Below are 56,435 nucleotides of genomic sequence, written 5' to 3' on the forward strand. Positions count from 1 at the left end.
AACCACCAACCACCCCTTCCCATCCCGAACAGGACCGTGAAACGACTCCACGCCGATGATAGTGCGGATACCCGTGTGAAAGTAGGTAATCGCCAGGCTCTCCCTTGAAACCCCCCAGTACGAAAGTACTGGGGGGTTTTGCTTTTGCAGCGGCGAAAATGCTATCCATCACGCTCGCGGCTGGTTGGCGAACATCGGCTGTGTCATGGCTTTGACATCGGGACAGCCTACCTTTGCATGGTGTCGAACCCAACCCTATGGAGAGAGCAGCATGGACTTCACCCCGGAGCAAGTCGCGGCAGCCCATAAAGCCAATGTGGAGACGCTGTTTGGCTTGACCACCAAAGCCTTCGACGGCGTGGAAAAGCTGGTCGAGCTGAATCTGCACATGGTCAAGACGACGTTCGCCGAGAACATGGACAACGCCAGGAAGGCCCTCGACGCGAAGGACGCCCAGGAAGTCCTGGCCATCCATGCGGCGCTGGTTCAGCCGATTGCCGAGAAGGCCCTGGCATATGGCCGCCAGGTGTACGACATCGCCGCGGAAACCCAGTCGGAATTCACCAAGGTCGCCGAAGCGCAACTGGCTGAAAATTCGAAGAAGGTCCAGGCACTGGTCGAGAGTTTCGCCAAGAATGCGCCCGCCGGCGCGGAGTCGACCGTGGCCATCGTGAAGTCCGCGATCAGCGCCGCCAACAACGCTTATGCGTCGGTCCAGAAGGCCACCAAGCAGGCCGTTGAAACCGCTGAAAACACCTTCCAGGCAGCAGCCGTTGCCACTGGCAAGGCCGTCGAGCAAGAAGGCTCCGCCGCATCCAGGAAGCCGACCGCTGCCTGATCCGTTCGGCAAGCGGCTGGAAAGCGGACCGGCCCCGGCCGGTTCGCATGTACAGCGTTGATGACGCCGGGCCGTCCGGGCGCCCGCGCGTGCTAGCATCCGTCGGAATGTAAGCGGAGCTAGGACGCAGATGGAAAGCGGCACCACGGAGTACAAGGGCTATGTCATCCACGTCTACTGCAAGACGATCAAGGACGGATTGCACATTGCGTCGTGCGCGATCTGGGAAGACGGGGCGGTTGTGCAGGATGCCAGGTCGATTGGCCGCAATCATGTCTCCCCCGCCGACGCGAAGAGGGCAGCCTATGAATGGGCGAAGCAGTGGATAGACAGTAATAGCTGAGCGCCTTTGGAGATACGCTCAAGGCAGGGGTGCGGCAGGCGCCGCTTGCTTATGCAAGCGGCCCGGTTCTCTTAGCACTTTTCAGTTCTTTTTGTATTAGGGGTATCCAGATGTTCTTTATCCGCGTATATTCTGTGTCGCGGGGTGGAGCAGTTGGCAGCTCGTCGGGCTCATAACCCGAAGGTCGCAGGTTCAAGTCCTGCCCCCGCAACCAATTCCAAAAGCCCGTCCGGTTCACACCGCACGGGCTTTTTTCTTGCCAAGCCCGCGTACGCGCGCCAGGCGAAATCTCCTTTGCCCGTCGCCGATGGCGATCGCACTGGCCGCCATGCGGCCATTCCGGAGAACGGCATCATCACCGCCGTCAATCCTGTTTCGCCTGGATATTCAGCAGTGCCATCCCTGTCTGCGTCATATAGGGCGAGAACAGGCTCATCACCTGCGACGCCCCCCAGCTGATGTGTTCGCGCTTGATGGAATCAATGCCATGGCGGGAGCGGAGATAGTCGATCCAATAGGTAGAGACGATCCAGGTGTTGACAACCAGTTGATCGAGTTGCTCGGGCGTTGCATGCAGGAGTCCCGCGAATTCCATGCAACCGAACACGCGGCGGACATGGTGCTGCCCGTCGTTGGCCAGCAACTCGCTGCGTGAGCGCAAGGCGGGTGCGAGGCTGCGGATGGAGGCCGCGTCGCGATAAAAGAAACGCCACTCCCACATCAGGCTGAACCAGCCGCTCAAATAGTCCGCGAAACGGCCGGGTTCATCACCTCGCGCCAGATCCGCCACTGAGGTTTCGCGTAGCGCACGCTCGAATTCATCGAACAGGGCCTCGAGAATCTGCTCCTTCCGGTGGAAGTGATAGTAAAGGTTGCCCTCCTGGATGCCGACTGCCGACGCGATCTCCGCCGTTGTCACGACAACCGGGCCGCGTTCGTTGAACAGGCTCAGGCAGGTTTCAAGAATGCGCTCGCGCGTTTTGGGGCGCCGGACCGGCGCGCCTTCCATCGTCATGGTCGGCAACTCCTCTTATGCTCCGTTATCTGCATGTTTGCCATCGCAGATCCTTAGGGGTAAGCCCGGGATCTGGCAATCCCGGTTGATTAATTAGGGTGAACACCCTAGTCTAGTCAGATAACGGCACGGATGCACCGTGAGAATTTGGCGCGGGAAGCTTCCGGCTCGGTTTGGTCAACTTGGTCAACTTGGTCAACTGGAGACGATCGATGCTATCAGGCAACGCGGAACACCGGCATTCCCAGGGTCAGGCCGGCAGGGCGGCCGAAGCGTCGCAGGCAGGGCGCCAGGAGGCGCACGCCGCAAGCGAGAGTGCCGCACAGCACATCGACGTACTTGTCGTGGGCGCGGGGCTTTCCGGTATTTGCGCGGGCTATCACCTGCAAGCCAGTTGCCCCGGGAAGCGCTTCGCCATCCTGGAAGGGCGCGACGCGATCGGTGGCACCTGGGACCTCTTTCGCTATCCCGGCGTGCGCTCGGACTCGGACATGTACACGCTCGGCTTCAGCTTCCGCCCATGGCGAAGCGAAAAGTCGATCGCCGACGGCGACTCCATACTGGACTATATCCGGGAGACTGCCAGGGAGTTCGGCATCGAGCAGCATATCCGCTTTGGCCACCGCGTCACGCGGGCGTCGTGGTCGACCGAAACCGCAAGCTGGTCCGTCGACGCAACGGTTGGCCCACAAGGCACCCCCGTGCGCTTTACCTGCAAGTTTCTTTATCTGTGCAGCGGCTACTACGATTACGCCGACGGCTATATGCCAGGCTGGCCGGGCATGGAACGCTTCGGCGGCAAGATCGTGCATCCGCAGCACTGGCCATCGGACCTGGCGTATGACGGCAAGCGCGTGGTCGTGATCGGCAGCGGCGCGACGGCGGTCACGCTGCTGCCGGCGATGGCGGATCGCGCGGCCCATGTGACCATGCTGCAGCGCTCGCCGACCTACATCGTGGCGCGGCCGTCCAGCGATGCCGTCTCCGCATGGCTGCAGCGGCGTCTGCCGGCGGGCATGGCGCATCGTGTCACGCGCTGGAAGAACGTGCTGCTGGGCATGTATTTCTACAATCTCTCCCGCAAGAAGCCGGACGTGGTCAAGCAGAAAATCCTCCGGGGCGTGCGCGCGCAGCTCGGCCCGGACTACGATATCGACAAGCATTTCACGCCGTCCTACAAGCCTTGGGACCAGCGGCTCTGCCTTGTGCCGGACTCCGATCTCTTCAAGTCCATCCGCGCCGGCAAGGCTTCGGTCGTCACCGACCGGATCGAATCATTCACCGAGACCGGACTGCAGTTGCGCTCCGGCGAGCGGCTGGACGCCGATGTCATCGTGACGGCGACGGGGCTCCAGTTGCAAGTGGCGGGCGGCATGAAGATCGAGGTGGACGGTACCGCGGTGAACCCGGCGCAATCCTTTATGTACAAGGGCATGATGTACAGCGATATGCCCAACCTGGCGGTCGCCATGGGCTATGTCAATGCCTCCTGGACGCTGAAGGCGGAATTGTCGTCGACCTATGTGTGCCGCCTGCTCAATCATATGGACGCGCATGGCCACGCGTGGTGCGCGCCGCGCCGCACGGATCCGGCTTCCGGCGAGGCGTCGTCGCTGTCGCTGACCTCAGGCTATGTCCAGCGTGCCAGCAACATCCTGCCCAAGCAGGGTTCGAAGCGGCCGTGGAAGGTCCATCAGAACTACTTGTTCGACCTGATGGCCCTGAAGTTCGGCAAGGTGGCAGACAGCGAGATGGCTTTCGGCCGCGCCGGCGCGGCTGCCATGCGGTCCGGTCCGGCGGTAGCTGCCGGCATGGCGGCCGACTCCGTTAACGGTTGAAGGGACAGACAATGGCCATACTGATTGCCTGCGTTGCCATCGGCGGCATCGTTCTGCTTGGGCTGGTGGCATTTACCGGCCTGATTGCGCGCAAGGTGGAAAAGGCGCTGCCGCCCAAGGGCAAGTTCATCGAGATCGATGGCGCCCGGCTTCATTACATCGACAAGGGCGAGGGCCCTGTCATCGTCATGGTGCACGGGCTGGGCGGGCAGACCGGGAATTTCTCCTACTCGATGCTGGAGCGGCTGACCAGCCGGTTCCGGGTCATCCTGGTCGACCGGCCCGGCTCGGGTTATTCGACCAGGCCAGAGGCGATGTCGGCCCGGCTGAGCGTGCAAAGCGGGGTCGTGGCCAAGTTCATCCGGGCGCTCGGCCTGGAGAATCCCTTGCTGGTGGGGCATTCCCTGGGCGGCGCGGTGGCTCTGGGCGTTGCGCTCGATTATCCAGGCGCGGTTGGTGGCCTGGCCCTGATCGCGCCGCTGACGCATCCTGTCGAGGGCGTGCCGCCGATGTTCCGCGCGCTATCGATCTCGTCCGCAACGTTGCGCCGCGCCATCGCGTGGACATGGGCGATACCCAGGTCCATCCTTCGCGGGCGGGCAATGCTCGAGATGGTGTTCAGCCCCGATCGGCCGCCCAGGGATTTTGCGACCGCGGGTGGCGGGCTGCTCGGCCTGCGGCCCGGCAGTTTCTATGCCGCGTCCTCCGATATGGTCAGCGTGGAGGAAGACCTGCCCGGCATGGCGCAGCGCTACGCATCGCTGACGCTGCCGATCAGCATCCTGTACGGAACCGCCGACGCCGTGCTCGACTGGCAGGCGCACGGCAAGGCGATGAAGGACAAGTTGCCGGCGCTGGAGCTGGAACTCGTGCCGGGTGGGCATATGCTGCCGGTCACGATTCCGGATCAGGCTGCGGCCTGGGTCACAGCGGCTGCCGCGCGGATCTGACGTCGGCGCCACCGGGTCCGGCTGGCCCCGGGCCACCCCCCGGAGCGATTGCGCCGCGTCGATCATGCTAGGATCCGATCTCCGATTCAACGTGAGCGAATGATGTCGACTGCCTTCCTGATACACAATCCAGCCCCGTCCGAGGATGGCGAACTCATCGGCTTCTCCATCGTGGCAGACGGCGTTGCCAGTAGCGGCTTTGTGTCGCGCGCGGCGCTCGACGCGCTGGCCCAGGGCCAGATCGGCAGCCACCTGGGTATTTTTGAGAGGAATCTTGGCCGCATACAGGAAGCGGCCTGGATGAAATGGTCAGCGGATCGTTCGCTGAACCCCTTGATGCTGGAAGAACATGACTTCTGACAGGTCAGGCTTGTGAGAACGTGCGGACGAGCTTGCTCTTGAGCGGCCAGGGGGCTGCCGTGGCGGTGTAGCCATTCACCCGGTTCACCGCAGCGACCGCTGCGCCACGGCGACCAGGGCCACGCCAACGCAGGCGAAGGCTAGCAGCGCGAAGAGATTGCTCACCGCAATCAACTGCGCCTGCTGGTCGATCAGTGCCGACCAGCGTGCCAGCGTAGCGGCATCGGCGCCGTCGGGCAGGTCGAACGGGGTGATCCGGGCCACCAGTTGCGTGCGCGCCAATGCCTCGCCGTACTGGAGCCAGAGGCTGGCCAGGCCGATAGGACGCGAGCACCAGCAGCATCGCCGCGGCCGACATACCGGCCTGGACGACGAAGATCATCCGCCAGCTCGCATCCTCTACCAGCACCGCGGAGATCCACGGGGCCAGGGCCGCCAGGCCCATGCCGCCGGAAATGAAGCCGAGGAAGAGTGGCCGGCGCTCTTCGCGGGCCGCCGCCAACTGGATGATGATGCGCGAGGCGGTGAACAAGCCGCCGGCGCCGAGGCCCTGCACAGCGCGCGCCAGGCTCAGTTCGAGCGGCGTATTGCAAACGGCGCACAGCGCGGCGCCGACGGTGGCGATGGCCAGGCCGAGCAGGGTGTAGCCGCGATAGCTGATGTCTTGCGCGATACGCCGCAGCACCAGGTTGGCGACCGTGGCCGCGGCGGCATAGGACGTGAGGCTCCAGAGAAAGTCCTCCGGCGAGGCGTGGATGCCGCCCCGGATATGGGTGCCCGCAACGCCCATCATGGCTGACGCCACAAAATCCACGCCGGCGGCGCAGCCCAGCGTAAACGCAAAGAGACAGACCTGCGCCCGCGACAGATCGGGGTGCTTGCCCAACATCGCACTGCCACTTGCCATGACGGGGTTCTCCGGAGGGGCATCCACGCCACCCGACGCGCCGGGATGACGGCTGGCTTTCCCAGTATCGGCTAAATGAGCGGGGCGCCCAAGCCGAACATCCAGGGCGCGTCATGCTGCCCCGGGAGATTTCCGTTCAAGGTAATGTCATTATAAAATTGCCATCAGCCGATTCAATCAGCCGATTCATATTGGTTCGCTTCCCCGCATTACTTGTCGTTGTCTAATTGACAAGTCCGGTCCTCCGGGACATCATCGCCCTGGGAAAAATAAACGCACCTCTGTGCATGGATATCGCCCGTTCGTCGGCGATAACGCGTGGAAGGTTGCCAGTCCGACGGGGATCCGGGGCCATGATGATTTCGCTACGCCGAATGACGAGTGCGCTTGCGCTCGGGTTGCTGTTGTCCGCCTGTGCCACGGGCCCACAATCGACCGCCGTGCCGCAGGCAGCCTCCTCGTTGCCATCCGATGCGGCCAACAAGGCCTTGTCGGCCGAGGTCTTTGTCTACGCTTATCCATTGGTGCTGATGGATGTCACGCGCGAAGTCATGACAGCGCGCACGCCCGTCAATACGTTCTCTCACAAGCGCAGCTTCCCGGACGCCACCTTTACCGATGTCGTCAGTCCGAACGCCGATACGCTTTACTCGACGGCATGGCTGGACTTGTCCGAAGAGCCGGTGATCCTGTCGCTGCCCGACACGCACGGGCGCTATTACCTGATGCCACTGATGGACGCGTGGACCAATGTCATCGCCTCCCCGGGCAAGCGCACCACCGGCACCAGGAAGGCGGTGTTTGCCGTGACCGGTCCCCGCTGGAGCGGCACCTTGCCGCCAGACGTAAGGGAAATCCGTGCGCCCACGAACATGGTGTGGCTGATCGGCCGTACCCAGACCAACGGCAAGCAAGACTATGCGGCGGTCCGCCACTTGCAGGACCAGTATCGGCTGATGCCGCTCTCGGCATGGTTGCGCGACGGCAAGGCGCGGCCCAAGGCTACGCAGGCGAGCTTGCCCGAAGCGGCTGCGGTGGATGTCGAGACGCCGCCGGTGGAGCAGGTGGCAGCCATGGACGCGCAGGCGTTCTTCACGCGTTTTGCCGCGCTCCTGCCGGCTAATCCGCCCGCGGCGGCGGACGCCGCCATGGTGGAGTCGATCAAGAAGCTTGGCATCGTCCCGGGCATGCCATTTTCCGTGACCGCGATGGAACCCTCGACGGAGCGTGCCGTGCAGGAGGGGGCCACGACCGCCCTGGCGGGCATTGCCGCCGCGGCCAAGCGCGGCGACGGCAAGGCAGGGAGCGGTTGGACCGTGCATCGCGATCTCGGCAGCTACGGCACGGCCTATGGCAAGCGCGCGCTGGTGGCCTGGGTGGGACTGGGCGCCAACCTGCCGGAGGATGCGCTCTACGCGACCTCGCGCGTGGATGCCACCGGCCAGCCGCTGAACGGCGCGAACCGCTACGTGATGCATTTAAAAAAAGGCCAGATGCCGCCGGGCGATGCCTTCTGGTCATTGACCCTTTACAACAACAAGCAGGCCTTTGTCGCCAACCCTATTGGCCGTTATGCCATCGGCGACCGCGACAAGCTCAGGTATAACCGCGACGGCTCGCTCGATATCCATATCCAGAACGCACGCCCGCCGGGCAATCAAGCGGCCAACTGGCTGCCGGCACCGCCGGATGCCTTCAACCTGATGCTGCGCGTGTACTGGCCCGAGCGCGCAATGCTGGACGGCACATGGAACCCCCCCGCTGTGGAGCAGGTGAATTGATTGCCGGCCGGAACCAGCAACCAGAACGAAGAAACCCGCCTCGGCGGGTTTTTTCATGAGGATGCCAGCGGTCGGCCTCGCCTGCACCAGCCGGATCAGAACCTGTATTTGATGCYGGCATAGAGCGCGCGGCCGGTGCCGGGGTAGAAGACTGCGGTGTTGGCGGTCCGGGCGTCGGTCACGGTGCTGAAGTCGCTCACATAGCGCTTGTTGCCGAGGTTGCGCGCGTCGAGGAAGACCGTCACGCCGCGCTGGAAGTCATAGCTGGCTTGCAGGCCAAACAACACGTAGCCGGGCGCGCGCAACGTGTTGGCGTAGTCGACATAGGCGCCGCCCGGTACCCAGTCGATGGTGCCGGCCACGCGCAGCCCGGCCGCGCGGCTGTAGGCGATGGTGGTGCGCAGCACGTGCTCGGGCACGCCGGCGATGCGGTTGTTGCCATACTGCGGATCGTTGTCGAAGCGGAAGTCGCTGTAGTTCCACAGTTGCGACAGCGTGAGCTTGTCGCCCGAGCCGAACAGGTTTTGCAGCACGTCGCCCGAGACGCCCAGCTCCACGCCTTGCAAGGTGGTGCGGTTGGCGTTGAAGGTGGCGGCAGGGATATTGGGGTTGGTGGTGTATTGCAGCAGTTGGTCGCGGACCAGCGAACGATATGCCGTCACGTCCCAGGAGAATCGCTCGCGCTTGCCGCGCGTGCCCAGCTCCAGTGTCCAGCCGTGCTGGGCGCTCAGCGGCACGAAGCGGGTGGTGCTGGCGAAGGTCTGGGTCAAGTCGGAGAAGTCGGGTACGTCCGCGCTGCGCGTCATGTCGGCAAACGCCTGCACGTCGCGGACCGGCTCCCATAGCACGCCGAACTTGGGGTTCACGCCGTTATACGTGACGCTATCGGACTTGGCCGTGGGGTTGGCCGGCAGGCCGCCGTAATCGTGGTAGTTGCGGACATTGCGATAAGCCTTGGCGCCTGCCATCAGTGCGACGGTGGGCGTTATGTAAAGGCGGTTTTCGAGGTAGGCCTCGTAGTTGTATGCGTCTTGCGCCGCGTTGAGCGTCTGGGCGCCACGGTTGCCCGCGTTGTTGATGTCCTGGCGCGCATCGTTGTTGCCGCCGAAGAAGCGGGCGCCGGCGATGAGCTGGTTGCGCAAGCCGCCGATGGTCTGCGTGCCGGTGTAGCGCGGGGCGAAGCCATAAGTCCAGTAGTCCTGGTCGATGACCTGGAAGATCGGGTGATACAGGCTCTTGTGGATGACCCAGGTGGTGAAATCGAGCTGGCCGCTGTCCAGCTTGACAGTGGTCACGTTGGCAATGCGCTCGGTGCGCGTATTGCGCGCCTGGTCGCCGGCCACGGCGGCGGGTGCGGCTTTCGTCGGATCGTTCAGCGCATCGGACAGCGACAGCGTGCCGGGCAGCTTCTGGTCGACGATGTAGGCGCCGAGGTAGAAGCGGGTTTCCACCGCCGGGCTGAAGCGGTAGCCGAAGTTGGCATTGAACTGTTCGTACTGGCCACGCTCATGATTGCGGAAACCATCCGAGTGATTGACGCTCAGGTTGGCCAGGAAATCGAAGGCACCGATCTGGCGCGAGACTTGGCCGCTGGCGCGTGCCGTACCGAAGCTGCCGCCATCCACGCGCACCTGGTCGGGCGCTTCGGCGGTCAGTGCGGTGGGTGTGGTGAAGTTGATCGCGCCGCCCAGCGTGGTGCTGCCGTAGGCCAGCCCGTTGCCGCCCTTGTAGACTTCCGCCGCGCTCAAGGCGAGGGGGTCGATCTGATAGAAATCGCCGCTGCCATCCGCGAAGTTGGTGGGAATGCCGTCCTGCAGGATTTCCAGGCCACGCGTGTGATAGCCGCGCGCAATGCCAGAGCCGCGGATGGATAGCCGCAGTTCCTGGCCATAGCGCTCCTGCACATAGATGCCGGGCGCATCCTTGAGGACGTCGCGCAGGTTGCTGGCGTAGGTGTCGCTATAGGACGCAGCGTCGACGAAGCCGACCGAGCCAGCCGTCTGGTCCAGCAACTGCTTTTGCTGCAGCACATTTGGCATGGTCAGCGAGCCGGGGGCCTTGGCTGTCACGGTCGCTGTCGGCAAAGTGACAGCCGTATCTGTTGGTGCGGGGCTGGCGGCCTGCGCCAGCGCGGCGCTGGTGAATGCCACGGCGGGCAGGGCGGCGGCGCGCCGCTTCCAGTGTATGGCTCGTTTCATATCTTCTCTTGGCTTGAGACGCTAGACCTGCTTTGGGCCGCGCCCTTTTCGTCGTGCTTGAACAACCGCGTACGATACGGAAGACTACGTAGCGCGCGCTATGTGACACAGTGCCGCATTCAGTGCGAAAGGGTATTTTTTGCCCGGCGGAAAACAAAACAACCAACTGTCCGGCATGCATTGCACACCGGAAGGTTGGCTGACGTATTTGCTAATTCGATTTCTGTTTCATTCGAATTCTGCTCGCTCAGGCCGCCTGGCTCGCGCAATCGACGCAAGCCGTGTCATTTCCATGGCCGGCTGCGCCCTTGTTGCCGCGCGCCAGTTCGAAATACCGCGCCAGGTCCAGCTGAATCCAGCGTAAAATGAATCAAGCGATAAAATTTGATCAATGTATGAATCAGTTTCATATCATCTCGTCCGAAGGCAATTCGACGCAGCGCAGGAGCAAACCGTGATCGAAGTCAGGCATCTGCGCTCGCTGGTGGCCATTGCCGAGTCCGGCAAGCTGGCCACGGCCGCCGAGCGCGTGCATGTGAGCCAGTCGGCGCTGTCCCACCAGATCAAGGGCGTCGAGTCGCACTACGGCCTGCCGCTATTCGACCGTACCCGCCAGGGCCTGCGTTTCACGCCGGCCGGCGAACGGCTGCTGGCGCTGGCGCGCGAGACGCTGGCGGCCATCAGCACGGCCGAACGCGACCTCGCCCGGCTCAAGGGCGACACGCGCGGGGAGTTGCGCATCGTGCTGGAGTGCCATACCTGCTTCGACTGGCTGATGCCCGTGATGGATGAGTTCCGCCGGCGTTGGCCGGAAGTGGAAGTGGACCTCGTGGCGGGTTTCCACGCCGATCCATTGGCCTTGCTGGCCGAGGGCCGCACCGACATGGTCATCGGCTCGCTGCCGCCGGCCAAGCGCGGGCTGGCGGTGGCGCCGCTGTTTCGCTTCGAGATCCTGGCGGTGATCGCCAACGAGCACCGGCTGCGCAACAAGCGCCGCATCGAGGCGGCCGACCTGGCCGGCGAAACCCTGATCACCTACCCGGTGCCGGAGCAGCGCATCGACCTGATCCGCGAAGTGCTGGAGCCGGCCGGCATCAAGCTGCAGCGGCGCACGGCCGAACTGACGGTGGCGGTGCTGCAGCTGGTGGCCAGCCGCCGAGGCGTGGCCGCGCTGCCCAACTGGGGCGTGAAGAACTACGTTGACCACGACTACGTGCTGGCCAAGCGGATCGGTCCCAAGGGCTTGTGGAGCGAGCTTTATGCGACCACGCCGGCGGCACTGGCGGAGCGGCCTTATGTGCGCGATTTTGTTTCTATCGTGCGCGATACCTGTGCCGCGGAACTGGACGGGATCGAACTGCTGCCGGAGAGCGGGGCGGCCTTGACGCATGCTGCTTGAACATCGCGCGACAGCTAGCAATACTGCGAAGAGAAGGCTGACACGCTGGGTCTGGGAACTTGTCGGTTCGACCGCCACGCCACACGGCTACTAAAGCCGTGAAAGCGCCTTTTTTGCGATGCTCGGCGAGCAAGGGATGGATGGCATGCGCGTTCTCGTCGTTGAAGATGACAGAAAGATCGGCTCGTTTGTCAGCAAGGCGCTGCAGCAGGCCGGCTTTACGGTGGATTTCGCGGAGGATGGCGCGAGCGGGCTGAATCTTGCGCTCACTGCCCCGTACGACGCGGCCATCATCGATATCATGCTGCCTCGCCTGGATGGCTTGTCGCTGATCGAGACACTGCGCCGCCAGAAGGTGCCTACGCCGGTCATCATCCTCAGCGCCAAGCGCTCCGTCGACGACCGCGTCAAAGGCCTCCAGACCGGCGGCGACGACTACCTGACAAAGCCCTTTGCGCTGGCCGAGTTGCTGGCGCGCGTCCAAGCGTTGATTCGTCGTGCAACCGGGGCCACCGAACCGGCCCGGCTGATCGTGGCTGAACTGGTTCTTGACCTGCCCTCCCGCGAAGTGACACGGAATGGGCAAAAACTCGATTTGCAGCCGCGTGAACTCTCCCTCCTCGAATACCTGATGCGCAATGTCAGCCGTCCCGTCTCCAAGATGATGATTCTGGAGCACATCTGGGACTACAGCTTTGACCCCCAGACCAATGTCGTCGACGTCCTGGTCTGCCGTCTGCGCAATAAGGTCGATCGCGGCTTTCCCGTGAAGATGATTCACACCATCCGGGGCGTTGGCTATGTTCTCAAGGGTCCTTGATTTTTTTCGCAAGGGGCTCGGTGTACGGATCGCGCTCTGGTACTCGGTATTCTTCATTCTCAGTACCCTTTCGCTTTTTGTGCTTGCCTATGTCCTGCTGGCTTCCTCCCTGCGCCAGCAGGATCGCGACAGTATCGAGCAGAGGCTTCATCAGCTTGCGGCCGAGTATCAGGCGGAGGATCTCGCCGGGCTCAGGAAGGAACTCGCACTGGAAACGAGGCTGCGAAAGACGAAGCCCTTTTTCATCCGCATTGCCGGCCCGGCCAATACCACGGTCTTCCTCGAGATTCCCGATCAGTGGGCGCAGTACGACCTGACCCGTCTGGAGCACATGCCTCCGGCTGGGCCCGGCGACTTGATCCAGTTGCCGACAAAAGACGACGAGGCGGTGCTGGAGATCGCCAGCCGGCGCCTTCCCGACGGAGGGCAACTGCAAGTCGGTAAAAGCACGGAGGAGCGCGACAGCGTACTGGAGCGGTTCGGGTGGATTGTCGGGGGAGTCATGATCCCGATGGTGATCGTTGGCGTGCTCGGCGGAGCCTTCCTCGCGCGGCGTTCCCTGCAGCCGGTTCGCCAACTCATCCAGACCGTGCGTGCGATCGAGTCGGGGGCGATGGAAACGCGGGTGTCGCTGCGCAAAACCGGCGACGAGCTGGACGAACTCGGGGCGCTGTTCAACGGCATGCTCGACAAGATCGAGGCCCTGATCCAGGGCATGCGCAACGCACTCGACAACGTTGCCCACGATTTGCGTACGCCGCTGGCGCGCTTGCGCGGCACCGCAGAAATCGCCCTTCGCTCGGAGCGTGATCCGGCCGTTTTCCGGGAGGCGCTGGCGGACTGCGTGGAGGAATCGGATCAGTTGCTACAGATGCTGAACACCTTGATGGACATTGCCGAGGCGGAAACCGGCATGCTCAAATTGCACCTGGAACCCGTCAGCATCCCGGCCCTGCTGGGCGATGTGGCTGATCTCTATCAACTGGTGGCCGAAGAAAAAGCGATCACGGTCTCGGTCACAGCGCCGCAGGCGATCTGGTTGACGGCCGACCGCAACCGCCTGCGCCAGGTCATGGCAAACCTGCTGGATAACGCCATCAAATACACCCCGGCAGGTGGGCGAGTCGAGATGGAAGCCGACACGCTGCGGAATCAGGATGCGGTCGTAATCCGCGTCACGGACACCGGCAGCGGCATGACGCCCGACGAACTGCCGAACATCTGGGAGCGCCTCTATCGCGGGGATCGCAGCCGCTCGCAGCGCGGCTTGGGGCTGGGACTGAGCCTGGTGAAGGCTGTCGTAGGCGCGCACCAGGGCCGGGTCGAGGCTTCAAGCCAGCCAGGGAGGGGTTCCGTCTTTACGCTGACGTTTCCTCTCGTCGGCACCGGCGACACCCCCATCGGCGACACCTCAGATCTTGCCGGCGATCAGTCGACCCTTACCAAGCTGTAATGTTGCGGAAAGGAGCCAGCAAGATTCAGGCACCAACATGGACGCCGTGGGCGCGCGAGCCGATTCCCCGCGCGGCGCCAGGATGCCGCGAACGGCGTTCGCATCGACTCGACATCGCAACGCAAACGCAAACGCTTTACGCAAGAGGTAGTGATGAGCGGGAAACAATGCACAGGCCTGGTATTTGGAGCACTCGCGCTGGCGTGTGGGCTGGTTGCCGCCGCCGACCCTGCTGGTAACGGGAAGTCGCATCACCCTGCCTATCAGTCCAGCATCCAGGTGCCGGACCGGGCAACGGGAGAGCGGGGCGAGGCGGCCAGACTCGCCACCCTGGCCAGGATCGATGCGACCCGGGCGACCACAGCTGCCCTGGCCAAGGTATCCGGCTCGCTGCTCAAGGTTGCTCTCGACAACGAGAATGGCAACCTCGTGTATAGCGTGGAGATCAAGACCGCCAGCAATGAGATCAAGGACGTGAAGGTAGATGCCGGCAATGGCGCGGTCCTGCACGTGGAGGCCGCGGGCGAGGAAGAGGAGGAGTAGCCCGCCCCCGATGGGGGCACCAGCATGCCAAGGACGCCATGCGCTGGTTCCAGTGCCCGGGCGTCCGCAACGAGCGCCTTGCCATGGATATCGCACGCTTGATTCAGGACTACGGCTACCTCGCGGTCGCCACGGGGACCTTTCTGGAAGGGGAAACCATTCTCATCATGGCCGGCGTTGCCGCTTATCGCGGCCATCTCGCGTTGCCTACGGTGATAGTGGTCGGCACGCTTGCAAGTTTTCTCGGCGATCAGCTTTACTTTTATCTGGGTCGACGATACGGGACGGCACTCCTGGCACGCTTTCCGTCGATGGAATCACGCGCGGCGCGCGCCAAGGTTTTACTGGAGAGGCATCACCTTCCACTGATCCTGTCCATCCGCTTCCTCTATGGCCTGCGCATCGCCGGGCCGGTTGCGATCGGGATGAGCGCGGTGCCATGGTTTCGATTCCTGATTCTCAACCTGACGGGCGCCGTGGTCTGGGCATTTGTCATTGCCGGCGCGGGCTATGGTTTCGGCCAGGGGCTGGCGTATCTGCTGGCCGATTTTGACCGCGACGAGGCTTGGGTGCTGGCCGCGATCGTGCTCTGCGGATCGCTGTGGTGGCTATTCGCGCGCCGTAGATATCCTGCGCGCCGAGGCTAGTAGCACGGCCTGTCGCTCCCTGAGGACGGTCGCGCAGTGGGCACGTGAGTCAGGATTGAACAGGGGAGGAACCACCATGCGGCATAGCCTCAGCCACTATCCGCGGCTTGCTGCAATGGCCGCCGTTACGTTGGCAGCCCTGATCGGCAGCGTTCCAGTTGTGTGCGCGCCAGCCATGGCCGCGGAACGACCGGCCGCGCCGGAGAAAAACCCGCCGGGCGACATCCCCGACAACCAGGTGTTCGTCACCTATACGTCGCCACTAGGCTTCTCGCTCAAGGTGCCGGAGGGGTGGGCGCGCACGGAACGCCACGACGGGACAAGCTTCGCGGATAAATACAACGCGGTTTCCGTCACCGTGGCTTCCGTTTCCGCGGCACCCCCCGCCGGTCAGGAGGCCGCGAATCTGCTCAAGGCCGGGCGAGCGGTCAAGATTGAGGCCGTCAGGAACGTGATGCTTCGCTCCGGTCCGGCGCTCTTGATCGTGTACACCTCGAATTCCGAGCCGAACCCCGTCACGAACAAGCCAGTGCGCCTGGAGAGCCATCGCTACCTGATCTACCGCAGCGGGAGATCAGCCACCCTCGACCTCGCTGCGCCGCTCGGAGCCGACAATGCCGACCAATGGAATCTCATGTCGAGTTCATTCCAGTGGCGCTGAAGCGCGGCTGTTGGAAGCGTTTGAACTCTATCGCTTTTACCATAACGGCGACGACGAGACGGCGGCATTGCGCGGCGTGTCACTGCGGCTCCACGCCGGGGAATTCGTCGCCCTGACCGGGCCGTCCGGGAGTGGAAAGTCCACGCTACTGGCCTGCATCGCTGGGTTGGACGAACCGGATGGCGGGTATGTCGAGGTGATGGGGTGCCGTATGTCGCGGCGGCCCGAGGCCGTCCGCGCCGCCTTGCGGGCGCGGTACATCGGCATCCTGATGCAATCGGGAAACCTGTTTGAACACCTGACGGTGGAGGCCAATGTGCGGTTGGCGATGTCATTGTCAACACAGTCCGACAGGCGCACGGTCAGGCGCACGGTCGACCTCTTGCTGGAGACCATGGACCTTACCCTGCAGCGCCGGGCGTGCCCCTCGCAACTGTCGGGCGGCGAGGCGGCGCGCGCGGGCCTGGCGGTTGCCTTGTCGTCGCATCCCAGGGTACTGCTGGCGGACGAGCCCACGGCGGAAGTCGACGCGACCACCGAAGCCGTTATCCTGGCCCACCTGGTGGAACGATGCCGCGCAGGGATGGCAGTCCTGATCGCGACACATAGCGAGGCGCTCGCGGCGCATGCCGACCATGTGCTCGGCGTGCGGGATGGGCGGATCGCCGATGCCTGACAGCCTGATCGAGGCCCAATCTGTGAGCCGGTGCTATCTGCAAGGCGAGGTATCCATCGCCGCGGTCGCCTCGGCCACATTCCGCCTGTGCGCGGCAGACCGGGTTGCGCTTGTCGGCAGGTCCGGTAGCGGCAAGTCGACGCTGTTGCATCTCATGGCCGGCCTCGACGTGCCGACGAGCGGCGTGCTCAGATGGCCCGCGCTAGGCGCCGCCGAAACCCTCCTGCCCGAGAAGATCGCGTTGGTGTTTCAGGCACCGAGCTTGCTGGACCCGTTGACGGTCGGTGAGAACGTGGCCTTGCCGCTGCTCATGGCCAGGACGCAAGGCGACATCGGCAGGGCGGTGGCGGATGCACTTGCCACCTTCGGCCTGGCGGACCTGGCCTACAAGCTGCCCGAGGCGCTTGCCGGTGGCCAGATGCAGCGTGTCGCCATGGCACGGGCGATTGTCGGCACGCCCAGAGTGATCCTGGCCGACGAGCCGACTGGCCAGCTGGATCAGCCGACCGGCCGAGCCTTGCTCGATGCCTTGCTTGCCCACCTGAACGGCACCGCAACGGCACTCGTCATCGCCACCCATGACCCGGCGGTCGCCGCACGCATGGACAAGATCTGGCACATGCAGCGCGGCACGCTGGTCGACACGAGCAGCACGAAAGGTTGCCTATGATCACGCTCTGGCTTGTCGGGCTCATCGCGGAGCGCAAGGGTCGCCTTGCGGGCGCTGCAGCGGGCATTGCACTCACCGTCGCGCTGTTAGCCTCGCTTGGCGCATTCCTGTCCCTGAGCACCACTTCCATGACGCGCCGCGCGATCGCGGGGGTACCAGTTGACTGGCAGGTGCAACTGGCACCAGCAGCGGCCATCCAGCCGGTTACCGCAGCCATCGGCGAAATCATGGCAGTTTCCTTGTTGCAAACGGTCGGCTATGCCGATGTGGACGGCTTCGACGCCCATACCGGCGCCACTGTGCAGACCACCGGCAAAGGCAAGGTGCTCGGCATCCATGTGGCCTATTTCCATGATGCTCCGGCGCAGTTCCGTATGTTGCTCGGCAGCCCGGATGGCGTGCTCGTTGCACAGCAAACGGCGGCCAACCTGAATGTCGCGGTCGGCGATACGGTGACCATCCATCGGGCCGGCCTTGCGCCAGCCGATATCAGGGTCGCCGGGATTGTCGACCTGCCGCATGCCGACTCGATGTTCCAGGCGGTCGGTGTTCCGGCAGGGGCCGCACCGCAGGCGCCGCCGGATAACGTTCTGCTGATGCCCATCGACGCGTGGCACCGCTTATTTGACCCTCAGGCGGCCATCAGGCCGGACTCGGTTCATATTCAACTGCACGTCCGGTTCTTGCACGATCGGCTTCCGGGCGATCCGCAGGCAGCTTTTGTAGCCGCGCGCGGTGGGTCACGGAACCTTGAGGCGCGCATCGCGGGCAATGGGATCGTGGCAGACAATCTGGCGGCCCGGCTCGACGCCGTGCGCGGAGACGCGCTGTACGCCAGCGTTCTGTTTCTGTTCCTCGGCGCACCGGGCGCCCTGCTGGCGGCTTTTTTGACGATGGCCGTGGTGGCGTCCGGCGCCGGCCGGCGCCGGCGCGATCAGGCGCTGTTGCGAATGCGTGGGGCCTCGCGGGCACAAATCCTTAAGCTGGCGGCGGTCGAAGCGGCGTGCGCCGGGGTGGTCGGCACGACGGCTGGACTGCTCCTGGCCACGCTCTTGTCCGAGGCGCTGCTCGACACCAATATTTTCGCCGCGCCAGCTATCGGCTGGCTGGCCGCGGCTGTCCTGGCGGGCGGATTCCTTGCCCCCGCTGCCATGCTTGCGGTGGCATGGAACGATGCCAGTCGCACAACCGTGGCCGCCGCGCGGATGACAATGGGCCACGATCGCCCCCAACTCTGGCAGCGCTGCCGCCTCGATCTCATTCTGCTGGCCTTGTCCGCCATCACGTACTGGAACACCTGGCGCACAGGCTACCAGGTGGTGCTGGCTCCCGAAGGTACCCCGTCATCCTCGGTCGACTACGCGGCGTTCCTCGCACCGGTTTTGCTATGGCTGGGTCTTGGACTGCTGACGGTCAGATTGTGCCTGGCCGGCCTGGATCGCGGCCGCGAGCGCCTGGCCAGGTGGCTGGTGCCCCTGGCCGGGTCTCTGGCAGGTGTCGTTGCGGCGGCCCTCAGCCGGCAGCGCAGACGAATGACGCAGGGGATCGCCCTGGTTGCGCTGGCCTTCGCCTTCGCGATATCGACCGCTGTCTTCAACGCAACCTACAACGCGCAGGCACGCGTGGATGCCGAACTCACTAACGGCGCGGACGTGGCCGTCACCGGTACTTCGCAGGCACCCGCATCGGCCAGGCTAAAGGAGCTAGATGCGTTGCCTGGCGTGATTGCCGCACAACCGATGCAGCACCGGTTTGCCTATGTCGGCACGGACCTGCAAGACCTGTACGGCATAGACGCCGCGCATATCGGGGGCGCGACGAGGATGTCGAATGCATACTTCGAGAGTGGGAATGCGAAGGAAACGCTGGCGCTGCTCGCGCGAACTCCTGACGGCATTCTCGTTTCGGAGGAAACCGTCAAGGACTTCCAACTGCATCCGGGAGACCAGTTCAACCTGCGGATGCAGAGCGCTAAGGATCATCAGTATCACGTCGTGAAGTTCCACTTCATTGGCGTCGTTCGAGAATTCCCAACGGCGCCGCGCGATTCCTTTCTGGTGGCCAACGCGCGTTACATTGCGCAGCAAACGCATACCGTTGCGGCCGAGGTGGTGCTGCTGAAGGCGTCAGCGCCCGCGCAAGTTGCGCTGGCTGCACGGGCCGTTGTTGCCACGCTGCCGGGGGCCAAGGTGACCGACGTTGGCCAGGCCCAGCGCGTCATTGAGTCCAGCCTGACCGCGGTGAATCTCGCCGGACTGACGCGGCTGGAACTCGGATTCGCCGTTCTCATGGTGGCCGGTGCGACCGGCCTTGTTCTTGCCCTGGGCCTGGCGGACCGCAGGCGCACCTTCGCCATTCTTTCAGCCCTTGGTGCGACACCGGCGCAACTTGGCGCCTTTCTCTGGAGCGAGGCGCTATTGCTCTTTGTGGCCGGGACCAGCATTGGAACCCTGACGGGTTTTGCGCTTGCCTGGATGCTGGTCAAGCTTTTGACGGGAGCGTTCGACCCCCCGCCCGAGCTTCTCAGTGTGCCGTGGCTCTACCTGGGCGCGCTGGTCGCCGTGGCGCTGGCCTCGGTCGTCTTCGCCGTGCTGGGCGCCCTTAAGGAGACGCACATCCCAGCGGTACAACGGATGCGCGAGTTGTGACATTGACCGAGGTGCGATCGGGCCGAGCGAGACCCGGTATCCCGCGCCGGCGGAGGCCGGCATTCTTCAAGGCGCGCTTCTCGGTTGCAGAACTTACGGATTGTCACGAGTCGGGGGTCAACGGCGGCTCGGCGAATACCGTTTTTGCTTGTAAGCGCGGCGTATTGCCGAGCCGTTGATATCACGATTCTTATGGAGTTCATGCCATGAAAAAGCTATTTGCTGCTCTCGCGTCTGCCGCGCTCGTCACGACCGTGTTCGCGCAGACTGGCGTTCCTGCTTCGGCGGCCCATCCGCAGGGCGAGACGACCAGGAACCAGGCCAAGGCCGACAAGGAAAAGCACGTCGCGCAGCCAAAGGCCAGCAAGACGAACGTCAAGGCAACCCATGATGCAAAGAAGGCGCAGGCCAAGGCGGACAAGGCAAAAGTCGATGGACAAGCTGACTCAGACAAGGCTGCAGCCAGTGCCCACGCCGATAAGGCCAATAAGCAATAAGCAATAAGCAATAAGCAATAAGCAATAAGCAATAAGCAGTTCCCGCGCGAAGGACGGGAGGCTACGTTGCCCGGCCGAAGGCCATTGCGACAATGCTCGAGCGCGGGAGTTTTGGGAAGAGGCCGGCGGGCCGGCAGGCAAGCTGGGCCTCTTCGCTTTTTTGCAAAGCTGAATGGCTTGCTTCGCAGGACCTTCGCTGCCGCGAGATTATGTACCGCGCCGATGCCGCGCCGCGGACAGGCACTCCCGGTACAACTGAACGGTCTCGTGGCCGAGGTTCGTCAGCGAAAAGTTCGCCTTCACCCAGCGACGCCCGCGGCGTCCCATATGGGCCGCGCCTACCGGATCCATGGCTAATCTGGCCATCGCCCCGGCCAAGGCACCGGCATCGCGCGGTGGCACCAGAATGCCGTGCTCACCGTCGATAAAGGTCTCGGAGATACCGTCCACGGCTGTTGCAATCACCGGTTTGCCGCAGCCCATTGCCTCAAGGATGACCAGGCCCAGCGCTTCGGTGCCGACGGGCGGATGCACCAGCACGTCGATTCCCTGCATCAATGTCGCGATGTCATACGCGAACGGGTGGAAGTGCATGTGTCCGGTCAGGCCCAGGGTATCCGCCTCCTCGCGCAATTGCGGGATCAGTTCTCCATCGCCGACGCACAGGAAATGAGAACACGGATGTCGTGCAAGCACCTGCGCCGCAGCGTTGACGAAGTAGAACTGTCCTTTGCCGTCAGGCCGTTGTGCGCCGCCGAAAAGTGCGAATACATATGCATCCAGTGGTAGTCCCAGTGCGAGCCGCATGCGATGGCGCTGCATGGCAACTGCCCGGAAGCGCCCGGTGTCGATCCCGCAATAAATACGCCTGAGGTTCAGTGTGTGGTCGGGGTCCACAAGCAGCAGGGAAGCCTGTACCGCGTCGGATACCGCGATCACGCTGGAGTACGCGGCAAGGTATCGGCGCGTTCTTTCCTTGAGCTTCGTCATGAGATGGCGCGTCACAACCACCACCGCCGTGCGGCCTGACAGCATCCACGCCAGAATCGCCACCCAATAATCGCGCCCGTGGTGGGCGTGAATGATGTGTACCCGCTCCTCCCGGATGTATTGCGCCAGGATGGCGGGCCAAAGGATGCGATTGGCAACCAGGGCCCGGACCTTGAGCCCGTGCATTCCTTGCGCGGCGGCAATCCATCGTGCGGTAGCAGGAACTGCCAGCGTCACCTCGCAGCCCTCAAGTTCCAGTGCCTTGCAAAGGGATAGCGTGTGCGAATCCACTCCGCCCCCGTTGAGGAGGGAATTGAGGACTAGCACGCGCAATGGCGAGCTGGATGGCGCCACATTGGGCTCAACATGAATCATCGCCCTTTGTCTCCTTGCCTCGGCGGTCTTCATAGGCGGTGAACAGCTTCTGCAAGAATTGGCCGGCATGGGTGGAGCGCGCGACCGGCACCCTCGGAAGATCGAACAAGTCATAACCGGCAATGGCGCGACCGCGGTTCGTGGTCACAGCGCTATCGAAGCCAGCCTCGCGCACGAGATCCGAAATTGCCGTATCGAAGCGGCCGTAGGGATAGCAGAAGTGCCGAACCGGCACGCCCAGCGCACCCTCCAGCTCGTTCCTGGATCCTTCGATCTCTTCGCGAGCGCCGCCCCTGTTTAGCGATGTCAGGTCAGCATGCGTGCGCGTATGGGCGCCGACCTCCATGCCTGCGCGGCTCCATTCCCGAAGTTCCCCGATTGTCATCAGAGGCGTTTCAGGCACGCCGGTTGCGGCGTCCCAGAGGTTGGTCTTGCCAACCAGGCCGCTAACCGCGTAGCAGGTCGCGGTGAAGTTGAAACGCTGCAGCGCCGGCAGGGCGTGCTGAAGATTGTTTCGATAGCCGTCATCCAACGTGATGCCAGCAACCTTGCCCGCGCGCTCTCCGCGCAAGTAAGGCAACAGGTCGCTGATAGCCAAGCCCCGGAAGCCGAGCAACCGGAGCATTTGCATTTGCCAGGCAAAGTCACGTGGCGCGACGACGAGACCGCGCATTGGCGTGCCGCGCGGCGGTGGTGCGTCGATCTGGTGATACATCAGTATGGGGATGCGCGTCGTCATGCCTTATCTCGACTTTCCGGGCAGGAACACCGACCATCTTTCAGCGTAATCAGGAAGAATTAGCGCAGCCTTAGCGCTTGGCAATCTGGCCTGCGCTCTGGCGATGCTGGGCCGGCCGCTGGAGAAGAAAGCATTCCGCACCCGCTGCTGGCGGCGGGCCCGCCGGAAGCGCTCGGCACGCAGAAGGAGACCGGGCGGCGCCCGGCTTTGCTCTACCGGCTGCGGGAGCAGGCCGGGCTGGTTTATTTCACGCGGCGTTTCGAGCAGCGCGAACGCGCGCTCAGGCGAATGCCAGCGAGGATTCCATGGCATCCGGCCGCGCCGCAGCCACGCTGCGAGCGACAGGCGCGGCGATTTCCCGTACTTCAAGCACATCGGCGCCGTTCTCCAGCCGCTTGACGAACAGGTCCAGCAGGTTTGCATCGCAGGCGGCGACCGACAGCGTGAGCTGGTGGGGTGCCACGGTGTGGCCGAAGCGCATGTCCAGCAGACGCAGCCCGGTGCGGCGAGCGTTGGCAAGCGTCCATTCGATGGCGCCGAAGAGGTCGCTGCGTTCGAGTTGCAGGGCGAGGTTCAGGGTAGGCATGGCGTCGGCACCGGTGGTGGAGTCGGGGGTGAAGTTCATGCAGCAAATTTACCAGCGCGGCCTGAGAATGAGCTTCTTTATTACCTCCAGATTTGCGTTATTTGGAGATGAATCATCTATACATGATAGATTAACGGGTGAATTTGTCTATTTTTGTGACCAAAGCCATGGCAACCTCCCCGAAACTCGATGAAACGGACCGGCGCATCCTGCGTGCGCTGCGGCGCGAAGGCCGGCTCTCCAACCTCAAGCTCGCCGAGCAGGTTGGCTTGTCGCCCACGCCCTGCTGGAACCGCGTGCGGGCCTTGGAGGAAAGCGGGGTGATCGAGGGTTATGCGGCCCTGCTGAATCAGAAAGCACTTGGCTTGCCCGATACCGTGCTGATCGAAGTCACGCTGGACCGGCACGACGACGACATGCTGGACCGCTTCGGCGAAGCGCTGGCCGAGTTGCCGGAAGTGATGGAAGCCTATCTGCTCACCGGCGAATACGATTACCTGATCAAGGTGGCGGTGGCGGGCACCGAAGGCTATGAGGAATTCCTGCGCCACAAGCTCTACAAGCTGCCGGGCTTGCGGCACAGCCATTCCACCTTCGTGCTGCGTTGCATGAAGCGGGAGCCGTCGGTAGCGCCCTGAGAGGACTTCAGGCGCTTCAGGCGTCCGGCTGGTCCCAGGTATCGATGCGCATCAGCGCTTCCAGAGGGCGCCCCTGCCGCCAGCCTTCCAGTTCCAGCATCGGCGCGGGATAGAACGCCTGCACCGGGCCCAGGCAGAGGATGGCGATTGGCTGGCCACCCGGCGGCAGCTTCAGCAGGGTGGCGAGTGCATCGGGAGGAAACATCGAGACCCAGCCCAGCCCGAGATTCTCCACGCGCGCCGCCAGCCAGAGGTTCTCGATGGCGCAGGCCGCCGAGCACAACGCCATCTCGCGCGGCATGGTGCGCCGGCCGAACACGGTGCCGTCGTCCGGCGCCAGGGCCACCACCAGCAGTTCCGCGCATTCGCGCACGCCTTCCACTTTCAGACGCAGGAACTCGCCGTCGCGCTCGCCCATTGCACGCGCCGTGTTCTGCCGCTCTGCCTCGACCAGGGCGGCGATTTCCTCGCGCAGGGCGGGGTCGGCGATACGAATGAAGCGCCACGGCTGCATCAGGCCAACCGAAGGGGCGCTGTGCGCGGCGTGGAGGATGCGCAGCAGGGCGCCCTCGTCGACCGACGCGCCCGGAATGAAGTGACGCATGTCGCGGCGCGACGCAATGAGGCGGTAGAAGCTCTCCTGCTCGTCGGGTGAGAAAACGGAGGAGGGATTGGCAGTCATGGTCGCGGGCCTTGCGGGATGGGGGCGCAGAGCCGGCATTGTAAGCCTGAGCGGGCTCGGTCACGTGGCGTCGGGAACATCGATCGCCCTGCGCTTGCTCGAAGGCCTGGTGCGCATGCGGGCTGCCGCCCTGGGTGGCCAGGCGCGGCAGTTGAACCAGGCCATCGCCGCGTTTCGTGCATCAGTTGATGGATGCGGCCGCCATATGGCTGAACAGGCGGGAGGAGCGGTGGTGCCGCATGCGCACATTTTTGTGCGTTGGGCCCCATTGAACTAGGGTATACGTAGTGACAAAGGTGGTCGAACAGTGGCATCGTTGCCAGCAGGCGGCCTGCGGTGGCCGAAGCACCGGGAAAGCCCGGTTTCCTCGCAAACGGACCTGAATCGTGCGTCGACGTCTCTGGCCCAGGCTCCTGGTAGTGGCGCTGCTCGTGGGCTGCGTCTATTTCCTGTGCGCCTTCGTCAGCGAGGAGCTGGCCACCTCGCGCTTGCAGGCACGCTATTTCGCCGGGCGCGCGAAGGACGTGGCGTTCGAAGTGCAGAACGGCCCGAGCGATCGCATCCGCTTCCCGGACGACGGGCCTTACGACATGCGCTTCGGCTATAGCCGCTTGCCGCAGTTCACCGAACTGCTGGAGGCGCGCGGTTTTCGGCGCGAACGCCAGGCGCGCTGGTCGGACCGGATGCTTGAGCTGACCGATGCCGGGCTGTTCGCGCCGTACCACGAAAAGACCCATGCCAGCCTGGATTTGCTTGATTGCAATGACGAGCCGTTCAATGCCCGGCCCGACCCGTCCCGTACCTATGTCAGCTTCGCCCAGATTCCGGCCTTGCTGGTAGAGTCCTTGCTCTTTATCGAAAACCGCGACCTGCTCGATCCCGAGTTTCCCATGCTCAACCCCGCGCTCGACGTGCGGCGCTTTACGCGTGCGGCAATGGACCAGGGCATGCGCTTTTTCAACGAAAAGCACAATGCTCCCGGCGGCAGCACCCTTGCCACGCAGATCGAGAAATTCCGCCATTCGCGGGCGGGCCGCACCAGTTCGCCCAAGGAAAAGTTCCGGCAGATGGCCAGCGCGTCGATGCGCGCCTATCTGGACGGGCCGAATACCGTGGCCGCCAGGCAGCGCATCCTGCTCGATTACCTGAACTCCGTGCCGCTCTCGGCCCGTCCGGGCCTGGGCGAGGTCAACGGGCTGGGGGACGGGCTGTGGGCCTGGTACGGGCAGGATTTCGATGAAGCCAACCGCCTGCTGGCGAATGCGGCAGGGCCGGGACCTGGCGCGGGCCAGGGCGAGGGCGAACTCGGCGAACGGCAGGCGAAGGTGTTCAAGGAAGCGCTCTCGCTGATCATCGCGCAGCGCGGACCATCGCATTTCCTGCGCCGCAATACCGACGCGCTGGCGGCATTGACCGATAGCTACCTGCGCCTGCTGGCGGCCGCCGGCGCCATCCCGCCCTGGCTGCGCGACGCGGCCCTGGCGCAGCCCCTGCGCCTGTCGCCCCCCGCGCTGGATCGGCCGGAGATCTCGTTTATCTCGCGCAAGGCCCTGAGCGGCGTGCGCACCGACCTGCTGCGCTATCTCGACCTGGGCAGCAGCTATGAGCTGGACCGCCTCGACCTGACGGCGCACAGCACCATCAACACCGGCTTGCAGCGTGTCGTTACCGAGGCGCTGTTGAAGGCGGGCACGCGCGATGGCGCCCATGCTTTCGGTATGTATGGCCACAACCTGCTGCGCGAGGGCGACGACCCCGGCAAGCTGGCGATCAGCTTCACGCTCTACGAAAAGATCGACGGCGCAAACCTGCTGCGCGTGCAGTCCGACAACCTGGACCTGCCGTTCGACCTCAACCGCGGCGCGCGGCTTAACCTGGGCTCCACCGCCAAGCTGCGTACCCTGGTGACCTACCTGGAGATCATCTCGGAATTGCGCGAGAAATTTGTCGACATGTCCCCCGCCCAGTTGCGCGAGGTCAAGCCGGCCAAGCTCGATTTTCTGACCCAGTGGGTGGTGAATTACCTGCTCACCGCTTCCGACAAGAGCCGGCGCGCCATCCTGGAGGCCGCCATGCTGCGCCGATACTCCGGCGGCGCGGGGGAAGCGTTCTTTACCGGCGGCGGGCTGCAGACGTTCAGCAACTTCGAGCGCTGGGAGAACATGAAAATCATGCCGGTGCGGGAAGGCTTCGAGCACTCGGTGAACCTGGTCTTTATCCGCCTGATGCGGGATATCGTGCGCTACGAGACCTACCGGTTGCACCCCGACGCCGACGAGTGGCTGAACAACCCGGCCGCGCCGCAGCGGCGGGCCTACCTGGTGCGCTTCGCCGACAAGGAGGGCAGCGACTACCTGCGCGCTTTCTATGGGAAATATCGCGGCATGACCCACCAGGAAGCCGTCAAGCGCGCGCTTGAAAACCGGCGCTTCTCGCAGGTGGGGCTGGCGGTGACGCTGCGCAGCATCGATCCCGACATCGACCAGGAGCAGTTCGACAAGACCATGCGCGCCATCTTCCCGCGCGTGGGGCTGACCGACGACAAGCTGGCGACGCTGTACCGCAAATATGGGCCGACCAGCTTCTCGCTGAACGACCGTGGCTACCTGGCGAGGGTGCATCCGCTGGAGCTATGGCTGCTGGATTACCTGCGCCAGCGGCCCGACGCCAGCCTGGATGAGGTCTTGCGCGACAGCGCGGACCAGCGCCAGGAGGTGTACGCCTGGCTGTTCAAGACCCGCAACCCCGGCGGCCAGACGCGCCGCATCCGCAGTCAGCTGGAGCGCCAGGCTTTCCGCGAGATCGCGCGGCGCTGGCAGCGGCTTGGCTATCCGTTTAGCGCGATCACGCCGTCCTACGCTTCGGCGATCGGCGCCGCCGGCGACCGGCCCGCCGCCCTGGCCGAGCTGGTGGGCATCATCCAGGGCAACGGCGTGCGCCAGCAGGCCACCGCGCTGCGCAGCCTGGAATTCGCGCAGGGCACGCCGTACGCCACCGATTTCGGCTTGGGCATGCAGGGCAAGCGGCTGCTGAGCGAGGATATTGCCGAGGTGGTGCGCGACGCGATGATCGGCGTGGTGAATTCGGGCACGGCAGGCTCGCTGAAGGCAGCGCTGGGCAGCAGCGGGATCGTGGCCGGCGGCAAGACCGGCACCGGCGACCATCGCTACGAGGTCTTCGGACCGGGCGGCCGGTTGATTTCCTCGCGCGTGGTCAGCCGATCGGCCACCTTCGTGTTCTTCCTGGGCGAGCGTTACTTCGGCAACATTACCGCTTATGTGCAGGAGCCCTATGCCGCGCGCTACGCCTTTACCAGCGCGTTGTCCGTGCAGTTGCTGAAATCGCTCACGCCGACGATCCTGCCGCTGGTGCGTGGTGCCGGCGTGCGCTCTGCGCTGGCCTGCCGGCATTGATTGGCAGCCAGGACGGTCCGGTTCCGGGCAATGCCGCGGCTAGTCCCAGGTGTGGCGCCGCGCGTAGAACTCGTCCTCGGAACTCCGGGCATTGCGCTCGTATTCGGCGATCACCTGCAAGGTGGCGGACTGGAGCAGGGAGCCTGCAGTGAGCAGGGCGGCAAGCTCGCGCAGGCCCTGCAGGCAGATTGCGGTGGGGGTTGCTGCTTGGTACTGCATGATGCGTTGCTGGCTCGATGATGGACGGGATGTGCCTCCCGACATTTCGATTGTAGGTAGCGGCGAGCCGGGCAAATACAAAGCAATGTGTCTGCACGAACATTTGGGATCCGGGCGGCCGAATCAGTTGCTTCCGAGCCACGGATCGTGCCGCGCGAGCCGCGTGGCCATCACAATGGCGCCGCCGATCCCTGGCTGGGCGATGACCGCGCCGGCCATGCGGCTGGTGGGGCGTTGCGCGGCTGCCACGGCAGCGGCCCGGTACTCCCGCGCCGGCGGGATCGTGCGGTATTCAGTGCCTGGAATGCCGGTCGCCGGGCGCCGCCGGCTGGCGCTCGGGCGAGCGCGGCGCGACGATCCAGCGCGCCACCGCGGCGGCGTCCAGCGGGCGGGAAAACAAATAACCCTGTCCCATATGGCATCCCTGCGAGAGCAGGAACTGGCGCTGCGCTTCGTTTTCCACGCCTTCGGCGACCACCGCGAGCTTCAGGCTGTCGCCGATGCGGATGACGGCGCTGGCCAGCTCGCGCGCCGCCGCGTCGCTTTCCAGGTCGATCACAAAACTCTTGTCGAGCTTGAGCTGGTGCACGGGCAACTGCCTGAGATAGCCAAGGCTGGAATATCCCGTGCCGAAGTCGTCCATCGACAAGCGCACGCCCTGCGCGTGGATGGCCGCGACGGTCGCGGCAATGCCGGCGTCGTCCTCCATCAGCAGCCCCTCGGTCATCTCCAGTACCAGCGCCTGGGCCGGCAGTCCGTGGCGGGCCAGGGTCTCGGCCACGTGCGTCGGCAGCCCCGGGTCCCGGAAGCTGGCAGGCGAGATATTGACCGAGATCGTGGGCACGGACAGCCCGTCCCGGCGCCAGGCGGCGAGTTGCGCGCAGGATTGTTCCAGCACCCAGCGATCGAGTGCGCCGATCAGGCCGCAGTCTTCCGCCAGCGGCACGAAGCGGTCGGGCGGCACCGCGCCGAAATGCGGGTGATGCCAGCGCACCAGGACTTCCAGCCCGTAGAGCCGGCCGTCGCGCAGGAACACCTGGGGCTGGAAATTCAGGTGCAGGTCCTCCGCGAGCAAGGCTTCGCGCAGCGCCGATTCCAGCGCAAGGCGCTCCTGGGCGGCCCAGTTCATCCCGATGCTGAAGAAGCGGAACAGGTTGCGCCCGGCAGCCTTGGCGTCGTACATGGCCATCTCGGCGCAGTGCAGCAGGTATTCCAGGCCATCGCCGTCGGCGGGGAACATGCTGATGCCGATGCTGGCCGAGGGCGTGATGCTGGCGTGATCGATGCGCAGCGGCTGATGCAGCGCGCTCAACAAGCGCTTGCCTGCGGCGATGGTGTGGGCGCGGTCGCTGTCGGGCAGCACCAGCGCGAACTCGTCGCCCGAGAGCCGTGCCACCAGCGCGGCTTCTCCGGCATGCGCGATCAGGCGCTGAGCCACTTCGCGCAACAGCTTGTCGCCGCCGGCGTGGCCAAGCGAGTCGTTGACATGTTTGAAACGGTCCAGGTCGACGAACAGCACGCTGAGCGTGGTGCCGGACTGGCGCGCGGCGAGCAGCGTGGTGCCGGCCTGCCTTTGCAGCAGGCTGCGGTTGGGCAGGCCGGTCAGCGAATCGTAGTGGTCGAGCCGCAGGATCCGCTCGGCCGCTTCCTCGCGTTCGAACGCGAGCTTGCACAGCGACGCGCACACCTCGACGAGCTGCAGGTGGAAGGGGTCGGGCTGGCGGACAGTGCGGTAGTAGAACGCCAGCGTGGCGAGCACACGCCCGTCGCTTGCCTTGATCGGGTGCGACCAGCACGCTGCCAGGCCAAGCGGCAGGGCGAGATGGCGGTAGTCCGCCCACAGCGGATCGTGGGCGATGTCACTGACCACCACCGGCTCGCCCAGCCAGGCTGCCGTGCCGCACGAGCCGGTGGCCGGCCCCATGCTGATGCCGTCCAGTGCCGATGCGTAGTGCGCCGGCAGGCCGGGGGCGGCCAGCGGGTGCATACGGCCATCGGCGCCGACCCGCAGTACCGAGGCAATCACCGAGGGCGCAACACGCTGTGCTTCCTCGCAGATCAGTTCCATCACGACCGGGAGAGGCTGCTCCATCACCATGGCCTGCAACACCTTTCGTTGCAGCCGTTCGTAGGTAGGCTCCGGGCTGCGCGTGATTTTCAGCAGCAGCGTGCGCAGCGTGACGTCTCCCAGCCGGGTGCTGGACTCCGCGATATAGCCAAAGCGCCGCTCGCCGTCCGGCCGCAGGATCTGGGCGGCGGAGCAGGGCCGGGCGTGCTCGCCTTCCAGGGTGGGTTCCATGCCGGAGGCGCTCGCGTCGATGCAGGGCAGTATTTGCACGAACGCGTCCACGTCCATGCCGACGACCTGTTTGCGGGACGCTCCATAGAGCGCCTCCGCCGCAGCGTTCAGGAAGATCACCCGGTTGTTCGTGTCCAGCACGAAGACGGCATCGGAGGCTTGCTCAAGCGAATTGCGGAACAATTGATGCGGGTCGGCTATGCTGAGCGCTTTGTCTCTGTCTGGCATGAGTGAGGTAAACGTCGCTGACAACCGGGAATGCCCGCCTTGCCCGCCTGGGTTCGCCGGACATTGACTCGGCTCTGATGCAGCTATCGGCATCCGGCAGCGGATCCTGAAGTTTTTTTTCATACAACGCTGCTCCGTCGCATCCGGGCGAAGTCAGGGAGAACCTGACGCTGGCCGCCGCACAGGGTAAAGTGCATCCGGGATGGTCGGAGAACGTCTGCGCATGTCCGAAGCATAGCTGAAACATATCCGAAGCATATCCACGGACGTTTCCAAAAAGCGGAGGGAAAATATCATGGGATTCAAGACCGTGCTGGTCGAACTCGGCGCCGACCCCGGCTGCGCGGACCGCGTCGGCCTGGCCGCGGAACTGGCGCGGTGCTCGGCGGGCCATGTGATCGGCGTGACCGCCACGGGTATGCGGCTCGAGCCCTTCCGCGGGGCGGGCGAGGAAGCCGGGCGTTACGCCGAGCTGGCCAGGCGCCAGTTGCTGGCGCAGGGCGCCGAAGCCGGCGCCGCCTTTCATCGTGCCATGCACGAGGCGGCACCAGGCGTGGGTTTCACGCACAGGGTCATCGAGGACGAGCCCGGCTGGGCCCTGGCCCAGCAGGCAAGGGTGGCCGACCTGGTCGTCCTGGCCCGCTTGCCCGGGCCGGCGTCGGTCCCTGTGCTGGTGGCGCAGACCGCCGAGTATGTGCTGCTCAACGCCGGCCGGCCGGTGTTGCTGGTGCCGCCGGGCGTGCGCCACCTGCCATGCGAGCATGTGGCCATTGCCTGGGACGGCGGACGGGAAGCGGCGCGGGCGGTGGCGGATGCGATGCCCCTGCTGCGCCAGGCCCGGCGTGTCACGGTGATCGCGGCAAGCACGTACGATCAAGCAGGCACGCACGATCGTGCAGGCACGCACGGCATGCCCGATGTTCCCGGCGCGCACGCCGGCCTGCGCGACTACCTGGCGCAGCATGGCATCACTGCCGCCATGCACGCCGTGCAAGGCAGCAATCGGGTGGGCCAGCTCCTGCTGGAGGCTGTGGGCAATTTGCGCGCCGATCTGCTGGTGGCGGGCGGATATGGCCACGCCCGCCTGCGTGAACTGGTCACGGGCGGCACCACCCGCACGCTGATGCGCCATGCCGGGATTGCGCTGCTGATGTCGCACTGACACACGGTTTCCCCGCCGCGCATGCGCTGGCTATCCATGCTGAGGGTTTGGCGGGCACAATCACGGCGGCGGCGCGATCCTGCGGCCCCTTGCCATTGCGCGGCCGCGCGAAATGAATCCACCGGACCACCGCGCCACTGAGAGACGTCGATGGAAGTTGAGACAACAGACGAAGAATCCGGCGTGGACGGCCAAGCCAAGGCCCAGGCAGCGCGCCGCAGCACGTGGGTGAGCGTGGCGGTCAATATCCTGCTGACCGGCATGCAACTGCTGACCGGCCTGTTCGCCGGCTCGCAGGCGCTGATCGCCGATGCCATCCACTCGTTGTCCGACCTGGTCTCGGATTTCGTGGTGCTGTTTGCCAGCCACCACAGCCGCAAGGACGCGGACGCCGATCACCAGTATGGCCACCAGCGTTTCGAGACGGCCGCGTCGCTGGCGATCGGCGTGCTGCTGCTCGCGGTCGGCGCCGGCATGCTGTGGTCGGCCGTGCAAAAGCTGGAGCATCCGGAACTGTTGCAGCCGGTCAAGCCCATCGCCCTCTGGGTGGCGTTGGGCGCGCTGGTGGCAAAGGAACTGTTGTTCCGCTACATGCTCGCCGTGGCCGAGCGCGTGCGCTCCGGCATGCTGGTCGCCAATGCATGGCATGCGCGCTCGGATGCGGCATCGTCGCTGGTGGTTGCCGTCGGCGTTGGCGGCAATCTGCTCGGCTACCACTTGCTCGATCCGGTAGCGGCGCTGGTGGTCGGGCTGATAGTCACGAGGATGGGCTGGAAATTCTCGTGGGATGCGCTGCATGACCTGATGGATCGCGCCGTGGATGCGCGGACGGTCGAGGCGATCCGGCAAGCGATGGCGGCCACGCCGGGCGTGCTGGGCCTGCATGACCTGAAGACACGCAAGATGGGCGACTTCATCCTGGCGGATGTGCACCTCGAGATCGATGGGGCGATGACCGTGGAAGCCGGGCACTCCATTGCCCTGGAGGCGCGCCGGCGCGCGCTGGAGGTGCGCGACGTGCTAAACGTGATGACCCATGTCGACCCGGTCCGGGTTGCGCCGCTCCGGTCCGGCCAGGCGTGAACGCTCGCCGCGCCGGGTATGCGCGGCTGGCGCCCGGGGCTGAAGGCGCCTGGCAAGCCGCCAGGGGAGCGCCTGGATCTACAGCAAGGCTGCGTCGACCGCCAATATCTTCGGCGCCATATCGATCAGGCGGTCGGCCTGGCGCTGGACCAAGGCAGCGATCGCGCGCACCATGCCGCGCTCTTCTCCGATGTACACGGGGTCCTCGGCTTGCCCTGCCGCCTGGGTGGCAGCGGCTCGCGCCAGGCTTGTCATGGTCCGCACGGCGGTCGGCCTGCGGATGCCGATGCGCGACATGAAGTCCGCCAAGGCATAGGGCGTGACCTCCGCCATGTCGAACGCGTCGCCGATCGCCATGGCAAGGTCGTGCAGGAACTGATCGTACTGAACCACGGAGACCAGGTCGTAGAAGGGCGTAGGCGTCAGCCCGGCGCGCGAGCAGAAGAACGAGAAGTTTTTCCCGTGTGCGTCGCTGTTGCCGATCAGGAACTGGAAAATGGCCCATTGCAGCATGACGCGCTGGGCGACGGCCTGGTCGACCGTCTTCTCCCGCAAGGAAAACAGCCGTTCGAAGCTGACGCCGTCGCGGATCGCTGCAACATCCTTGGTGGCGCCGAAATTTCGTTCGTACTTGTAGCTCACCGGAAGATCCAGCGCCTGGCACGCATCAACGATATGCAGGCGCCTGACCGCTCCGTTTTCCTTCACGCGGTCGAAGCGCGTGACCAGAAGGATCGGACTGGGAATGCGGCGGATCGACACCGGCGCAACGGGCAAGCCAAGGCGGCCGGCCAGCGTCATGCAGAAGTGTTCGTTTGCCACCATGCAGGCGGCCGCTTCATGGACCGGCTCGGGCTTGACGATGTGGGTTGACGCAACGCCGGCTCCGTCGGCCAGGTAGATGCGGTCCCCGTCCATGAACACAGCCAGTTTGTCCTGGTAGCCGGCGATGGACAAGCGAACCCGCCCGTCCCATACAGTGAAAGGCACTTGCTCCCGATCGCGGATGCGCTGGTTCAGTTCGTCGACGGAGATCTCGCGCAGTTGCCGTGCTTGCGCCTTCGGGGGGGCGTCGGCATGAAAACTGAGCGCTCCCGCCGTTTCGCCGCCAAGCTGGCGGATCAGGCCGTAGACGTTGTTCTTCGAGACCTGGCCGTAGACCGAGGCAATGTCCAGCGCCCGGCCTTCGGGAAGCAGGTTCTCAATGAAGCGCCTGAGGCTTGCCGAACTTGCTGGTTTATCGAAGGCGATGGCCGGCGACAGCGGGTAGCGGTGCGCCGCCGAGCGCCAGGCCTCGTCATAGGCAAACGAGAAGCTGTCTTCCAGCGCGTCGTACAGGACGGTGCCCACCTTGTCGGAGCCATCGAAGACGCTGAGCGGATGCGTTGCCATCAGGCGCACTCGAAAGCGGTGGCGGGTAGCTCGACTTCCGCGATGGCCGCCTTCGGCCCCAGGATCATGCCAAGGCCCAGCCCGGAAAGGACTAGCAGGAGTTTGTCGGTCTGGACGGGGCGGCCATTCTCCAGCCGTGACAGAAGGTTCGCCGATACGCCGCAAAAGCTCGCGGCGTCGTCGATCCGGAGCTGCTGTTTGAGCCGGCGATGACGGACGAGCGCGCCGAGTGCGTCGAGACTGGCGATCCGCGGGTGGACGGGGGGCAGGGCGGTTGGCAATTGGCGCGGCATAGGGCTTGAGGCTTCCTGGTTTTAACGAGCTTCAACGAGCTTCAACGATTATTGTTTCGTCTTGCGGAAACATGGGCCGCGCGGAGGGAATCCCGGTGCATTGTTTCCGAATATGGAAACTTTAGAATTCGCCGTGGGAAAAGTCAATATAGTTTCCGTTTGGCGAAACTATCAGGCATGACGACTACCAAAGGCAATAGTTTCCATAAACGGAAATTTAGTGACCAATGAGACATGCAAGGCGGTGCCATGGCATAGTGCAGCGCATAAAGGAAGGCGCCTGCAGCTATCCGCCCTCATCGCCGGTCATGTCGCCGACCGATCGGACCGCCGCGCGCCGCAAGGCGTCTAACGCGGCGCTGACAGCCGTGCGGGCAAAGCTGTCGTCGCGCCAGTACATCGACACCGAGCCGAAGCCGGCCAGCCGCAGCGGCAGGATGCGCAGGGCGCCGAGCTGCTCCAGGCGGCGCGCGGTCCGGTGGGAGGCGACGCCGATCATATTGCTGTGGTTGAGCAAGGTCAGGTTGAGGATGACCGAGTTCGACTCCACGCAGTCGCCCGGCATGCTCTCGCCAGCCGCGTTCAGCGCCGACTCCAGCGTATTGCGGATCGGCGTGCCGCGCGGCCAGACGATCCACCGGTACGCACGCAGGTCGCTCCAGGCCGTCTCGGCCATCTCGAACAGCGGATGGCGCGGGCGCGTCACGAAATGGATCGGCTCCATGTAGAGCGCCTCGGTGCGCATCTGCCCGTCCTGCAGTTCCGGGGCAGAGCGGCCCACTACGATATCGACCTCGCCCCGCGCCAGTTGTGCCATCAGCAGGTTCATCGTGCTTTCGACCAGCCGGACCTGGGCTTTCGGCATGCGCTGCAGCAGCGAGGTGACGGCAAGGGGCACGGTATCGGCGGCGGAAGCCCCCGAGGTGCCGATCACCACCAGCCCGGCGCCGCCTTCACGCATGGCCTGCATGTCGTCGCGGGCGCTATCCAGGTGCGCCTCGATGCGCCTGGCGTGGGCAATCATCGATTCGCCGTAGGGCGTGGGCCGCAGGCCGCGCGCGTGGCGCTCGAACAGCGGCAGGCCGATGTCGTCTTCGAGTTCCTTGAGCCACTTCGACAGGGCCGGTTGCGTGGTGCTGAGCGCGACGGCCGTCTGGCTCATATTGCCGGTCTGCGCGAGGCTAAGCAGCATCTGCAGGTTGCGCAGCCGAAGGCGCTGGGTCCAATCCATCCGGGTATTCCCTTTGAGCCATATCCATATCCATATGGATAAGAAGAATTGATTATTTTACAAGGTATATCTCCGGGCGTATAAATATTCCATCGAAGCCCTGCAGCCAGGCAGGGGCGAAGGACCCGGAGACAAGCATGTCAGACGCAAGCAAGAGCGCGGGCCGCTCGGCGTACTACGGCCGCATCGGCCGCAACCATATGGCCCCCCTGTGGGAATCGCTGCACGCGCTGGTGCCTCCCCAGCCGCGGCCGCAGGCGCAGCCGGCGATCTGGAAGTACACGGAGATCCGCCCGCTGGTGATGCAGGCGGGCGAGGTCATCAGTGCGGCGGAAGCGGTGCGCCGCGTGCTGGTGCTGGAGAATCCCGGCCTGCCTGGCAAGTCGAGCATCACCTCCACGCTGTATGCCGGACTGCAGTTGATCCTGCCCGGCGAGATCGCTCCCAGTCATCGCCATACGCAATCCGCGCTGCGCTTTATCGTGGAAGGCTGCGGCGCCTGGACCGCCGTCAACGGCGAGCGCACCACCATGTACCCGGGCGACTTCATCATTACGCCGTCCTGGACCTGGCACGATCATGGCAATCCGTGCGTCGCGGACGGCGGCGAGCCGGTGGTCTGGCTCGACGGGCTGGATATTCCGCTGCTGCAGCACCTGGATGCAGGGTTTGCGGAAAACTATCCCGAAGCCTCGCAGCCGGTGCTGCGTCCCGAGGGCGACAGCTTTGCCCGCTTTGGCCACAACATGCTGCCGGTGCGCCACCGTGTCACCGATCCGACTTCGCCGATCTTCAGCTACCCGTACGCCCGCAGCCGCGAGGCGCTGGACCAGCTCTTCCGCAATGGCGAGCTGGATGCCTGGGACGGCGTAAAGCTGCGCTACGTGAACCCGGCCACCGGCGGCTGGCCGATGCCGACCATGGCCACCTTCATGCAGTACCTGCCGGCCGGCTTCCAGGGCAAGACCTATCGCAGCACCGACGCCACCGTCTATTCCGTGGTGGAAGGGCGCGGCACGGCGCGCATCGGCGAGGCGCAGTTCCAGTTCGAGCCGCGCGACACCTTCGTGGTGCCTTCATGGCAGCCCGTGCAACTGGCCTCGGTCGAAGACACGGTGCTGTTCAGCTATTCCGACCGCCCGGTGCTGTCCGCACTCAATCTGCTGCGCGAAGAGCGCACCTGATTTCCTTTTTTCTTTCTTCCTTTTCCCCGCGGGCCGCGAACGGCCTGCGAGGTTCCATCCTTCTTTTCGTGCGAGATTTCCCATGTCCTTCGTTGTTACTCCTCCCGCTACCGTGACCGTTCCGGTCGTGGGTACCAGCGACCAGTTTCCCGTGCGCCGCGTCTACTGCGTGGGCCGCAACTACGCCGCGCATGCCCGCGAGATGGGCTTCGATCCCGACCGCGAGCCGCCGTTCTTCTTCTGCAAGCCGGCCGACGCCGTGATTCCGGTGGTCTATGGCGAGACCCTGACGCTGCCTTACCCGGCGCAGACCAGCAACTATCACTACGAGTCCGAACTGGTCGTGGCCATCGGCAAGGGCGGCTCGGATATCCCGCTTGAGCAGGCGCTCGAACACGTGTGGGGCTACGCCGTGGGCCTGGACATGACCCGCCGCGACCTGCAGATGAAGATGCGCGAAATGGGCCGCCCCTGGGAAATCGGCAAGGCCTTCGACGCCTCGGCGCCGATCGGCCCGATCCATCCGGCGGGCGATGTCGGGCATTTCGAGCAGGGCGCGATCTGGCTGACCGTCAATGGCGCCGACAAGCAGCGCAGCGACGTGACCCACCTGATCTGGTCGGTGGCCGAGACCGTGGCCGACCTGTCGAAATACTTCCGCCTGGAACCGGGCGACCTGATCTACACCGGCACGCCCGAAGGCGTTGGCGCCGTCAAGCCGGGCGACCTGATGGTGGCCGGTGTCGAGCGGCTGGGCGAACTGTCGGTGCGCGTGGCTTGACCTGACCTGACCTGTATTTCGAGAGGGCTGCACCGTGCAGATCTATAGCTTCTTCAACAGCTCCACGTCTTACCGCGTGCGCATCGCGCTGGCGCTCAAGGGCCTGCCGCACGACTACCGGCCGGTCAATATCCGCGTGGGCGAGCATCGCGCCGCCGGCTACGTGGCGGCCATCAATCCCTCGGCGGTGGTGCCGGCGCTGGTGGACGGCGACTTCCACCTCGGCCAGTCGATGGCGATCATCGATTACCTCGATGCCCACCACCCGGAACCGCGCCTGATCCCGCTGGCGGTGGAGCAGCGCGCGCGGGTGCTGGAGCTGGCCAATGTGATCGCCTGCGACATCCATCCGGTGAACAACATGCGCATCCTGCGCTACCTGCAGGACGTGCTGGCGGTGTCGCCGGAGCAGAAAGACGCCTGGTACCGGCACTGGGCCGAGGAAGGGCTTGGCGCGGTGGAACGCCTGCTGGCGCGGTACGGGCGTGGCCCGTGGTGCTTCGGTGAGCAGCCCACGCTGGCTGACTGCTGCTTGGTGCCGCAGATCGCCAACGCGCAGCGCATGGGCTGCGATACCAGCGGCTTCGAGCGGACCATGGCGGTCTTCCGCCACGCCAGCGAGCACCCTGCCTTCCAGCAGGCAGAACCTCAGCGGCAGCCGGACTACACGGCGCGCTGATCGAAAGGGGCGCCCTGGGCGGACTTGTCCAGGGCGCGCAACCAGGGAGACCAACATGAATTCCATTCGCAGCACGGACCGCAAGGTGATCGTCGTGGGCGGCGGCATCGGCGGCCTGGCCGCAGCGCTGGCGCTGGCCCGGCAAGGCATCCGCGTCGAATTGCTGGAGCAGGCAGAGAAAATCGGCGAAATCGGCGCCGGCATCCAGCTCGGCGCCAACGCCTTTGCCGCGCTCGACGCGCTGGGCGTGGGCGAAGCCGCGCGCAAGCGCTCGGTCTTTACCGACTACCTGATGATGATGGACGCCATCGATGCCACCGAGGTGGCCAAGGTGGACGTCGGCGAGCGCTACCGCAAGCGCTTCGGCAATCCCTATGCGGTGATCCATCGCGCCGACATCCACCTGTCCATCCTGGAAGCCGTGCAGGACCACCCGCTGATCCAGTTCCGCACCGCCACCACGGTGTGCGCGCTGGAGCAGGACGAGCGCGGCGTCACCGTGGTCGACCAGCATGGCGAGCGCCACCAGGCCGACGCGGTGATCGGCTGCGACGGCGTGAAATCGGCGGTGCGCCAGGCCTTGCTGGGCGACGAGCCGCGCGTGACCGGGCACGTGGTGTACCGCGCCGTGGTCGATGTGGCGGACATGCCAGCCGACCTGCAGATCAACGCGCCGGTGGTATGGGCAGGTCCCGACTGCCACCTGGTGCATTACCCGCTGCGTGGCGGCGAGCAGTACAACCTGGTGGTGACCTTCCATAGCCGCGAGCAGGAAGTGTGGGGCGTGCGCGATGGCAGCAAGGAAGAAGTGCTGTCGTACTTCGAAGGCATCCACCCCCGTCCGCGCCAGATGCTGGACCGCCCGAGCTCCTGGCGGCGCTGGGCCACCGCGGACCGCGACCCGGTCGAGCGCTGGAGCTTTGGCCGCGCCACCATCCTGGGCGATGCCGCGCACCCGATGACGCAGTACCTCGCGCAGGGCGCCTGCCAGGCGCTGGAGGATGCCGTCACGCTGGGCGCGGCCATCGAGGCCAGCGATGGCGATTTCGAGGCGGCCTTCGCACTGTACGAGAAGGTGCGCATCCCGCGCACCGCACGGGTACTGTATTCCGCCCGCGAGATGGGCCGGCTCTACCACGCCAAGGGCGTGGAGCGGCTGGTGCGCAATTCGCTGTGGGTCGGGCGTACGCAGGAGCAGTTCTATGACGCGCTGCAATGGCTGCACGGCTGGCGCGCGGAAGACTGCCTGGGAGGGGCGCGGTAGGGCCGGCTGCAAAGCCGTAGCAGGCCGCAGCCGGAAAGGCTGGAAAGGCCGGAAAGGCCGGAAAGGCCGGAAAGGCCACCAAGGGCGAGCCGATCGCAAAGCGGCCGCCTCGACAGACAATGAAGGAGACAGCTGTGCCCACCCAACCCACTATCGGCATTACCGAATTCATCGACCGCCAGCCCTTGTCGGCGTTCCAGGTCGGGATCGTCGTGCTGTGCTTCCTGATCGTCGCCATTGACGGCTTCGATACGGCGGCCATCGGCTTTATCGCGCCGGCGATCCGCGCCGAATGGCAGCTCACCCCGGCGCACCTGGCGCCGCTGTTTGGCGCCGGGCTGGCCGGACTGATGGCGGGGGCGTTCCTGTTCGGACCCCTGGCCGACCGGTTCGGCCGCAAGAGCGTGCTGGTCTTCTGCGTGCTGTTCTTCGGCGTCGCCAGCATCGTCTCCGCCTTCTCGGGCTCGCTGTGGGGGCTGGTGGCGCTGCGCTTCCTGACCGGCCTCGGCCTGGGCGGCGCCATGCCCAACGCCATCACGCTGACCTCGGAGTATTGTCCGGGCAAGCGGCGCTCCTTCCTGGTGACGACCATGTTCTGCGGCTTCACGATCGGCTCGGCGCTGGGCGGCCTTGCCTCAGCGAACCTGATCGAGGAGCACGGCTGGCGCTCGGTGCTGCTGATGGGCGGCGTGCTGCCCTTGTTGCTGTTGCCGTTCCTGCTGTGGAAGCTGCCCGAATCCGTCCGGTACCTGTTGATGAGCGGCAAGCAGCCAGGGCGGGTTGCGGCGACGCTGCAACGGATCGCGCAGGGCGAGCCGATCGTGCCCGGCAGCATCGTGGCGGACAAGCGCGCTCCCGGCTCACCGGTGGCCCACCTTTTCAAGCCCGAACTGGTGCGTGGCACCTTGCTGCTCTGGCTCACCTTTTTCATGAGCTTGCTGGTGATCTACCTGCTCTCGAGCTGGCTGCCCACGCTGCTGCGCGCGACCGGGGTATCGCTCAAGACCGCGGCGCTGGTCACCATGATGTTCCAGGTGGGTGGCACGCTCGGCGCCATCGCGCTCGGCTGGCTGATGGATCGCGCAAACCCGCACTACGTGCTGGCGGCGACCTACACCCTGGCGGGGCTCTTTATCGCGGCCATCGGCAGCCTGACCACGGYACCGTGGCTGGCGGGACTGGCGGTGTTCGCCGCGGGGTTCTGCGTTTCCGGTTCGCAGGTCGGCGCCAACGCATTGTCCGCGGCCTACTATCCCACTGATTGCCGTGCTACCGGGGTGGCCTGGGCCAACGGGGTCGGGCGGATAGGCTCGGTGGTGGGTTCGGTCGGCGGCGGCACCATGTTGTCGATGGGCCTGACCATGCCGGCGCTGTTCATCATGGTGGGGATTCCGGCGGTGATCGCGGGTGCCACCATGCTCAGGTTCGGGCGCCATCGCGCGGGGCAGGCGCGCCGCATGGCGGTGGCCGCCTGAGGTCTGGGCCGGGCGGCTTGGCCGATTCCGTCTTGATATTTCTAATGAGAAGCATTATCATTTGAGCCTCTCGGGTTAGTGACACGATCTGAGTCAGCAAATGGGTTGCCGGACACGACATCTTGTGTCCGGTCTTTTTTTGCGGGCCGCCTTGGGCGACCGTGCGCTTCCGGCATAACGTGCCCTTGCGCACGCAGGCCTTTCTCGCGCTATCCCGCTTGCGGTAGCATCTGCCCAGCCCCGGCAAGATACGCTTTCCATTGCAGGCATGCGCTGCGCGGGCTCCGTTTGCATCAAAGCCAGGCAGCCACTGATGCGTCTGGCGCGCATGGGGGAAGCCAATGACGGCAGCCGGCAGGCCACCGCAAGACGCCGCAGTCCGTGCCGGCGAAGTGGCGTCACCGCGCCCGGGCGAAGGGCAGGCCGGCACCGGCCGGCGCTGGGCCTGGCTGCCGGAACAGGGCGGATGGCGGTACTACGCGCTGCTCGGCGCCGTCGGTGTCTTCGTGCTCGGTCCGCTGGGCGGGATCGCCGCGGCGTATATGAACTTCTCGCTCGGCTTCTTCGTGGGCGGGCAGGTCCTGGCTGGCATTCTCGGCTCCACGATGACCTACGGCTACGGCGCAGAAGGGCGCCACGGGGCGAACTATATCCAGACCATCGCCTCGTCGGTGGCCGGCATGAGCGGCATGGCCGTGGTGGTCCAGGCGATGACCTGGATGGGCCTGCCCGAGCCGCCGCTGTGGCAACTGATGCTGTACATGCTTTGCGTCGGCATGTTCGGTGTTGGCGTGGGCATGCTGTACACGCCTATCCTGGTCGACCGCCTGCAGCTCACCTTTCCCTCCGGCCTCGCGGTCGCCAATATCCTGCGCGCCCTGACCGATCCGGTGCTGCTCAGGCAGTCGGTGTCGCGCCTGGCCGGGGGTACGGTGCTGGGCATCGTTGGCGGCATCGGCGCAGCCCGCATCGAGCGGCTTGCCGCCATCGACCTGTCGGCGTCCACCTTCGGCGCCGGCATGATCGTCGGCGCGCGCATCGGCCTTGCCGCGCTGGTTGCCGGGCTGGCGAGCTGGGCGCTGATCCCGTTCTTTATCTCGATCGGCTGGCTTGCGCCGGGCGAGCCGTTTCGCAAGATCACCTTCCTGATTGCGCTCGGCATGATCATGGGCGCGGCGCTGATCGATATCACGTTGATCCTGTCCAGGGCATTTCGGCAGGGACGGCGCTTGCGTGGCGGCAGCATGCCCCGGCAGGCGGCACCAGCGCAGGGCAGCCAGTGGCGGCTGGCGGCATGGGTGCTGTTCTGGGGAGCCGCCATCGTGGCGGTCGGCACCGGACTGCTCCACCAGCCAGCGGGATATCTGTTGCTGGCGGTGCTGCTGGTATTCGTGTTCGCCATGGTGAACGGCATCTCGGTCGGCATGGTCGACCAGAACCCGATTTCCTCCGCCTTCGTGCTGTCCGTGATCCTGATGGCAGCGCTTGGCTTGCGCGACCCGCAAGTGGGCCTGATCGCGGCGACGGTGCTGCTGGTCTCGACCAGCGAGGCGTGCGATATGCAGCAGGACCGCTCCACCGGCTGGCGGCTAGGGACCAACCGCACCTTGCAGTTTCGCTTCCAGGTGGCCGGCATTGTCGCCGGCGCGGTGCTGGCGGTGCTGTTCGCCAGGCTGTTCATGCGCGCCTATCCTGAACTGGCGCTGGACCAGACCGTGCTTGCCGCCAGCGATCAGCCGCATCGCTGGGCCTCGGCCATGACGTACAAGATCGTCGGCGCATTGCGCGGCCTGACCGACGACCTGCCGCATCAGCGCACGGCGGTGGCGCTCGGCATTGCCCTTGGCCTGGCTACGGCGCTGCTGCGCTTGCTGGTCAAATCGGGCGCGCGCTATCAGCGCTTCATCCAGGGCGGCAGGGTTGGACGCATGACGGATTTCCTGCTGGATACCGTTGTGCTGCCGTCGCCTTACGCATCCTCCTTTGGCGGATTCGTCAACCTTCCCACCTCCGCCTGGTTTGCGCTGGGCGGGGTGGTGGCCAGTGTGCTCAATAGCTCGCCAAGGCCGCAGGGCACGCCCGATTCCTTGCCCGAGGACATGAGCACGACGTCGCTGGTGGGTGGCGGGCTGATTGCGGGCGATGCGCTGGCGGCGGTAGGGCTCGGCGTCGCCGGTCTGGTTTTCACGGCTCTGGGTTAGCCTGCTTGCCGGCGCAAGGGTGCCGAAGGCCGGCGGCGGCGGGCAGATTGGCCGGGGCGATGTGTTGTCCCTGTGTGCAAATTGAACTAGAGTCGCCAGAGCCAGCCTGGCGTCGGTCGCGGACCGGCGTTATTTGCGGATCGTGACGCACATCGGATAAGAGGTGGTAGCGCGATGACAGTTGTGTTGCTTGCAGCAGATGGGTCGCCCGGCAGCGAGGCGGCAGCGGCGAGTCTGGTGACGCAGCCCCTGTTCGCGCCGCCGCTGGTGGCGCATGTCATCCATGTCTCGCCCGCCGCGGACGGCTTGTCCGGCACCATCGCTGGCCCGGCGCCCGGAGACGCCGGATGTTGACGGTCTGGCTGATTGCGCTTCCGCTGATCGCCGCGGTGCTGATGCCGCTGGCCCGGCGTCTGGCCGCTTGCCTGGCCGTGCCCATCGTGGTGGCCGCCCCGCTCGCCGGCCTGGGGCTGCTGCTCAGTGCGCGGGGCCAGGTGTTCGAGGGCGGCGCCATCGTCTGGCGGCAGCCCTGGATCGAGGACATCGGGCTGAGCCTCAGCCTGCGGCTGGACGGGCTGGCCTATGTGTTCTCGCTGCTGGTGCTGGGCATCGGCCTGCTGGTCATACTCTATGCGCGCTATTACCTGCCGCGCAGCGAATCCACCATCCGTTTCTTCGCCTTGCTGCTGCTGTTCATGGCGGCGATGCTCGGTGTCGTCCTGTCCGGCAACCTGCTGCTGCTGGCGGTGTTCTGGGAGATGACCAGCATCGTGTCGTTCCTGCTGATCGGCTTCTGGTCCTATCGCTCGGATGCGCGCAAGGGTGCGCGCATGGCCCTGACGGTGACCGGCGGGGGCGGGCTGGCCTTGCTGGCCGGCGTGCTGCTGCTCGGCCATATCTGCGGCAGCATGGAATTGTCCGACGTGCTGGCACAGGCCGGCACGGTGCAGCTGCACCCGCTGTATCCGCTGATGCTGTCCCTGATCCTGCTGGCTGCCTTTACCAAATCGGCGCAGTTTCCCTTCAGTTTCTGGCTGCCGCATGCCATGGCAGCGCCCACACCGGTCTCGGCGTACCTGCATTCCGCCACCATGGTCAAGGCCGGGGTCTTCCTGCTGGCCCGTTTCTATCCGGTGCTGGACGGCACCAACTGGTGGTTCTACCTAGTCAGCCTCACCGGCCTGGCCACGCTGGTGACCGGCGCCGCCATGGCCTTGTGGCAGCGCGACCTGAAGGGCTTGCTGGCGTATTCCACCATCAGCCATCTCGGCCTGATCACGCTGCTGTTCGGGCTGGACACGCAGTTGAGCACGGTGGCCGCGCTGTTCCACATCCTCAACCATGCGGTGTTCAAGGCGTCGCTCTTCATGGCGGCCGGCATCATCGACCATGAGACCGGCACGCGCGACCTGCAGCGGCTGCGAGGCCTGCGCCGCTACATGCCGCACACCGCGCTGCTGGCCATCGTGGCCTCTCTGTCGATGGCGGGCGTGCCGCTGTTCAATGGATTCCTGAGCAAGGAGATGTTCTTTGGCGAGACCCTGGCGCAAGGCCTGCTGGGCGACTTCAACTGGATCATCCCGGCCACGGCGACCGTTGCCGGGGCGCTGACGGTGGCGTACTCGCTGCGGTTTATCTACGGCGTGTTCTTCGACGGCAAGCCGCACGACCTGCCGAACTATCCGCCGCACGAGCCACCGCGTTCCATGAAGATCCCGGTGGAGGTGCTGGTCGCCATCTGCCTGGTGGTGGGGCTGTTCCCGGCGTATACCGTGGGCCCCTTGCTCGCGGCCGCCGCCCTGGCCACGCTGGGCGGGCCGCTGCCGGCGTACAGCCTGAGCCTGTGGCATGGCGTCAACCTGCCGTTGGCGATGAGCTTGATCTCGATGGTCTGCGGCTCGGTGTATTTCTTCTTCCGCCGCGATGCCTTCCATCGCCATCACGCGCGCCTGGTCCGCCTGAACGCGCGCGATGCCTTCGAGGCCGGCATCGGCTGGCTGGCGCGGGCGGCCGGCCGCATGACCGGCGCGTTCGAGAATGGCTCGCTGCAAGGCTACCTGGCGTGGCTGCTGGCCGCCATGCTGCTGATTCCCGCCACGTTCCTGGCGGATCTCGACACGCTGGCCGGCCCGGTGCCGTCCAGCCCGCTCGACGCCATGACGGTGGCGGGCATGGTCCTGCTGGGTCTGTCGGCGATCTGCGTGGTGCTCGCCCGCAGGCAACGGCTGAACGCGCTGATCCTGCTGAGCGTTTGTGGGCTGCTGGTTGCGCTGGCGTTTACGCGCTTTTCCGCCCCCGACCTGGCGCTGACGCAGATCTCGGTCGAAGTCGTCACGATCCTGTTGCTGGTGCTGGCCTTGTACTTTCTTCCCGTCGACCGGCCCGACGCATCCTCGGTGGCCCGGCGTGTCCGCGATGCCTGCCTTGCCCTGGGCAGCGGCGGCTTGCTTGCCGTCCTGGCCTACGCCGTGATGACCCGGCCCTACGATCCGATTTCCGCCTTTTTCCTGGCCAACAGCGTTGAAGGTGGCGGCGGCCACAACGCGGTCAACGTGATCCTGGTGGATTTCCGCGGCTTCGATACGCTTGGCGAGATCTGCGTGCTGCTGGTCGCCGGCCTCGGGGTGCAGGCCTTGCTCAAGGGCATGCGCCTGGCACCGCCGCAGGCGGGCCCCAACGGGCTGCCGTGGTCGAGCGAGACCCATCCCTTGCTGCTCGCCGTCCTGGCCCGGCTGATGTTGCCGCTGACCATGCTGGTGGCGGTCTTCGTGCTGCTGCGCGGGCACAACCTGCCGGGCGGCGGCTTTATCGCCGCGCTGATCACGGCGGTGGCCTTGCTGCTGCAGTATGTCGCCAGCGGCGTGCTCTGGACCGAGGCGCGCATCGGGCTGAACTACCGCGCGCTGGCCGGCGGCGGCATCCTGGTGGCCGGGCTGACCGGCCTGGGCAGCTGGGCGTTCGGCTTCCCGTTCCTGACGACGGCCTTCGGGCATTTCCACCTGCCGGTGCTGGGAGAAATCGAACTGGCCACCGCCATGATCTTCGACCTCGGCGCCTATTTCACGGTGGTGGGCACGACCTTGCTGATCGTGTCGCACCTTGGCGTGCGCGACAAGCGCGTCCATGCGCGGGAGGATGCCTGATGGAAGCCGCCTACGCCGGCATGGTCGGCATCCTGATGGCCTGTGGCATCTACCTGCTGCTGCGCGCGCGCACGTTCCCGGTGGTGCTGGGGCTGGCGCTGGTCTCGTATGCCGTGAGCCTGTTCCTGCTGAGCATGGGCCGCCTGTCCACCGGCCGTCCGCCGATTATCGCCAGCGGGGCGCGGTATGCCGATCCGCTGCCGCAGGCGCTGGTGCTGACGGCCATCGTCATCGGCTTTGCCATGACCGCATTCGCCGTCGTGCTGGCGCTGCGCTCGCTCGGCATCACGGGCAGCGACCACGTGAACGGCAAGGAAGCAGGCGGAGCGGAGCATGCCAGCCCGCAGGCCCGTGGCACCGGCGCAAACGAGGCCGCCAATGAACCCTAGCCTGTCTTTGCCGGTCCTCCTGCCCGTTCTGTTGCCGATGTTTGCCGGCGGCGCGCTGGTGGCCATGCCGGCGCGCTGGCGCCGGACCCAGCGGGTGCTGAATACCGCCGCCGCGCTGCTGCTGTTGCCGGTGGCGGCCTGCCTGGTCCAGGCAGCCGCCACCGGGGTCATCGCGGTCTATCGCATCGGCAACTGGCCGGCACCGTTCGGCATCGTGCTCCAGCTCGACCGGCTCGGCGCCCTGATGCTGCTGCTGACAGCCGTGCTGGGCGCGGCTGCCGTGGTAGCCGCGGGCAGGGGAGACGCACGGCTGGGGCGGCATTTCCACGCCCTGTTCCAGTTCCAGCTGATGGGGCTCAATGGCGCGTTCCTGGCGGGCGACCTGTTCAACCTCTTCGTCTTCTTCGAGATCCTGCTGATCGCCTCCTATGCCCTGCTTTTGCATGGCGGCGGGCGCGCGCGGATCGGCGCCGGGCTGCATTACGTCATGCTGAACCTGGCGGGCTCGGCCTTTTTCCTGATTGCGCTCGGTGTGCTGTACGGGTTGAGCGGCACCTTGAACATGGCGCATATGGGCATCCGGCTGGCCGGCCTGCCCGCCGCGGATGTGCCCCTGGCCACGGCGGCGGGGGCCATGCTGATGCTGGTCTTCGCGCTCAAGGCGGCGCTGTTCCCCTTGACCTTCTGGCTGCCGAAGGCCTACGCCAGCGCCACGGGCTCGGCCGCCGCGCTGTTCGCCATCATGACCAAGGTGGGCATCTACGCGATCCTGCGCTGCGCCGCGCTGGTCTTCGGCGCGCCCGACGGGATGCTGGCAGCATTCCTGCATGACTGGGTCTGGTGGCTCGCGCTGGCCACCATGGCATTTGGCGCGCTCGGGGCGCTCGCCGCTCCGAACCTGAGAATGCTGACCGGCTACCTCGTGCTGGCATCGGTCGGGCTGCTGGCCGCCAGCGTGTCGATGCAGACGGCGCAAAGCTGGGCGGGCGCGCTGTATTACCTGCTCAGCACGACGCTGTGCACGGCGGCGCTGTTCCTGCTGGCGGATGCGCTGGAGCCAGCGCCGGCATCCGCCTCGGCGCGGCAACCGGTCGTCCGTGGCTCGCGGCTGGCCGGCGCGCTGTTCCTGGTCGCGGCACTGGCGGCGATCGGCCTGCCGCCGCTGTCCGGGTTTGTCGGCAAGGTCATGGTGATGCGCAGCGCGCCGCTGCCGGCAGCGGCCGTGTTGTGGCCGGGCATCCTGCTATCCAGCCTCGCCCTGCTGATCGCCGTGAGCCGCACCGGCACTCGCCTGTTGTGGCAGTTGCCCCAGGAGCACGATCCCGGGCGCCATGGCGCTTGCCAGCGTGTCGCCCCGGATGGATGGAAGCTGGGTTGCTGCGCCTTCCTGCTGGCCTGCAGCGTTGCGCTGGTTGTGTTCGCGCAACCACTGAGCCAGTACCTGGCGGACACTGTCGCCCAGTTGTTCGATAGCGCGGCATACGTGCGCGCGGTGCTGCCGGCCGGGGGGAGCTAGCGCCATGGTCAAACGCTTGTTTCCGCATCCGTGGCTCAGCCTGGCGCTGCTTGCGATATGGCTGCTGCTGGCAAACGGGGTGTCGCCCGCCAACTGGGCGCTGGGTGCCTTTTTCGCCTGGGCCATTGCGCTGCGGGTCGGCAGCCGGCTGTGGCTGCATCCGATGCGGCTGGCCCGTCCCGGCCTGATGCTGCGGCTGGCGGTGCATGTACTGATCGACATCGTGGTGGCCAATGTCGAGGTGGCCTTGCTGGTACTGGGGCCGGCGTCGCGGATGCGCCCGAGCTTTATCCAGGTGCCGATCGAGGTCGAGCACGAACTGGCGCTGACCGCGCTGATCAGCATCGTGTCGCTCACCCCGGGCACCCTGTGCGCCGAACTCAGCGATGACCGCCGCCGGTTGCTGCTCCACGTGCTGGATCTTGACGATGAAGCCAGGCTGATCGCGCTGATCAAATCGCGCTATGAAGCGCCGCTACGGGAGATATTCGAATGCTTGCCGTCGTAATGCCGATATCGCTGGCGATCCTCGGGATCGCCTGCCTGCTGGCCTTTGTCCGCCTGCTGCGCGGCCCGGGCCTGCCCGACCGCATCGTCGCGCTCGATACGCTCAATATCAATGCCATTGCGCTGATCATGGTGTTCGGCATCCGGCTGCGCTCGGAACTGTTCTTCGAGATTGCCCTGCTGATCGCGGTGATGGGTTTCATCGGCACCGTCGCCCTGACCAAGTATCTGCAACGCGGCGACATCATCGAACTCAAGTGATCGCACCGATCCGCACCGATCCGTTAACCGGCACCCGGGAGTCCCCATGGACACGATGAACCCCATCGCGGAATTCGCCATCTGCGCGCTGCTGCTGGTCGGCAGCGTCGTTACCCTGGTCGGTGCCATCGGGCTATTCCGGCTGCCGGACTTCTACATGCGCCTGCACGGGCCGACCAAATCCACCACGCTGGGCGTCGGTGGCGTCGTGGTGGCTTCGGTGGTGTTCTTCAGCAGCCAGGGCAATGGCCTGAGCCTGCATGAGCTGTTGATCACCGCCTTCCTCTTCCTGACGGCGCCAATCAGCGCCCATATGCTGGCCAAGTCGGCGATGCAGCAACGGTTGCCTGTCGACCCGCGCACGCGCGGGCGCCCGTGGGAGGCGCAAGACAGGGAGCGCAGCGAGCCGCGCGGGCAGGGCGCGGAACCGGCATCGCCCGGGAATGCTCCCGGGCACTGAGCGCGCCCGCGCCCCTGATTGACAGAGCATCCCTTTGCCCCCCGCGCCCTGCGGCGAGGGCGTGGTCGAAAAGCCGCCACTTCCTCGAGAATCGCTGATCACAGTAAATCAAATTGTTGCGCCAAGCGCGCGGCTTCGCTGATTCGGTTGACGCCAAATTTCTCATTAACCCTCGAGTACATCGAATAAACGCTGGCCACGGACAGTCCCAGGCTTCTAGCAACCTCTTGCGCCGGATCCCCGGCGAGCACGAGTCGAAGTGCACACAAATCGCGCTCGTCGAGCCCGAATTTTTCGATCATTGATTTATGTTGAGCCAGCATGCGCACATCCAAGAGCGTCATCGCTATTGCACGCAATATCGCTTGCCATTCGAAAAGCCGTATCTCGCCGCCATGTTCCACCTCGATGTCGTTCGCGACGTGCAGGACGCCAAGCAGCGAAGTCGCACGCGAGTGGGACGGAATGACAAGGTTGCTGCGAAACCCATATTGGCGCGCGGTCGCTTGCATCTCCTGCTGTCCGCCGCTTGCTATAGGAATGGCACTACCAAGCGCAGGGGATGCATTAAAACGTGCATAGTGAAAATACGGATCATTGCTATACCAGTGACGGTGTTGGTAGATCTGAATCCACTCGGAATTGCAACCAACAAGGAACCGGTAACCTGAAGCAAATCCCTTCGCATCGAGGCTGAAGGTGCTGAATATAAACGATGGAATTTGCAGTTTCCAGAATATATCTCGCAGGCGCGGGTGGAGTTCCATATCGTGCGTACACGCACTCAAGGCGTTCACTTTCGCCAGTACGTCATCGAGACCTTCACGCATCCTCTCTCCCGAGGCCTTTCGGGACGTCCACCTCCCATCGTCCCAATAGTTGTCTAACCCTCTCCTGGATCACACTGTAGTGCCACTCGAGTTGCATGAAATACGGATCGGCTGTGACATAGTTAAAGAGACCCGTAATCTCGTCGACCCAGATGGAGTGTGTGAACGTAGCGCCATCGGCCTGTGTAAGCTCGCGCTCCAGCAGCATCAGGGTATCAAATACAAGCAGGCGCAACGCCACCCGTTCGCGGCCGATAATCAGATCGACTTCATATACAAGATCTGCCTCACTTCTCATGGACAGATTCATCCAGAAAAATCATGGAGCACCATTTCCAGCTCCCGCCTCATGAACCTGCCGCCCCTGTGGTCGGGACCGCATCCTGTCCGGCAAGGGAAGCGTCAAGCGACCTGATTACATACACCAACGGGCTGTGATCTGCATCCGCAGACGGCTCCAGTGCTTCCAGCAACACCATCCGGCCAGATTGCGTGACACGCTCAATCACGGCTGCCAATAGATCAGTGAATGTCGGGCACTGATGAATCACCACACCAAGGAACAGCCTCTTCTCCAGTAGAGCAAACGATGCAAATCCACCGGAAAATCCGTGAAGCATCAAGCCCACTCCAGCCGTGGCCAGTTCGTTCGCACGCGTTTCCGCGAGAACCGGCTCGTCAAGAAAGGCACATTCTGGAACCTCTAATACCAGCGTCTCTGGCGCTATCTCAAACTCTCTGGCGAGAGAGCGAACTGTGGACGCGCAGTCATTCATGAGGAACTGCTCTTTGCCCAGCCGGTAAGTCAATCTGGCTGATGTCCTGTCGCCTTGCCACCCAGCTATTGTGAGGCACATCTGCAGCAAGGTATGCTCGGTGATAAGCCCCAGCAATCCGTTCTCTCTCGTAACAGAGATCAATTCGTCAACCGGGACCAGGTTATCTGTCTTACTTAAAATTGTAGGCATCGCCCGGTAGCCCCAAATAGCTCCCCCGGACAAGTTGCGGATACAACAGAAGCCAAGCTCGAGACCGCCATCGCTCAGCATCGCACGAAGATGCTGCTCGGCCTCCACAGTACGGCGCCCATCCTCACGCATTTCGTTTGAAAAAAGCAGCCACGCTGTCTTTTGTGTGATCTTCATTTGCGACTTTGCCGAGTACATGGCTTCGTCCGCTTCACGTAATAGCGTTGAAGCGCCATCGCCAGTGCGGGCATGGACGGAAATGCCGATGCTTGCGCGAATGCTGAAGACGTTTCCCCTCAAAGTGACCGGCGTGTCGAAGATGGAATTGATCTTGCCGAGCGCCGTCCTCATGACCGGATACACGTCGTCAACCGTCTCCCCGGCTGTTAGAATCGCAACGAACTCGTCTCCGCCAAAGCGCCCAAGAATGCTGGAAGGCAGCCCATCCTGGAGGCGAGCGGCAATCTTCTCGAGTAGTTGGTCTCCGGCTTCGTGGCCGAGCGAATCATTGACCTGGCTAAGGTTACCGAGGTCTATGTAGACAACGGCGAGCTGGTTCAAGCGCACCTGCTTCGCAAGCATCTCCTCCAGGTGAGCCAACACCCCGTAACGATTCCAAAGTCCGGTGAGCGCGTCCGTCTTGGAGAGCGTCCGGAGGCGGTTTCGGCTTCTGGACAAGCGGTGAACGAGCAGCAGAATTGCGGCGACGAAGGCGACAAAGAGAAGCGAAAATGCAGCTGTGCCGGCGAGATAGATTTCCCGCATTCTCGTGTAAGGCACCATCGCATCGGCGCGGCTCAGCGAGATCTCGACTACCAGCGGATAGCCTGGCACCGGGCGTCGTGCGACTATCTGTTGCTCCTGATCTTGCTTTGTGTTTCTGGTCGCGCGCTCGGTTTCGCCGTCCGACAGCCGGGTGCCATCTTCCAAAAAGACGGTTGCAGTATCACCTTTGCCCAAATCGGCAACATTGGAGAACTCGCGAGTCAGATATTGACGGTCCTCGGAAACGACAACGACGCCAGCGAAGCTTCCCCCCCGTCCGTCCAAGCGGCGTGTCAACTGGATTGTCCATATCCCCGAGACGCGGCCCAGCATCGGCTTGCTGATATAAAGCCCTCGCACATCGGGCTTCCGATGCACGGAAAAGTGCTGCCGGTCGGCGATATATATGCCTTCGGCATAAGGGATGGTGCTTTGAAGAATACGGCCCGTGAAGTCGACAACGGAAACCTGAGCTGCGGTCGCACGTGAAAAGAATCCCTCCTCCTGCAATGCCTCCAGATTGATCGATGCCGGGTTCAGTTCGAACTCTCGCTTCACCACCAGCGCAATCACGTCGATGTCGTGAATTGTGGTTGCCGTGTGCTGGGCCAGAGCATCCGCCAGCAAGTCTGCCTTGGTTTGAGTCGCCTGCAAGATGTCGGCACTTTCTACGGAAAGCCGGAGGAGTACACCAGTCCACAAAGCGACGAGTACCAGCACGCCTATGGCTGGAATGACAAATACGCTGCGGAACAGCCGCTTTATGAAAGAAGGCTCTGCCATGGGTTGTCGACGGTACGGTTCACGCTAGGGCGATTCTAAAAGCGGGGCTGAACGGTAAGGTGCTGTTCAGCCCTGCTCGTCAGGACATCGTGCACAGGCCAAAACGCTGCCCGTCATCGAGGTACCGGAAAGCCCTTACGCTGCTCCCAGAGGTTCTGAAACGGGCGAATGCTCATGCTTGAATAAAGTCCCGCAGCCGTATATGGCTCGGCCTGGATGAAGGCTTCGGCCTCCTCAGAAGAGCCGAAATCGAGTACAAGCAGGCTGCCGACCGGGGTAACTCCGTCACCGCCGAGCAGCGGTCCGGCAAATGCAAACCGGTCCGCGAACTTTGCGAGATACTCCCGATGTGCCGGCCTGAGTGTTTCTCGCAAGTCCGTGCCGGGTGAATCGATGTTGTAAAAAGTGTAAAGCACTATGCAGCCCTCTCCACGTAGATGCTCTTTCCGCGAGTTTCAACAAGACACAGGCCTGCGACCACGCCTGCCGCGGAGATCGCCGCGAGTAGGCCAATGGAATAGGTCATGCCTTGCAGCCCAAAGCGGTCGATCAGTGCGCCAATTACCGGTTGGAGGATCCCCGCGGCCATGAACATGCTGGTATTGGTGACACCAATCGCCATGCCTGCGGAACTCGGAGCGTTTACCTCTTTCGCGATCGCCCAGATGAGCGTGTAGCTAGTCGACGCGATACCCTGCAGCGCGAAGACCACATAGGTTTCCCCCGGAAACGCCTTCATCGATCCCAGCATTGGCCACCATGAGGCCAGGTAAAGGAGGGCGAGCGACAAAAGGAGTCCTTTGCGATTGCCCAGACGATCGGAAGCCCTGCCAAGAAAGAGCGCCGTGAACGCGTGGCACAGGATCATGACAAGCACGTGTGCCGTGGCCTCAGCTCTCGTCAGTCCAATGAATTTGACGAGATACGGTACTGCCCAGAGACTCGTGAAGGTGAAGAAGGTACCGCAAATCCCGAAGCCAACCAGGAAGCACGGCCATGTCCTTGGGTTCGTCACGACAGCGGACAACTGCAGCACCCATGAGCCGCTGGCCGGGGAAGCCGGGGCATGGGACGGACCATCCGGATGCTCGATACCAAGGTCGGAAGGCTTGTTTCGCACAAAGAGCGCAATGAGCACACCAGCAACCAGCGTCAGAACACCGATCCCACCAATGATGAGCCGCCAGCTCACCACCTGCGCCATCATTTGCAATGGCGTAGTCGACAATATTGACCCTAGATTGCCGAAGAGCAGAGTCAAGCCGCTCAGGGTCGCAAACTGTCGCGAGGAGAACCACGATGCATTCAGCCGAAGCAGTGCTACGAACGGAATAGCCGAACCGAATCCGATCAGGCCACGCCCGATGTAGGCAACGTCGACAGTATGCGCACTCGCAAAGATCAAGGCGCCGAGTGCAGCCACAAAGCAACCGACCGCCAGCAGCAGCCTCGGGCCAATCGTGTCGGCGATGATACCCGTCGGAATCTGCATGACCATCACGACGAAAAAAAACACGGCCGCTATCGACCCCAGTTCCGTGCTGGTTGCCGAGAATGCGGCTTGGAGTTCCATTGATAGCGCCGCGGGGGCCACACGGTGGAAGAATGACACCATGTAGGCGACGATGGTGAGCCAGAATGCCGTCCACTGCGCCAGCCGGAGCCGCCGCTGCTCCCTTTCTTGCATAGGTAGCTTCATCATCCCGCGATCGTGCCGGATGCCATTGCCACCACGAAATCCCTGGCGTAGTAATGGATCTCGAGCAACATGCAACCCTTTTCAGACTTGAACGGCCCATGAAATGCACCGGGTGGCCGGCACGCATAGGTATTCGGACCAAAGGGCGTTCCGCCGTTCCCGCTGGCATCGTTCCCGACCGTCAGGTCACCCTGCACGAGATAGACCTCTTCCCAATATTCGTGCACAAACGGTGCGGTCGTATAGATTCCCGGAGCGAAGCGAAGTAGCCGGGTTCTGCTACCCGTACTGGTCTCAGGTGAAAGCGACCCGCAGAGAATTTTTTCCTCGATTCCCTCGGGATACCCTGGAGGGACACTCCAGCCTTCGTTCAGGTCCGGAGAAACAAACTCAAGATGAGGCTTCAGCAAGGTATCCTCCTATCAGATAACTTTGATTTGGTATGCACAGGTAAGCGTTCTGCCAAGCACTGGGTCGTGGAGTTCGGCGCGAAAGGCGTGCGCGCCGCTCACGGCGCCGCTGACCGGAACAGTGCCGCCAAAGAGTAGGTGACCGTGCCGGAACGGCATTTCGATCTTGGAGAGCAACTGCCGGGGATGCAGCAGCGTCGACACAGCTCCATCCTGATACAGTCGCTCGACGCCATCGGTTGTCGCAAAGCTTCTCAGCAGCAGCCGATCCCAGTGCGCTTCGACTTCGTCGAAGCGCCAGCAGTCCCGACTCACTGGCTTCGCGCAAACCTGCTTCGAAAGGGCGACATCATGTCTCTCCAGCGCGCGATCGGTGTGGTCCGAGCCAACGGCAACATATAACTGCTCATCCACGTTGAAGAGGCAGAACTCCACTTCTCCACTTGATTGGTCTCCGATCGCTTCAATGGCGGGCCCAGTGGTCAACAGACTGCTCGCTACACGATAGAGTGTGGGGACCTGCTTCGGTGGGGGCACACCAATGGCCGCGAGCTCATCGATATGATGCTGGATGGACGACGGATCTCTGCCTGTCCACCCAGCAATCGTGAATACCTCCGCAACCAGTTTCATGGTTCTGGTCGAACCACCCTGTTCATTGAATTCAAGCGTGTTCATCGCTGTTTAGATATTGCGCAGAATGGCCGTTGCCGCGTCGAGTGTTTTCTCTTCCTTCGCAAAGCAGAACCGCAGGAGTCTTGACTTGGCATACTGCGGACCGAACCCTGATATGGGAACGGCGGCGACACCATGCGTCTCGATGAGTTCCCTGGCAAACTCGACATCTGGCAGATCGGAGATGGCCGAGTAATCGACCAGTTGAAAGTACCCTCCGCCACTGGATTTGAACGAGAAGCGGGAGTCCATCAGCCCTTCTTGAAACCGGTCACGTTTTCTGCGAAACATTTCGGGAAGATTGCGATATGTTCCGTCATTCAGCACCGCTGCCATTGCCTGTTGCAATGGAGTTGATGCCGCATACGTATCAAATTGCAGGACCTTGCGTATTTCGTTAGTCAGTGACGCGGCACCGATGGCATAGCCGATTCGCCACCCCGTCACGTGCATCATCTTGCCGAGCGAGCCAACAACAATCGTGCGCTTACGAAGCCGCTCATTCGATAATGCCGTAATGTGTTCCTGTTCAAAGACAATGTTGTGATAGACCTCGTCGCTGAGCACAAGTAGGTTGTTCCTATCCGCAAGTTCAGCAAGTCGACTGACGTCGGCAACCGTCCAGCAACGCCCGGAAGGGTTGTGAGGACTATTCACGATGATCATCCGCGTACGAGGCGACACGGACGCTTCGACTTCATCCCAGTCGATTTCAAAGTCCGGCGCCTTTAGGCCCACGCAGACCGGCACCGCACCCGCGAGAAGAATGGCAGGTACGTATGACTCGAACGCCGGGGAGAGAAAGATGACTTCCTCGCCAGCGTGAACGAGACTGCCGATACTTGCCGAGATTGCCTGAGTGGCACCCGTA

The 56,435-nt window shown here is 64.2% G+C and carries 54 protein-coding genes and 1 tRNA gene (1 of these 55 running past the window's edge); 34 read left to right on the forward strand and 21 right to left on the reverse strand.

The window, feature by feature from the left end; translation table 11 throughout:
• Positions 1-271 precede the first annotated feature (271 nt).
• From phaP to AC1DQ3_RS21745, 3 genes are all read left to right on the forward strand, one after another.
• Positions 272-838 carry a TIGR01841 family phasin gene (gene phaP / locus AC1DQ3_RS21735; protein ID WP_477122307.1) on the forward strand — a complete coding sequence of 189 codons (567 nt, stop codon included), beginning with the start codon at positions 272-274 and terminating at the stop codon, positions 836-838.
• A gap of 130 nt (positions 839-968) precedes the next feature.
• Positions 969-1,181 carry a DUF6566 family protein gene (locus tag AC1DQ3_RS21740; RefSeq protein ID WP_477122224.1) on the forward strand — a complete coding sequence of 71 codons (213 nt, stop codon included), beginning with the start codon at positions 969-971 and terminating at the stop codon, positions 1,179-1,181.
• 138 nt (positions 1,182-1,319) lie between these two features.
• Positions 1,320-1,395, forward strand: a tRNA-Met gene (locus tag AC1DQ3_RS21745).
• A 150-nt stretch (positions 1,396-1,545) separates the two neighbouring features.
• Here AC1DQ3_RS21745 and AC1DQ3_RS21750 read toward each other — a convergent pair.
• On the reverse strand, positions 1,546-2,196 hold the full coding sequence (locus AC1DQ3_RS21750; protein ID WP_477122225.1) for a TetR/AcrR family transcriptional regulator: 651 nt from the start codon (positions 2,194-2,196) through the stop codon (positions 1,546-1,548).
• Between the two features lie 212 nt (positions 2,197-2,408).
• Between AC1DQ3_RS21750 and AC1DQ3_RS21755 the strand changes: the two genes are divergently transcribed.
• The 3 genes from AC1DQ3_RS21755 (at position 2,409) to AC1DQ3_RS21765 (ending at position 5,344) form a co-directional block, all read left to right on the forward strand.
• Positions 2,409-4,034, forward strand: coding sequence for a flavin-containing monooxygenase (locus AC1DQ3_RS21755; protein WP_477122226.1), 1,626 nt, complete (start codon positions 2,409-2,411; stop codon positions 4,032-4,034).
• Positions 4,035-4,045: 11 nt separating this feature from the next.
• Entirely contained in the window at positions 4,046-4,984 is a 939-nt protein-coding gene (locus AC1DQ3_RS21760; protein ID WP_477122227.1) for an alpha/beta fold hydrolase, read from the forward strand.
• Between the two features lie 99 nt (positions 4,985-5,083).
• On the forward strand, positions 5,084-5,344 hold the full coding sequence (locus AC1DQ3_RS21765; protein ID WP_477122228.1) for a hypothetical protein: 261 nt from the start codon (positions 5,084-5,086) through the stop codon (positions 5,342-5,344).
• 4 nt (positions 5,345-5,348) lie between these two features.
• On the opposite strand, the gene AC1DQ3_RS21770 is transcribed toward AC1DQ3_RS21765, so the two are convergent.
• Positions 5,349-6,251: an MFS transporter gene (locus AC1DQ3_RS21770; protein WP_477122229.1), complete on the reverse strand. Its 903-nt coding sequence runs from the start codon at positions 6,249-6,251 to the stop codon at positions 5,349-5,351.
• 353 nt (positions 6,252-6,604) lie between these two features.
• Between AC1DQ3_RS21770 and AC1DQ3_RS21775 the strand changes: the two genes are divergently transcribed.
• Positions 6,605-8,032, forward strand: coding sequence for a DUF1254 domain-containing protein (locus AC1DQ3_RS21775; RefSeq protein ID WP_477122230.1), 1,428 nt, complete (start codon positions 6,605-6,607; stop codon positions 8,030-8,032).
• A gap of 95 nt (positions 8,033-8,127) precedes the next feature.
• On the opposite strand, the gene AC1DQ3_RS21780 is transcribed toward AC1DQ3_RS21775, so the two are convergent.
• Positions 8,128-10,230: a TonB-dependent receptor family protein gene (locus tag AC1DQ3_RS21780; protein ID WP_477122231.1), complete on the reverse strand. Its 2,103-nt coding sequence runs from the start codon at positions 10,228-10,230 to the stop codon at positions 8,128-8,130.
• A 284-nt stretch (positions 10,231-10,514) separates the two neighbouring features.
• Positions 10,515-10,640, reverse strand: a complete 126-nt coding sequence (locus AC1DQ3_RS21785; RefSeq protein WP_477122232.1) for a hypothetical protein — start codon at positions 10,638-10,640, stop codon at positions 10,515-10,517.
• Positions 10,641-10,684: 44 nt separating this feature from the next.
• On the opposite strand from AC1DQ3_RS21785, the gene AC1DQ3_RS21790 reads away from it, so the two are divergent.
• The 10 genes from AC1DQ3_RS21790 (at position 10,685) to AC1DQ3_RS21835 (ending at position 20,244) form a co-directional block, all read left to right on the forward strand.
• Positions 10,685-11,629 (forward strand): LysR family transcriptional regulator, encoded by a 945-nt coding sequence (locus AC1DQ3_RS21790; RefSeq protein ID WP_477122233.1) that lies wholly within the window; start codon positions 10,685-10,687, stop codon positions 11,627-11,629.
• Positions 11,630-11,774: 145 nt separating this feature from the next.
• The gene (locus tag AC1DQ3_RS21795) at positions 11,775-12,449 is read left to right on the forward strand and encodes a response regulator transcription factor (RefSeq protein ID WP_477122234.1); all 675 of its coding nucleotides are present in this window, start codon (positions 11,775-11,777) and stop codon (positions 12,447-12,449) included.
• Positions 12,430-13,902: a sensor histidine kinase gene (locus AC1DQ3_RS21800; RefSeq protein WP_477122235.1), complete on the forward strand. Its 1,473-nt coding sequence runs from the start codon at positions 12,430-12,432 to the stop codon at positions 13,900-13,902. Before AC1DQ3_RS21795 ends, AC1DQ3_RS21800 begins: the two co-directional genes overlap by 20 nt.
• A gap of 153 nt (positions 13,903-14,055) precedes the next feature.
• Positions 14,056-14,445: a PepSY domain-containing protein gene (locus tag AC1DQ3_RS21805; RefSeq protein WP_477122236.1), complete on the forward strand. Its 390-nt coding sequence runs from the start codon at positions 14,056-14,058 to the stop codon at positions 14,443-14,445.
• Positions 14,446-14,483: 38 nt separating this feature from the next.
• Entirely contained in the window at positions 14,484-15,092 is a 609-nt protein-coding gene (locus AC1DQ3_RS21810; RefSeq protein WP_477122237.1) for a DedA family protein, read from the forward strand.
• Positions 15,093-15,168: 76 nt separating this feature from the next.
• Positions 15,169-15,753 carry a hypothetical protein gene (locus tag AC1DQ3_RS21815; RefSeq protein ID WP_477122238.1) on the forward strand — a complete coding sequence of 195 codons (585 nt, stop codon included), beginning with the start codon at positions 15,169-15,171 and terminating at the stop codon, positions 15,751-15,753.
• A 10-nt stretch (positions 15,754-15,763) separates the two neighbouring features.
• Positions 15,764-16,429, forward strand: a complete 666-nt coding sequence (locus AC1DQ3_RS21820) for an ABC transporter ATP-binding protein (RefSeq protein WP_477122239.1) — start codon at positions 15,764-15,766, stop codon at positions 16,427-16,429.
• A complete protein-coding gene (locus AC1DQ3_RS21825) occupies positions 16,422-17,099 on the forward strand; it encodes an ABC transporter ATP-binding protein (protein ID WP_477122240.1) in 678 nt (225 codons plus the stop codon). The genes AC1DQ3_RS21820 and AC1DQ3_RS21825 overlap by 8 nt, the downstream gene beginning before the upstream one ends.
• Entirely contained in the window at positions 17,096-19,747 is a 2,652-nt protein-coding gene (locus AC1DQ3_RS21830; RefSeq protein WP_477122241.1) for an ABC transporter permease, read from the forward strand. Before AC1DQ3_RS21825 ends, AC1DQ3_RS21830 begins: the two co-directional genes overlap by 4 nt.
• A gap of 206 nt (positions 19,748-19,953) precedes the next feature.
• Positions 19,954-20,244, forward strand: a complete 291-nt coding sequence (locus tag AC1DQ3_RS21835) for a hypothetical protein (RefSeq protein WP_477122242.1) — start codon at positions 19,954-19,956, stop codon at positions 20,242-20,244.
• Positions 20,245-20,451: 207 nt separating this feature from the next.
• On the opposite strand, the gene AC1DQ3_RS21840 is transcribed toward AC1DQ3_RS21835, so the two are convergent.
• From AC1DQ3_RS21840 to AC1DQ3_RS21850, 3 genes are all read right to left on the reverse strand, one after another.
• Positions 20,452-21,609: a glycosyltransferase family 4 protein gene (locus AC1DQ3_RS21840; protein WP_477122243.1), complete on the reverse strand. Its 1,158-nt coding sequence runs from the start codon at positions 21,607-21,609 to the stop codon at positions 20,452-20,454.
• Complete coding sequence (locus AC1DQ3_RS21845; protein ID WP_477122244.1) at positions 21,596-22,348, reverse strand: polysaccharide deacetylase family protein; 753 nt, start codon at positions 22,346-22,348, stop codon at positions 21,596-21,598. The genes AC1DQ3_RS21840 and AC1DQ3_RS21845 overlap by 14 nt, the downstream gene beginning before the upstream one ends.
• A 280-nt stretch (positions 22,349-22,628) precedes the next feature.
• The gene (locus AC1DQ3_RS21850) at positions 22,629-22,973 is read right to left on the reverse strand and encodes a hypothetical protein (protein ID WP_477122245.1); all 345 of its coding nucleotides are present in this window, start codon (positions 22,971-22,973) and stop codon (positions 22,629-22,631) included.
• A 128-nt stretch (positions 22,974-23,101) separates the two neighbouring features.
• On the opposite strand from AC1DQ3_RS21850, the gene AC1DQ3_RS21855 reads away from it, so the two are divergent.
• Positions 23,102-23,572 carry an Lrp/AsnC family transcriptional regulator gene (locus tag AC1DQ3_RS21855; protein ID WP_477122246.1) on the forward strand — a complete coding sequence of 157 codons (471 nt, stop codon included), beginning with the start codon at positions 23,102-23,104 and terminating at the stop codon, positions 23,570-23,572.
• A 16-nt stretch (positions 23,573-23,588) separates the two neighbouring features.
• Here AC1DQ3_RS21855 and bluB read toward each other — a convergent pair whose 3' ends face one another.
• Positions 23,589-24,254, reverse strand: coding sequence for a 5,6-dimethylbenzimidazole synthase (gene bluB, locus AC1DQ3_RS21860; protein ID WP_477122247.1), 666 nt, complete (start codon positions 24,252-24,254; stop codon positions 23,589-23,591).
• Between the two features lie 386 nt (positions 24,255-24,640).
• Between bluB and AC1DQ3_RS21865 the strand changes: the two genes are divergently transcribed.
• Positions 24,641-27,667, forward strand: coding sequence for a transglycosylase domain-containing protein (locus AC1DQ3_RS21865; RefSeq protein WP_477122248.1), 3,027 nt, complete (start codon positions 24,641-24,643; stop codon positions 27,665-27,667).
• Positions 27,668-27,706: 39 nt separating this feature from the next.
• Here the strand turns inward: AC1DQ3_RS21865 and AC1DQ3_RS21870 are convergent, their stop codons facing one another.
• Together AC1DQ3_RS21870 and AC1DQ3_RS21875 are read right to left on the reverse strand one after the other, a co-directional pair.
• The gene (locus AC1DQ3_RS21870) at positions 27,707-27,886 is read right to left on the reverse strand and encodes a hypothetical protein (protein ID WP_477122249.1); all 180 of its coding nucleotides are present in this window, start codon (positions 27,884-27,886) and stop codon (positions 27,707-27,709) included.
• Between the two features lie 292 nt (positions 27,887-28,178).
• Positions 28,179-30,413, reverse strand: coding sequence for a sensor domain-containing protein (locus AC1DQ3_RS21875; protein ID WP_477122250.1), 2,235 nt, complete (start codon positions 30,411-30,413; stop codon positions 28,179-28,181).
• 295 nt (positions 30,414-30,708) lie between these two features.
• On the opposite strand from AC1DQ3_RS21875, the gene AC1DQ3_RS21880 reads away from it, so the two are divergent.
• The gene (locus tag AC1DQ3_RS21880) at positions 30,709-31,575 is read left to right on the forward strand and encodes a universal stress protein (protein WP_477122251.1); all 867 of its coding nucleotides are present in this window, start codon (positions 30,709-30,711) and stop codon (positions 31,573-31,575) included.
• A 150-nt stretch (positions 31,576-31,725) separates the two neighbouring features.
• A complete protein-coding gene (locus AC1DQ3_RS21885; RefSeq protein ID WP_477122252.1) occupies positions 31,726-32,658 on the forward strand; it encodes a cation diffusion facilitator family transporter in 933 nt (310 codons plus the stop codon).
• 78 nt (positions 32,659-32,736) lie between these two features.
• Here the strand turns inward: AC1DQ3_RS21885 and AC1DQ3_RS21890 are convergent, their stop codons facing one another.
• From AC1DQ3_RS21890 to AC1DQ3_RS21900, 3 genes are all read right to left on the reverse strand, one after another.
• On the reverse strand, positions 32,737-34,050 hold the full coding sequence (locus tag AC1DQ3_RS21890; protein ID WP_477122253.1) for a HipA domain-containing protein: 1,314 nt from the start codon (positions 34,048-34,050) through the stop codon (positions 32,737-32,739).
• Positions 34,050-34,343 (reverse strand): helix-turn-helix domain-containing protein, encoded by a 294-nt coding sequence (locus AC1DQ3_RS21895; protein WP_477122254.1) that lies wholly within the window; start codon positions 34,341-34,343, stop codon positions 34,050-34,052. The genes AC1DQ3_RS21890 and AC1DQ3_RS21895 overlap by 1 nt, the downstream gene beginning before the upstream one ends.
• 286 nt (positions 34,344-34,629) lie before the next feature.
• The gene (locus AC1DQ3_RS21900) at positions 34,630-35,574 is read right to left on the reverse strand and encodes a LysR substrate-binding domain-containing protein (protein WP_477122255.1); all 945 of its coding nucleotides are present in this window, start codon (positions 35,572-35,574) and stop codon (positions 34,630-34,632) included.
• Between the two features lie 137 nt (positions 35,575-35,711).
• On the opposite strand from AC1DQ3_RS21900, the gene gtdA reads away from it, so the two are divergent.
• The 13 genes from gtdA (at position 35,712) to AC1DQ3_RS21965 (ending at position 49,434) form a co-directional block, all read left to right on the forward strand.
• A complete protein-coding gene (gtdA, locus tag AC1DQ3_RS21905) occupies positions 35,712-36,758 on the forward strand; it encodes a gentisate 1,2-dioxygenase (protein WP_477122256.1) in 1,047 nt (348 codons plus the stop codon).
• Between the two features lie 82 nt (positions 36,759-36,840).
• Complete coding sequence (locus AC1DQ3_RS21910; RefSeq protein ID WP_477122257.1) at positions 36,841-37,539, forward strand: fumarylacetoacetate hydrolase family protein; 699 nt, start codon at positions 36,841-36,843, stop codon at positions 37,537-37,539.
• A 34-nt stretch (positions 37,540-37,573) separates the two neighbouring features.
• On the forward strand, positions 37,574-38,218 hold the full coding sequence (gene maiA / locus AC1DQ3_RS21915; RefSeq protein WP_477122258.1) for a maleylacetoacetate isomerase: 645 nt from the start codon (positions 37,574-37,576) through the stop codon (positions 38,216-38,218).
• 55 nt (positions 38,219-38,273) lie between these two features.
• The gene (locus AC1DQ3_RS21920; RefSeq protein WP_477122259.1) at positions 38,274-39,482 is read left to right on the forward strand and encodes a 3-hydroxybenzoate 6-monooxygenase; all 1,209 of its coding nucleotides are present in this window, start codon (positions 38,274-38,276) and stop codon (positions 39,480-39,482) included.
• Between the two features lie 134 nt (positions 39,483-39,616).
• Positions 39,617-40,957, forward strand: coding sequence for an MFS transporter (locus AC1DQ3_RS21925; protein WP_477122260.1), 1,341 nt, complete (start codon positions 39,617-39,619; stop codon positions 40,955-40,957).
• Positions 40,958-41,298: 341 nt separating this feature from the next.
• Positions 41,299-43,158 (forward strand): OPT/YSL family transporter, encoded by a 1,860-nt coding sequence (locus tag AC1DQ3_RS21930; protein ID WP_477122261.1) that lies wholly within the window; start codon positions 41,299-41,301, stop codon positions 43,156-43,158.
• A 174-nt stretch (positions 43,159-43,332) separates the two neighbouring features.
• Positions 43,333-43,512, forward strand: a complete 180-nt coding sequence (locus AC1DQ3_RS21935; RefSeq protein WP_477122262.1) for a hypothetical protein — start codon at positions 43,333-43,335, stop codon at positions 43,510-43,512.
• Positions 43,506-46,301 (forward strand): monovalent cation/H+ antiporter subunit A, encoded by a 2,796-nt coding sequence (locus AC1DQ3_RS21940; RefSeq protein ID WP_477122263.1) that lies wholly within the window; start codon positions 43,506-43,508, stop codon positions 46,299-46,301. Before AC1DQ3_RS21935 ends, AC1DQ3_RS21940 begins: the two co-directional genes overlap by 7 nt.
• Positions 46,301-46,690 (forward strand): Na+/H+ antiporter subunit C, encoded by a 390-nt coding sequence (locus AC1DQ3_RS21945; RefSeq protein WP_477122264.1) that lies wholly within the window; start codon positions 46,301-46,303, stop codon positions 46,688-46,690. Before AC1DQ3_RS21940 ends, AC1DQ3_RS21945 begins: the two co-directional genes overlap by 1 nt.
• A 1-nt stretch (position 46,691) precedes the next feature.
• Positions 46,692-48,206 (forward strand): monovalent cation/H+ antiporter subunit D, encoded by a 1,515-nt coding sequence (locus AC1DQ3_RS21950; RefSeq protein ID WP_477122308.1) that lies wholly within the window; start codon positions 46,692-46,694, stop codon positions 48,204-48,206.
• A 4-nt stretch (positions 48,207-48,210) separates the two neighbouring features.
• Positions 48,211-48,714 (forward strand): Na+/H+ antiporter subunit E, encoded by a 504-nt coding sequence (locus AC1DQ3_RS21955; protein ID WP_477122265.1) that lies wholly within the window; start codon positions 48,211-48,213, stop codon positions 48,712-48,714.
• Positions 48,699-48,974 carry a K+/H+ antiporter subunit F gene (locus AC1DQ3_RS21960; RefSeq protein ID WP_477122266.1) on the forward strand — a complete coding sequence of 92 codons (276 nt, stop codon included), beginning with the start codon at positions 48,699-48,701 and terminating at the stop codon, positions 48,972-48,974. The genes AC1DQ3_RS21955 and AC1DQ3_RS21960 overlap by 16 nt, the downstream gene beginning before the upstream one ends.
• A 55-nt stretch (positions 48,975-49,029) precedes the next feature.
• The gene (locus tag AC1DQ3_RS21965; protein WP_477122309.1) at positions 49,030-49,434 is read left to right on the forward strand and encodes a Na+/H+ antiporter subunit G; all 405 of its coding nucleotides are present in this window, start codon (positions 49,030-49,032) and stop codon (positions 49,432-49,434) included.
• Positions 49,435-49,532: 98 nt separating this feature from the next.
• On the opposite strand, the gene AC1DQ3_RS21970 is transcribed toward AC1DQ3_RS21965, so the two are convergent.
• From AC1DQ3_RS21970 to AC1DQ3_RS22005, 8 genes are all read right to left on the reverse strand, one after another.
• Complete coding sequence (locus AC1DQ3_RS21970) at positions 49,533-50,264, reverse strand: helix-turn-helix transcriptional regulator (RefSeq protein ID WP_477122267.1); 732 nt, start codon at positions 50,262-50,264, stop codon at positions 49,533-49,535.
• Positions 50,257-50,574 carry a hypothetical protein gene (locus AC1DQ3_RS21975; RefSeq protein ID WP_477122268.1) on the reverse strand — a complete coding sequence of 106 codons (318 nt, stop codon included), beginning with the start codon at positions 50,572-50,574 and terminating at the stop codon, positions 50,257-50,259. Before AC1DQ3_RS21975 ends, AC1DQ3_RS21970 begins: the two co-directional genes overlap by 8 nt.
• Before the next feature lie 37 nt (positions 50,575-50,611).
• The gene (locus AC1DQ3_RS21980; RefSeq protein ID WP_477122269.1) at positions 50,612-52,780 is read right to left on the reverse strand and encodes a diguanylate cyclase domain-containing protein; all 2,169 of its coding nucleotides are present in this window, start codon (positions 52,778-52,780) and stop codon (positions 50,612-50,614) included.
• Between the two features lie 113 nt (positions 52,781-52,893).
• Complete coding sequence (locus AC1DQ3_RS21985; protein WP_477122270.1) at positions 52,894-53,196, reverse strand: YciI family protein; 303 nt, start codon at positions 53,194-53,196, stop codon at positions 52,894-52,896.
• The gene (locus tag AC1DQ3_RS21990; RefSeq protein ID WP_477122271.1) at positions 53,196-54,482 is read right to left on the reverse strand and encodes an MFS transporter; all 1,287 of its coding nucleotides are present in this window, start codon (positions 54,480-54,482) and stop codon (positions 53,196-53,198) included. The genes AC1DQ3_RS21985 and AC1DQ3_RS21990 overlap by 1 nt, the downstream gene beginning before the upstream one ends.
• Positions 54,479-54,889 (reverse strand): cupin domain-containing protein, encoded by a 411-nt coding sequence (locus AC1DQ3_RS21995; RefSeq protein ID WP_477122272.1) that lies wholly within the window; start codon positions 54,887-54,889, stop codon positions 54,479-54,481. Before AC1DQ3_RS21995 ends, AC1DQ3_RS21990 begins: the two co-directional genes overlap by 4 nt.
• Before the next feature lie 12 nt (positions 54,890-54,901).
• On the reverse strand, positions 54,902-55,567 hold the full coding sequence (locus AC1DQ3_RS22000) for a DUF2848 domain-containing protein (protein WP_477122273.1): 666 nt from the start codon (positions 55,565-55,567) through the stop codon (positions 54,902-54,904).
• Positions 55,568-55,573: 6 nt separating this feature from the next.
• Positions 55,574-56,435, reverse strand: the 3' portion of a protein-coding gene (locus tag AC1DQ3_RS22005; protein ID WP_477122274.1) for a methionine aminotransferase. The gene runs 284 nt beyond the window's last position; only the last 862 of its 1,146 coding nucleotides appear in the window; its start codon lies beyond the right edge, outside the window; the stop codon is at positions 55,574-55,576.

It is taken from the genome of Cupriavidus sp. 01T418, assembly GCF_056398885.1.

Coding starts and splice junctions, on each gene's coding strand:
- phaP (WP_477122307.1), top strand. CDS start 272: ATGGACTTCACCCCGGAGCAAGTCGCGGCAGCCCATAAAGCCAATGTG.
- AC1DQ3_RS21740 (WP_477122224.1), top strand. CDS start 969: ATGGAAAGCGGCACCACGGAGTACAAGGGCTATGTCATCCACGTCTAC.
- AC1DQ3_RS21750 (WP_477122225.1), bottom strand. CDS start 2,196: ATGACGATGGAAGGCGCGCCGGTCCGGCGCCCCAAAACGCGCGAGCGC.
- AC1DQ3_RS21755 (WP_477122226.1), top strand. CDS start 2,409: ATGCTATCAGGCAACGCGGAACACCGGCATTCCCAGGGTCAGGCCGGC.
- AC1DQ3_RS21760 (WP_477122227.1), top strand. CDS start 4,046: ATGGCCATACTGATTGCCTGCGTTGCCATCGGCGGCATCGTTCTGCTT.
- AC1DQ3_RS21765 (WP_477122228.1), top strand. CDS start 5,084: ATGATGTCGACTGCCTTCCTGATACACAATCCAGCCCCGTCCGAGGAT.
- AC1DQ3_RS21770 (WP_477122229.1), bottom strand. CDS start 6,251: ATGGCAAGTGGCAGTGCGATGTTGGGCAAGCACCCCGATCTGTCGCGG.
- AC1DQ3_RS21775 (WP_477122230.1), top strand. CDS start 6,605: ATGATGATTTCGCTACGCCGAATGACGAGTGCGCTTGCGCTCGGGTTG.
- AC1DQ3_RS21785 (WP_477122232.1), bottom strand. CDS start 10,640: ATGAAACTGATTCATACATTGATCAAATTTTATCGCTTGATTCATTTT.
- AC1DQ3_RS21795 (WP_477122234.1), top strand. CDS start 11,775: ATGCGCGTTCTCGTCGTTGAAGATGACAGAAAGATCGGCTCGTTTGTC.
- AC1DQ3_RS21800 (WP_477122235.1), top strand. CDS start 12,430: ATGTTCTCAAGGGTCCTTGATTTTTTTCGCAAGGGGCTCGGTGTACGG.
- AC1DQ3_RS21805 (WP_477122236.1), top strand. CDS start 14,056: ATGAGCGGGAAACAATGCACAGGCCTGGTATTTGGAGCACTCGCGCTG.
- AC1DQ3_RS21810 (WP_477122237.1), top strand. CDS start 14,484: ATGCGCTGGTTCCAGTGCCCGGGCGTCCGCAACGAGCGCCTTGCCATG.
- AC1DQ3_RS21815 (WP_477122238.1), top strand. CDS start 15,169: ATGCGGCATAGCCTCAGCCACTATCCGCGGCTTGCTGCAATGGCCGCC.
- AC1DQ3_RS21825 (WP_477122240.1), top strand. CDS start 16,422: ATGCCTGACAGCCTGATCGAGGCCCAATCTGTGAGCCGGTGCTATCTG.
- AC1DQ3_RS21830 (WP_477122241.1), top strand. CDS start 17,096: ATGATCACGCTCTGGCTTGTCGGGCTCATCGCGGAGCGCAAGGGTCGC.
- AC1DQ3_RS21835 (WP_477122242.1), top strand. CDS start 19,954: ATGAAAAAGCTATTTGCTGCTCTCGCGTCTGCCGCGCTCGTCACGACC.
- AC1DQ3_RS21840 (WP_477122243.1), bottom strand. CDS start 21,609: ATGATTCATGTTGAGCCCAATGTGGCGCCATCCAGCTCGCCATTGCGC.
- AC1DQ3_RS21845 (WP_477122244.1), bottom strand. CDS start 22,348: ATGACGACGCGCATCCCCATACTGATGTATCACCAGATCGACGCACCA.
- AC1DQ3_RS21850 (WP_477122245.1), bottom strand. CDS start 22,973: ATGAACTTCACCCCCGACTCCACCACCGGTGCCGACGCCATGCCTACC.
- AC1DQ3_RS21855 (WP_477122246.1), top strand. CDS start 23,102: ATGGCAACCTCCCCGAAACTCGATGAAACGGACCGGCGCATCCTGCGT.
- bluB (WP_477122247.1), bottom strand. CDS start 24,254: ATGACTGCCAATCCCTCCTCCGTTTTCTCACCCGACGAGCAGGAGAGC.
- AC1DQ3_RS21870 (WP_477122249.1), bottom strand. CDS start 27,886: ATGCAGTACCAAGCAGCAACCCCCACCGCAATCTGCCTGCAGGGCCTG.
- AC1DQ3_RS21875 (WP_477122250.1), bottom strand. CDS start 30,413: ATGCCAGACAGAGACAAAGCGCTCAGCATAGCCGACCCGCATCAATTG.
- AC1DQ3_RS21880 (WP_477122251.1), top strand. CDS start 30,709: ATGGGATTCAAGACCGTGCTGGTCGAACTCGGCGCCGACCCCGGCTGC.
- AC1DQ3_RS21885 (WP_477122252.1), top strand. CDS start 31,726: ATGGAAGTTGAGACAACAGACGAAGAATCCGGCGTGGACGGCCAAGCC.
- AC1DQ3_RS21890 (WP_477122253.1), bottom strand. CDS start 34,050: ATGGCAACGCATCCGCTCAGCGTCTTCGATGGCTCCGACAAGGTGGGC.
- AC1DQ3_RS21895 (WP_477122254.1), bottom strand. CDS start 34,343: ATGCCGCGCCAATTGCCAACCGCCCTGCCCCCCGTCCACCCGCGGATC.
- AC1DQ3_RS21900 (WP_477122255.1), bottom strand. CDS start 35,574: ATGGATTGGACCCAGCGCCTTCGGCTGCGCAACCTGCAGATGCTGCTT.
- gtdA (WP_477122256.1), top strand. CDS start 35,712: ATGTCAGACGCAAGCAAGAGCGCGGGCCGCTCGGCGTACTACGGCCGC.
- AC1DQ3_RS21910 (WP_477122257.1), top strand. CDS start 36,841: ATGTCCTTCGTTGTTACTCCTCCCGCTACCGTGACCGTTCCGGTCGTG.
- AC1DQ3_RS21920 (WP_477122259.1), top strand. CDS start 38,274: ATGAATTCCATTCGCAGCACGGACCGCAAGGTGATCGTCGTGGGCGGC.
- AC1DQ3_RS21930 (WP_477122261.1), top strand. CDS start 41,299: ATGACGGCAGCCGGCAGGCCACCGCAAGACGCCGCAGTCCGTGCCGGC.
- AC1DQ3_RS21935 (WP_477122262.1), top strand. CDS start 43,333: ATGACAGTTGTGTTGCTTGCAGCAGATGGGTCGCCCGGCAGCGAGGCG.
- AC1DQ3_RS21940 (WP_477122263.1), top strand. CDS start 43,506: ATGTTGACGGTCTGGCTGATTGCGCTTCCGCTGATCGCCGCGGTGCTG.
- AC1DQ3_RS21945 (WP_477122264.1), top strand. CDS start 46,301: ATGGAAGCCGCCTACGCCGGCATGGTCGGCATCCTGATGGCCTGTGGC.
- AC1DQ3_RS21955 (WP_477122265.1), top strand. CDS start 48,211: ATGGTCAAACGCTTGTTTCCGCATCCGTGGCTCAGCCTGGCGCTGCTT.
- AC1DQ3_RS21960 (WP_477122266.1), top strand. CDS start 48,699: ATGCTTGCCGTCGTAATGCCGATATCGCTGGCGATCCTCGGGATCGCC.
- AC1DQ3_RS21965 (WP_477122309.1), top strand. CDS start 49,030: ATGAACCCCATCGCGGAATTCGCCATCTGCGCGCTGCTGCTGGTCGGC.
- AC1DQ3_RS21970 (WP_477122267.1), bottom strand. CDS start 50,264: ATGCGTGAAGGTCTCGATGACGTACTGGCGAAAGTGAACGCCTTGAGT.
- AC1DQ3_RS21975 (WP_477122268.1), bottom strand. CDS start 50,574: ATGAATCTGTCCATGAGAAGTGAGGCAGATCTTGTATATGAAGTCGAT.
- AC1DQ3_RS21980 (WP_477122269.1), bottom strand. CDS start 52,780: ATGGCAGAGCCTTCTTTCATAAAGCGGCTGTTCCGCAGCGTATTTGTC.
- AC1DQ3_RS21990 (WP_477122271.1), bottom strand. CDS start 54,482: ATGATGAAGCTACCTATGCAAGAAAGGGAGCAGCGGCGGCTCCGGCTG.
- AC1DQ3_RS22000 (WP_477122273.1), bottom strand. CDS start 55,567: ATGAACACGCTTGAATTCAATGAACAGGGTGGTTCGACCAGAACCATG.